Source organism: Cupriavidus sp. Met-2 (assembly GCF_049843575.1).
In the GTDB taxonomy this organism is placed as follows: domain Bacteria; phylum Pseudomonadota; class Gammaproteobacteria; order Burkholderiales; family Burkholderiaceae; genus Cupriavidus; species Cupriavidus metallidurans.
This window is the reverse complement of sequence record NZ_JBBHZL010000001.1, coordinates 681,361-737,352: the sequence shown is the minus strand read 5'-3', so window position 1 is coordinate 737,352 and position 55,992 is coordinate 681,361. Positions and strand designations below refer to the sequence as shown.

The 55,992-nt window shown below is 62.1% G+C and carries 58 protein-coding genes and 1 other RNA gene (2 of these 59 cut by a window edge); 17 read left to right on the top strand and 42 right to left on the bottom strand.

The features are described from left to right. Positions 1–1,977, bottom strand: partial view of a DNA polymerase III subunit alpha gene (gene dnaE / locus WD006_RS03460; RefSeq protein WP_425647943.1) — the 5' portion only. It extends 1,527 nt beyond the left edge of the window; only the first 1,977 of its 3,504 coding nucleotides appear in the window; the start codon lies at positions 1,975–1,977; its stop codon lies off the left edge, out of view. A gap of 177 nt (positions 1,978–2,154) precedes the next feature. Here dnaE and WD006_RS03455 point away from each other — a divergent pair, with 177 nt between their 5' ends. Next, entirely contained in the window at positions 2,155–3,003 is an 849-nt protein-coding gene (locus WD006_RS03455; protein WP_029308320.1) for a sulfurtransferase, read from the top strand. A 31-nt stretch (positions 3,004–3,034) separates the two neighbouring features. Here WD006_RS03455 and WD006_RS03450 read toward each other — a convergent pair whose 3' ends face one another. The 5 genes from WD006_RS03450 to rpsP form a co-directional block, all read right to left on the bottom strand. Continuing rightward, positions 3,035–3,715, bottom strand: coding sequence for a CoA pyrophosphatase (locus WD006_RS03450; RefSeq protein ID WP_029308321.1), 681 nt, complete (start codon positions 3,713–3,715; stop codon positions 3,035–3,037). Between the two features lie 146 nt (positions 3,716–3,861). Then, the gene (gene rplS, locus WD006_RS03445) at positions 3,862–4,254 is read right to left on the bottom strand and encodes a 50S ribosomal protein L19 (RefSeq protein WP_008643705.1); all 393 of its coding nucleotides are present in this window, start codon (positions 4,252–4,254) and stop codon (positions 3,862–3,864) included. Positions 4,255–4,328: 74 nt separating this feature from the next. Further along, a complete protein-coding gene (gene trmD, locus WD006_RS03440; RefSeq protein ID WP_008643703.1) occupies positions 4,329–5,111 on the bottom strand; it encodes a tRNA (guanosine(37)-N1)-methyltransferase TrmD in 783 nt (260 codons plus the stop codon). 19 nt (positions 5,112–5,130) lie between these two features. Next, the gene (gene rimM / locus WD006_RS03435; RefSeq protein ID WP_029308322.1) at positions 5,131–5,793 is read right to left on the bottom strand and encodes a ribosome maturation factor RimM; all 663 of its coding nucleotides are present in this window, start codon (positions 5,791–5,793) and stop codon (positions 5,131–5,133) included. 58 nt (positions 5,794–5,851) lie between these two features. Then, positions 5,852–6,103: a 30S ribosomal protein S16 gene (rpsP, locus tag WD006_RS03430; protein WP_029308323.1), complete on the bottom strand. Its 252-nt coding sequence runs from the start codon at positions 6,101–6,103 to the stop codon at positions 5,852–5,854. Positions 6,104–6,278: 175 nt separating this feature from the next. On the opposite strand from rpsP, the gene WD006_RS03425 reads away from it, so the two are divergent. From WD006_RS03425 to WD006_RS03400, 6 genes are all read left to right on the top strand, one after another. Then, positions 6,279–7,412, top strand: coding sequence for a PQQ-dependent sugar dehydrogenase (locus tag WD006_RS03425; protein WP_029308324.1), 1,134 nt, complete (start codon positions 6,279–6,281; stop codon positions 7,410–7,412). Between the two features lie 184 nt (positions 7,413–7,596). Continuing rightward, entirely contained in the window at positions 7,597–8,010 is a 414-nt protein-coding gene (locus WD006_RS03420; RefSeq protein ID WP_011515588.1) for a hypothetical protein, read from the top strand. 230 nt (positions 8,011–8,240) lie between these two features. Then, positions 8,241–8,390: a hypothetical protein gene (locus WD006_RS03415; RefSeq protein WP_200876175.1), complete on the top strand. Its 150-nt coding sequence runs from the start codon at positions 8,241–8,243 to the stop codon at positions 8,388–8,390. Positions 8,391–8,474: 84 nt separating this feature from the next. Then, complete coding sequence (locus tag WD006_RS03410; RefSeq protein WP_011515585.1) at positions 8,475–8,966, top strand: NINE protein; 492 nt, start codon at positions 8,475–8,477, stop codon at positions 8,964–8,966. Positions 8,967–8,998: 32 nt separating this feature from the next. Then, positions 8,999–9,931, top strand: a complete 933-nt coding sequence (locus WD006_RS03405) for a LysR family transcriptional regulator (protein ID WP_011515584.1) — start codon at positions 8,999–9,001, stop codon at positions 9,929–9,931. Positions 9,932–10,065: 134 nt separating this feature from the next. Then, on the top strand, positions 10,066–11,151 hold the full coding sequence (locus WD006_RS03400; RefSeq protein WP_375198995.1) for a PA0069 family radical SAM protein: 1,086 nt from the start codon (positions 10,066–10,068) through the stop codon (positions 11,149–11,151). Positions 11,152–11,170: 19 nt separating this feature from the next. Here the strand turns inward: WD006_RS03400 and WD006_RS03395 are convergent, their stop codons facing one another. Then, positions 11,171–11,680, bottom strand: coding sequence for a winged helix-turn-helix transcriptional regulator (locus WD006_RS03395; RefSeq protein ID WP_008643687.1), 510 nt, complete (start codon positions 11,678–11,680; stop codon positions 11,171–11,173). Positions 11,681–11,788: 108 nt separating this feature from the next. Here WD006_RS03395 and WD006_RS03390 point away from each other — a divergent pair, with 108 nt between their 5' ends. Continuing rightward, entirely contained in the window at positions 11,789–13,093 is a 1,305-nt protein-coding gene (locus WD006_RS03390) for a D-amino acid dehydrogenase (protein WP_008643686.1), read from the top strand. Between the two features lie 78 nt (positions 13,094–13,171). On the opposite strand, the gene WD006_RS03385 is transcribed toward WD006_RS03390, so the two are convergent. From WD006_RS03385 to WD006_RS03355, 7 genes are all read right to left on the bottom strand, one after another. Next, entirely contained in the window at positions 13,172–14,956 is a 1,785-nt protein-coding gene (locus WD006_RS03385; RefSeq protein ID WP_011515582.1) for an acyl-CoA dehydrogenase, read from the bottom strand. A 120-nt stretch (positions 14,957–15,076) separates the two neighbouring features. Further along, the gene (locus tag WD006_RS03380; protein ID WP_008643684.1) at positions 15,077–16,012 is read right to left on the bottom strand and encodes an electron transfer flavoprotein subunit alpha/FixB family protein; all 936 of its coding nucleotides are present in this window, start codon (positions 16,010–16,012) and stop codon (positions 15,077–15,079) included. A gap of 18 nt (positions 16,013–16,030) precedes the next feature. Continuing rightward, entirely contained in the window at positions 16,031–16,780 is a 750-nt protein-coding gene (locus tag WD006_RS03375) for an electron transfer flavoprotein subunit beta/FixA family protein (RefSeq protein ID WP_008643682.1), read from the bottom strand. A 212-nt stretch (positions 16,781–16,992) separates the two neighbouring features. Continuing rightward, positions 16,993–17,787, bottom strand: a complete 795-nt coding sequence (locus WD006_RS03370) for a MetQ/NlpA family ABC transporter substrate-binding protein (protein ID WP_008643677.1) — start codon at positions 17,785–17,787, stop codon at positions 16,993–16,995. A 66-nt stretch (positions 17,788–17,853) separates the two neighbouring features. Then, positions 17,854–18,507 (bottom strand): methionine ABC transporter permease, encoded by a 654-nt coding sequence (locus tag WD006_RS03365; protein ID WP_011515580.1) that lies wholly within the window; start codon positions 18,505–18,507, stop codon positions 17,854–17,856. Then, the gene (locus WD006_RS03360; RefSeq protein WP_029308326.1) at positions 18,497–19,531 is read right to left on the bottom strand and encodes a methionine ABC transporter ATP-binding protein; all 1,035 of its coding nucleotides are present in this window, start codon (positions 19,529–19,531) and stop codon (positions 18,497–18,499) included. The genes WD006_RS03365 and WD006_RS03360 overlap by 11 nt, the downstream gene beginning before the upstream one ends. 173 nt (positions 19,532–19,704) lie before the next feature. Then, a complete protein-coding gene (locus WD006_RS03355) occupies positions 19,705–20,628 on the bottom strand; it encodes a histone deacetylase family protein (RefSeq protein ID WP_029308327.1) in 924 nt (307 codons plus the stop codon). A 164-nt stretch (positions 20,629–20,792) separates the two neighbouring features. Here WD006_RS03355 and mltB point away from each other — a divergent pair, with 164 nt between their 5' ends. Next, complete coding sequence (mltB, locus tag WD006_RS03350; protein ID WP_029308328.1) at positions 20,793–21,899, top strand: lytic murein transglycosylase B; 1,107 nt, start codon at positions 20,793–20,795, stop codon at positions 21,897–21,899. Positions 21,900–21,978: 79 nt separating this feature from the next. Here the strand turns inward: mltB and cysM are convergent, their stop codons facing one another. The 11 genes from cysM to cmk form a co-directional block, all read right to left on the bottom strand. Beyond that, positions 21,979–22,881, bottom strand: coding sequence for a cysteine synthase CysM (gene cysM / locus WD006_RS03345; RefSeq protein ID WP_029308329.1), 903 nt, complete (start codon positions 22,879–22,881; stop codon positions 21,979–21,981). A gap of 110 nt (positions 22,882–22,991) precedes the next feature. Next, positions 22,992–24,317 carry a solute carrier family 23 protein gene (locus tag WD006_RS03340; RefSeq protein ID WP_029308330.1) on the bottom strand — a complete coding sequence of 442 codons (1,326 nt, stop codon included), beginning with the start codon at positions 24,315–24,317 and terminating at the stop codon, positions 22,992–22,994. A gap of 220 nt (positions 24,318–24,537) precedes the next feature. Next, on the bottom strand, positions 24,538–24,918 hold the full coding sequence (locus tag WD006_RS03335; RefSeq protein ID WP_011515576.1) for a ComEA family DNA-binding protein: 381 nt from the start codon (positions 24,916–24,918) through the stop codon (positions 24,538–24,540). A gap of 209 nt (positions 24,919–25,127) precedes the next feature. Continuing rightward, the gene (gene rfaD / locus WD006_RS03330; RefSeq protein WP_011515575.1) at positions 25,128–26,123 is read right to left on the bottom strand and encodes an ADP-glyceromanno-heptose 6-epimerase; all 996 of its coding nucleotides are present in this window, start codon (positions 26,121–26,123) and stop codon (positions 25,128–25,130) included. A gap of 26 nt (positions 26,124–26,149) precedes the next feature. Further along, on the bottom strand, positions 26,150–27,094 hold the full coding sequence (rfaE1, locus tag WD006_RS03325) for a D-glycero-beta-D-manno-heptose-7-phosphate kinase (protein WP_011515574.1): 945 nt from the start codon (positions 27,092–27,094) through the stop codon (positions 26,150–26,152). A 79-nt stretch (positions 27,095–27,173) separates the two neighbouring features. After that, positions 27,174–28,547 (bottom strand): UDP-glucose dehydrogenase family protein, encoded by a 1,374-nt coding sequence (locus WD006_RS03320; protein WP_029308333.1) that lies wholly within the window; start codon positions 28,545–28,547, stop codon positions 27,174–27,176. Between the two features lie 57 nt (positions 28,548–28,604). Next, a complete protein-coding gene (gene lapB / locus WD006_RS03315) occupies positions 28,605–29,834 on the bottom strand; it encodes a lipopolysaccharide assembly protein LapB (RefSeq protein WP_011515572.1) in 1,230 nt (409 codons plus the stop codon). A 3-nt stretch (positions 29,835–29,837) separates the two neighbouring features. Continuing rightward, positions 29,838–30,161 (bottom strand): LapA family protein, encoded by a 324-nt coding sequence (locus tag WD006_RS03310; RefSeq protein ID WP_008643660.1) that lies wholly within the window; start codon positions 30,159–30,161, stop codon positions 29,838–29,840. 228 nt (positions 30,162–30,389) lie between these two features. Continuing rightward, on the bottom strand, positions 30,390–30,797 hold the full coding sequence (locus WD006_RS03305; RefSeq protein WP_011515571.1) for an integration host factor subunit beta: 408 nt from the start codon (positions 30,795–30,797) through the stop codon (positions 30,390–30,392). Between the two features lie 33 nt (positions 30,798–30,830). Further along, positions 30,831–32,525 carry a 30S ribosomal protein S1 gene (gene rpsA, locus WD006_RS03300; protein ID WP_008643658.1) on the bottom strand — a complete coding sequence of 565 codons (1,695 nt, stop codon included), beginning with the start codon at positions 32,523–32,525 and terminating at the stop codon, positions 30,831–30,833. Positions 32,526–32,668: 143 nt separating this feature from the next. After that, complete coding sequence (gene cmk / locus WD006_RS03295; RefSeq protein ID WP_011515570.1) at positions 32,669–33,328, bottom strand: (d)CMP kinase; 660 nt, start codon at positions 33,326–33,328, stop codon at positions 32,669–32,671. Positions 33,329–33,487: 159 nt separating this feature from the next. On the opposite strand from cmk, the gene WD006_RS03290 reads away from it, so the two are divergent. Continuing rightward, positions 33,488–33,718, top strand: coding sequence for a DUF2061 domain-containing protein (locus tag WD006_RS03290; RefSeq protein ID WP_029308334.1), 231 nt, complete (start codon positions 33,488–33,490; stop codon positions 33,716–33,718). 27 nt (positions 33,719–33,745) lie between these two features. On the opposite strand, the gene aroA is transcribed toward WD006_RS03290, so the two are convergent. From aroA to gyrA, 7 genes are all read right to left on the bottom strand, one after another. Further along, a complete protein-coding gene (aroA, locus tag WD006_RS03285; RefSeq protein WP_029308335.1) occupies positions 33,746–35,059 on the bottom strand; it encodes a 3-phosphoshikimate 1-carboxyvinyltransferase in 1,314 nt (437 codons plus the stop codon). Positions 35,060–35,103: 44 nt separating this feature from the next. Beyond that, positions 35,104–36,012 carry a prephenate dehydrogenase gene (locus WD006_RS03280; RefSeq protein ID WP_029308336.1) on the bottom strand — a complete coding sequence of 303 codons (909 nt, stop codon included), beginning with the start codon at positions 36,010–36,012 and terminating at the stop codon, positions 35,104–35,106. A gap of 9 nt (positions 36,013–36,021) precedes the next feature. Then, complete coding sequence (hisC, locus tag WD006_RS03275; RefSeq protein ID WP_011515566.1) at positions 36,022–37,146, bottom strand: histidinol-phosphate transaminase; 1,125 nt, start codon at positions 37,144–37,146, stop codon at positions 36,022–36,024. A gap of 19 nt (positions 37,147–37,165) precedes the next feature. Continuing rightward, complete coding sequence (pheA, locus tag WD006_RS03270; RefSeq protein WP_011515565.1) at positions 37,166–38,329, bottom strand: prephenate dehydratase; 1,164 nt, start codon at positions 38,327–38,329, stop codon at positions 37,166–37,168. A gap of 100 nt (positions 38,330–38,429) precedes the next feature. Beyond that, the gene (gene serC / locus WD006_RS03265; RefSeq protein WP_008643651.1) at positions 38,430–39,593 is read right to left on the bottom strand and encodes a 3-phosphoserine/phosphohydroxythreonine transaminase; all 1,164 of its coding nucleotides are present in this window, start codon (positions 39,591–39,593) and stop codon (positions 38,430–38,432) included. Between the two features lie 168 nt (positions 39,594–39,761). Beyond that, a complete protein-coding gene (locus WD006_RS03260) occupies positions 39,762–40,331 on the bottom strand; it encodes a DUF2059 domain-containing protein (protein ID WP_011515564.1) in 570 nt (189 codons plus the stop codon). A gap of 82 nt (positions 40,332–40,413) precedes the next feature. Beyond that, positions 40,414–43,107 (bottom strand): DNA gyrase subunit A, encoded by a 2,694-nt coding sequence (gene gyrA, locus WD006_RS03255; RefSeq protein WP_008643649.1) that lies wholly within the window; start codon positions 43,105–43,107, stop codon positions 40,414–40,416. A gap of 446 nt (positions 43,108–43,553) precedes the next feature. On the opposite strand from gyrA, the gene ompA reads away from it, so the two are divergent. The 4 genes from ompA (at position 43,554) to ssrA (ending at position 46,144) form a co-directional block, all read left to right on the top strand. Next, positions 43,554–44,207 (top strand): outer membrane protein OmpA, encoded by a 654-nt coding sequence (gene ompA / locus WD006_RS03250; protein ID WP_008643648.1) that lies wholly within the window; start codon positions 43,554–43,556, stop codon positions 44,205–44,207. A gap of 100 nt (positions 44,208–44,307) precedes the next feature. Continuing rightward, on the top strand, positions 44,308–45,051 hold the full coding sequence (gene ubiG, locus WD006_RS03245) for a bifunctional 2-polyprenyl-6-hydroxyphenol methylase/3-demethylubiquinol 3-O-methyltransferase UbiG (RefSeq protein ID WP_017515205.1): 744 nt from the start codon (positions 44,308–44,310) through the stop codon (positions 45,049–45,051). Positions 45,052–45,054: 3 nt separating this feature from the next. Beyond that, positions 45,055–45,711, top strand: a complete 657-nt coding sequence (gene gph, locus WD006_RS03240; protein WP_024570694.1) for a phosphoglycolate phosphatase — start codon at positions 45,055–45,057, stop codon at positions 45,709–45,711. A 73-nt stretch (positions 45,712–45,784) separates the two neighbouring features. Beyond that, positions 45,785–46,144, top strand: a transfer-messenger RNA (tmRNA) gene (ssrA, locus tag WD006_RS03235). A gap of 309 nt (positions 46,145–46,453) precedes the next feature. Here ssrA and WD006_RS03230 read toward each other — a convergent pair. Genes WD006_RS03230 through phnC form a run of 5 tightly spaced genes read right to left on the bottom strand, consistent with a single transcriptional unit; the run spans position 46,454 to position 50,861 of the window. Next, positions 46,454–47,320, bottom strand: coding sequence for a LysR family transcriptional regulator (locus WD006_RS03230; RefSeq protein ID WP_231108837.1), 867 nt, complete (start codon positions 47,318–47,320; stop codon positions 46,454–46,456). Between the two features lie 14 nt (positions 47,321–47,334). Further along, positions 47,335–48,345, bottom strand: a complete 1,011-nt coding sequence (locus WD006_RS03225) for a phosphonate dehydrogenase (protein WP_009238667.1) — start codon at positions 48,343–48,345, stop codon at positions 47,335–47,337. Positions 48,346–48,369: 24 nt separating this feature from the next. Continuing rightward, positions 48,370–49,167 carry a phosphonate ABC transporter, permease protein PhnE gene (gene phnE / locus WD006_RS03220; protein WP_009238668.1) on the bottom strand — a complete coding sequence of 266 codons (798 nt, stop codon included), beginning with the start codon at positions 49,165–49,167 and terminating at the stop codon, positions 48,370–48,372. A 12-nt stretch (positions 49,168–49,179) separates the two neighbouring features. Continuing rightward, complete coding sequence (gene phnD, locus WD006_RS03215; protein WP_024973167.1) at positions 49,180–50,040, bottom strand: phosphate/phosphite/phosphonate ABC transporter substrate-binding protein; 861 nt, start codon at positions 50,038–50,040, stop codon at positions 49,180–49,182. A gap of 2 nt (positions 50,041–50,042) precedes the next feature. Next, positions 50,043–50,861, bottom strand: a complete 819-nt coding sequence (gene phnC / locus WD006_RS03210; protein ID WP_020200553.1) for a phosphonate ABC transporter ATP-binding protein — start codon at positions 50,859–50,861, stop codon at positions 50,043–50,045. A gap of 252 nt (positions 50,862–51,113) precedes the next feature. Here phnC and WD006_RS03205 point away from each other — a divergent pair, with 252 nt between their 5' ends. Further along, complete coding sequence (locus WD006_RS03205) at positions 51,114–51,833, top strand: NYN domain-containing protein (protein ID WP_009238671.1); 720 nt, start codon at positions 51,114–51,116, stop codon at positions 51,831–51,833. A gap of 97 nt (positions 51,834–51,930) precedes the next feature. Here WD006_RS03205 and WD006_RS03200 read toward each other — a convergent pair whose 3' ends face one another. Genes WD006_RS03200 through WD006_RS03180 form a run of 5 tightly spaced genes read right to left on the bottom strand, consistent with a single transcriptional unit; the run spans position 51,931 to position 54,806 of the window. Continuing rightward, positions 51,931–52,410, bottom strand: a complete 480-nt coding sequence (locus WD006_RS03200) for a hypothetical protein (protein WP_004629233.1) — start codon at positions 52,408–52,410, stop codon at positions 51,931–51,933. Then, positions 52,407–52,778 (bottom strand): hypothetical protein, encoded by a 372-nt coding sequence (locus WD006_RS03195; RefSeq protein WP_004629235.1) that lies wholly within the window; start codon positions 52,776–52,778, stop codon positions 52,407–52,409. Before WD006_RS03195 ends, WD006_RS03200 begins: the two co-directional genes overlap by 4 nt. Continuing rightward, entirely contained in the window at positions 52,778–54,169 is a 1,392-nt protein-coding gene (locus tag WD006_RS03190; protein ID WP_024973169.1) for a recombinase family protein, read from the bottom strand. The genes WD006_RS03195 and WD006_RS03190 overlap by 1 nt, the downstream gene beginning before the upstream one ends. Further along, positions 54,166–54,615, bottom strand: a complete 450-nt coding sequence (locus WD006_RS03185; protein WP_024973170.1) for a DUF2924 domain-containing protein — start codon at positions 54,613–54,615, stop codon at positions 54,166–54,168. Before WD006_RS03185 ends, WD006_RS03190 begins: the two co-directional genes overlap by 4 nt. Beyond that, positions 54,615–54,806, bottom strand: a complete 192-nt coding sequence (locus tag WD006_RS03180; protein WP_024973171.1) for a hypothetical protein — start codon at positions 54,804–54,806, stop codon at positions 54,615–54,617. The genes WD006_RS03185 and WD006_RS03180 overlap by 1 nt, the downstream gene beginning before the upstream one ends. 227 nt (positions 54,807–55,033) lie before the next feature. Between WD006_RS03180 and WD006_RS03175 the strand changes: the two genes are divergently transcribed. Together WD006_RS03175 and WD006_RS03170 are read left to right on the top strand one after the other, a co-directional pair. Then, positions 55,034–55,312, top strand: coding sequence for a helix-turn-helix domain-containing protein (locus WD006_RS03175; protein WP_024973172.1), 279 nt, complete (start codon positions 55,034–55,036; stop codon positions 55,310–55,312). Next, on the top strand, positions 55,313–55,992 hold the 5' portion of the coding sequence (locus WD006_RS03170) for a hypothetical protein (RefSeq protein WP_024973173.1). Its footprint extends 157 nt past the window's final position; the window shows 680 of its 837 coding nt (coding positions 1–680); the start codon lies at positions 55,313–55,315; its stop codon lies off the right edge, out of view. It abuts the gene before it with no gap.

The following is a 55,992-nucleotide window of genomic DNA, read 5'->3' as shown; positions in this document are numbered from 1 at the left end:
GAAGCTCGGTATCAGGTCCATCGGGCCGGGACGATACAGCGCCACGAGCGCGATGATGTCCTCGAAGCGGTCAGGCTTCGCGTCCTTGAGCATCCCCTGCATGCCGCGGCTTTCCAGCTGGAACACCGCCACCGTGTTGGCGCTCTTGAGGATGTCGAATGCGGGACTGTCGTCGAGCGGAATCTGGCGGCAGTTCCAGTCGGCCTTGCTCGGGTCGAGCCGGCGGATGTACCGCTCGGCCCAGTCGAGGATCGTCAGCGTGGTCAGGCCCAAGAAGTCGAACTTGACCAGTCCGGCCGCTTCCACGTCGTCCTTGTCGTACTGGCTGACCACGCCGCTCATGCCGTCCGTGCCCTGCGTGTAGAGCGGGCAGAAATCGGTCAGGCGGCCGGGGGCGATCAGCACGCCACCAGCGTGCATGCCGACGTTACGCGTCATGCCTTCCACGCGCTGCGCCAGTTCCAGCAACTGGCGCACTTCCTCTTCCGTGCGCTCGCGTTCGGCCAGCGCCGGTTCTTCCTTCTTCGCTTCCTCCAGCGTGACCAGCTTGCCGGGCTTGAACGGAATCAGCTTGGCCACGCCATCGACAAAGCCGTAACCGAGATCCAGCACCCGGCCCACATCGCGCACGGCCGCCTTGGCGGCCATAGTGCCGAACGTGGCGATCTGCGACACGGCGTCCTTGCCGTATTTCTCCTTCACGTACGTGATCACACGATCGCGGCCGTGCTGGCAGAAGTCGATGTCGAAGTCGGGCATCGAGACCCGCTCCGGATTCAGGAATCGCTCGAACAGCAACGCGTACTTGAGCGGATCGAGATCGGTAATGCCAAGTGCGTAGGCCACCAGCGAACCCGCGCCGGAACCCCGGCCCGGCCCCACCGGCACGCCATTGTTCTTGGCCCAGTTGATAAAGTCCGCCACGATCAGGAAGTAGCCCGGGAACCCCATCTTGATGATGGTGCCGGTTTCAAACTCCAGACGCGCGTAGTACTCGGCACGCTTGCTCTCGCGCTCGGCTTCGTCCGGGAACAGCACCAGCATCCGCTTCTCGAGACCTTCCTTGGCCATGAACACAAGGTAGTCGTCGAGCGACATGCCATCAGGCGTCGGGAACAGCGGCAGGCGTGGCTTGCCCAGCTCCAGCGTCAGGTTGCAGCGCTTGGCGATCTCGACGGAGTTCTGCAGCGCCGACGGGATATCCGCGAACAGCGCGGTCATCTCGTCCTGGGTCTTGAAGTACTGGTCGGTGGTGAACTTGCGCGTGCGGCGCGGATTGGCGAGCAGTTCGCCCTCCGCGATACAGACGCGCGCCTCGTGCGCCGTGAAATCGTCCGGCGTCATGAATTGCACCGGATGCGTGGCGACCACCGGAAGCTGCATCGACGCGGCCAGTTGCACAGCCTGCGGCACGTAGGCGTCGGTGCCAGGCTGACCGGCACGTTGCAGTTCGATGTAATAGCGTTGCGGGAACACCCGGGCCCAATGCTCGGCAGCACGGCGTGCCGCCTCGACATTCCCATTGGCCAACGCCTGGCCGACATCACCACCCATCGCGCCTGACAGCGCGATCAAGCCGGTGGCCAGCGGCAAGCCCTCCTCACCCGGCTCCTCGAGCCAGCCGGGCTCGAACTCGGCACGGCCACGATGCTGGTTGCCAAGCCATGCACGCGACAGCAGCGTGCACAGGTTCAGATAGCCGATGCGGTCCTGCACGAGCAGCAACATGCGCGCGGGCTTGTCGCGATCTTCGGCATTAGTCAGCCAGACGTCAGCGCCCACTACCGGCTTGACGCCCCCACCACGGGCCTCCTTGTAGAAGCGGATCAGGCCGAAGGCGTTGGCGAGGTCGGTCAGTGCAAGCGCGCCCATCCCATCGCGGGCGGCGGCCTTGACGGCGTCGTCGAGGCGGACGATGCCGTCCACGATCGAATACTCGGAGTGCAGGCGGAGGTGTACGAAGCGGGGTGCGGACATAGGGCGCCATTGTACCGGCTCCCCCATCGCCGCACTTGGGGGTTTTTGCGCAGGCGCAATGCGAGGCGCCCCCGAAGAGGTGTCGGGATGCGGCCTGAGGGGCTATAATTTCGCCTTTCCAATCAGGCAGTTATCGAGCACCCTCGTTTCGGGTGCCCGGCCCTGGCAGCGTCACCCATGCAGATCGTCAATATTTCCGCTTACAAGTTCGTCACGCTCGAAGACATCGAGACCCTGCGCCCCGTCATGCGCGATCGCTGTGACAAGGCTGGCCTGAAGGGCACGATCCTGCTCGCGCCAGAAGGCATCAACATGTTCCTGGCCGGCACGCGTGAGCAAATCGACGAGTTCATGGCATGGCTCCACGCCGATGCCCGGTTCGCGGACATCGCGCCGAAGGAAAGCCTGTCAGAAAATCAGCCCTTCAAGCGCATGCTGGTGCGCGCCAAGAAGGAAATCATCACGATGAAGATGCCGCTGATCCGCCCCGAGGCCGGACGCGCGCCTTCGGTGCGCCCCGTGGATCTGAAGCGCTGGCTCGACCAGGGCCATGACGACGACGGACGCCCGGTAGTGATGCTCGATACGCGTAACGCGTTCGAGGTGGCGGTTGGCACCTTCGACAAGGCGGTGGAGTACGGTATCGACAAGTTCAGCGAATTCCCGCCGGCCGTGGCGGAGAACAAGGCCGAGTTCGAAGGCAAGACCATCGTGTCGTTCTGCACCGGCGGCATCCGCTGCGAGAAGGCCGCCATCCACATGCAGGAAGTGGGGATCGACCACGTCTACCAGCTCGAGGGCGGCATTCTGAAGTACTTCGAGGAAGTCGGTGGGAGCCACTACAACGGCGACTGCTTCGTGTTCGACTACCGGACCGCGCTGAATCCGAACCTGGAACCCGCAGGCCCGGTTCAGTGCTTCGCGTGCCGCGCAGTGGTGACGCCCGAGGAGCAGCAGCACCCGAGGTACGTGGTGGGCAAGAGCTGCCCCCACTGCGTCGACACCGCTACTCAGGCCGCAGCCTGACGAAGACCGGCGTCGCGGGCGGCGGCGCGGCTCAGGCCGCGAGCAGGTGGTAGAGATTGCGCAGCATGCCCGCCGTCGCGCCCCAGATAAAGCGCTGACCGCCGCCTTCGCGCGGATAAGGCATGGCGTAGAACATGCGCTCGCCGCCTTCCCAGCGGAATAACCGGCGCTCATGCCGCGCGGGGTCCATCAGGAATGCCAGCGGCACCTCAAAGATATCGGCCACTTCGCGTTCATCGGCACGGAGCGTGAACCCTGAATGCACCAGTCCGACAACGGGGCTGACGTGATAGCCGGTACCGGTGATGTAGTCCGGTAGCGATCCCAGCACTTCGACGTAATTACGGGTCAGCCCGATCTCTTCCTCGGTTTCGCGCAACGCCGTGGCGATGCGATTGGCATCGTCGGTTTCCTGCCCGCCTCCCGGAAAACTGATCTGCCCGGCATGGGCATTCAGATTCGCATTGCGCTGAGTAAGCAGCACCGTCAGACCATCCGAACGCTCAACCAGGGGCACCAGTACCGCCGCCTCACGCAAGCCGCGGGTCCGGTCGTACACACGGGATTCATCGGTCAGTTCGGGTTCCCACGCCGGTGGCGCAAGCAGACGATGCCGGATGAAATCCGGTCTCATGCGCGGCGTGGAGAGGGGGGCGTGGCGGCTATCGGTCTCGATGATCGGTAGCGTTTCAGGATCGAATGTTGGACGCATAGCGCTTTCAAGTATGACAGAAGCGCGTAATGTTGCATGGCAGCAAGAACGCATTGCGTTGCGCCGCCGCCAAACAAAAAGGACACCCGAGGGTGTCCTTCGCAATCCGGCACAGCGCCAGTTACCCGGCGCCTGACAGGGAAAGCTTATTCCGCGGCAACGGCGGCCGGCTTGGCCTTCATCACCAGCTTTTCCTTGATACGTGCCGACTTGCCCGAGCGCTCGCGCAGGTAGTACAGCTTCGCGCGACGTACGTCACCGCGACGCTTCACTTCGATGCCGGCGATCAGCGGCGAGTACAGCTGGAACGTACGTTCCACGCCTTCACCCGACGAGATCTTGCGCACGATGAAGGACGAGTTCAGACCACGGTTACGCTTGGCGATCACCACGCCTTCGTAAGCCTGCACGCGCTTGCGATTACCTTCAACCACGTTCACGTTGACGATAACGGTATCGCCAGGCGCGAATGCGGGGATGGTCTTATTCGCGGTCAGACGCGCGATCTCTTCCTTCTCGATTTGCTCGATGATGTTCATCGTTTTCTCCATAACCATCGTGCCAGCGTTGGATGCCCCAGACACTTGCTGGGCCCCGGCAGAGGATGGGGTTTTCACTTGGCGGGAGCGAACTCCTGCCCTGCTTTCGCCGCCAGTTCCGACAAGAACTTCTCGTCGGCCTTGGACAACAATCCTTGCTCGCGCGCGGCCACGATCAGGTCGGGACGCTTGCGTGCGGTATTGGCCAGCGCCTGCCGGCGCCGCCACTTCTCGATCTCGGCATGATGACCCCCGAGCAATACATCGGGCACCCGCACACCTTCATATTCTTCCGGCCGCGTGTAATGCGGACAATCAAGCAGGCCATTGACGAAACTGTCCTGGACCGCCGACTGCGCATCGCCCAGCACGCCGGGCAGATGCCGCACCACCGCGTCGATCAGCGCCATCGCCGGCAGTTCGCCGCCCGACAGTACAAAATCGCCGAGGCTGATTTCCTCGTCCACGCGACGATCGATCAGACGCTGGTCGATCGCTTCATACCGGCCGCACAACAGCACCAGGCCGGGCCGTTGCGACAACGCCATGACCTTCTCGTGCGTCAGCGTCGCGCCTTGCGGCGACATCAGCACCACGTGCGGCCTGCCAACACCTGCATCCGACTGCGCCGCTGTGGCGGCGTCGATCGCATCCTCGAGCGGCTTGGCCAGCATCACCATGCCGGGGCCGCCACCATAGGGCCGATCGTCAATCGTCCGGTAGTTGTCCACGGTGAAATCCCGCGGATTCCAAGTACGCAACGCGTAGCGCTGCTGCTTGGCTGCCCGGCTGGTGATACCCCAATCGGTCAGCGCGCGAAACATCTCGGGAAACAGCGTGATTACATCGAACTGCATCCGCGCCTCCCCTGACACTTCAGTAGTCGAGCCCCCAGTCCACCACGATCCGCCTGGCCGGTGTATCCACCGTCCGCAGGAACGCGTCGACAAACGGGATCAGCCGCTCAGCGGCCTTACCGTCCGGCAGCTCGTAGGCCACCTGAAGGATCTGATGGGCGCCATTGTCGATCAGGCCGGTCACCTCGCCGAGCGCTTCGCCCTGCTCGTTGACCACGGCACAACCGATCAGGTCGACCCAGTAAAACTCACCCTCTTCCGCCGCGGGAAAATCCGCGCGCCGGACCCAGACACGACGCCCCTTGAGCATTTCGGCCACACTGCGGTCCGAAACGCCGGCCGGCTGCGCAACCACGGTACCGCTGTGTTCACGCGACTGGGAGATCTTGATGCTGACAGCCTCGGCCGACTGCGCCGGCGCCGACACCACGCCGGCCGGCGGCGCGCGAAGCAGCCACCAACGGCGGGCGTGGAGCAATGCGGAGGCGTCGTCCGCATGTGGCTGGACTTTGATCCAGCCCCGGATACCATATGCCGCGCCCACGTAGCCAACCTCGACCAGATCGTCGGGCAGGGTGTCCGTGAACAACAGCGCGGCGGGCAGTTTTTCCTGCCGGCCGGAGGCACCGCCTTGCGTAGCGGCCAGATTCAACGGCTTGCGGCCGGAGGCATTGCCAGTCACTTCAGCGGTGCGTCAGTTCTGCATCGGCGCGCCATACAGGCACGCCGCGCAAGACCTATCAGGCTGCAGCCTTGCCGGCTTGCTTGACCAGGCGGGCAACGGTCGGCGACAGTTGAGCGCCAACGCCTTGCCAGTAGGCCAGACGGTCCTGCACAACGCGCAGGCCCTCTTCCTTTTCGGAAGCCAGCGGGTTGTAGAAGCCAATACGTTCGATGAAACGGCCATCGCGACGGTTGCGCGAATCGGTAGCAACGATATTGAAGAACGGGCGCTTCTTGCTGCCGCCGCGAGCCAGACGGATTACGACCATGTTAATTCCTCGAAAAAACGGGAGCGTGCGAACACGAAACGCAAGAGTATAGCCCACTTCCCGAGCCCAAACAAACACTTAGGACTTTCCCGCGCTGTTCGGCCCCATCGGTGCGCTTCTGACGCAACACGCGGCCAGCCGAACCGTGGCGAAAACCGCGAACTGGAGGCATGACATGCGGCCAAATCGGCACACTGCGCAATACCTCGCGAAATCCCTCTGCAGGCTGGCACTGCTGGGTGCCGCCTGGTCTGCAGCGACGGCGCAGGCCGCCCTGCCGATCGACCAGATCCGGCTGCCGCCAGGCTTCAAGATCGAAGTGCTCAGCGACGACGTGCCCGGCGCGCGGGCCATGACGCTGTCGCCGAAGGGCACGCTGTTCGTGGGCAGCCGCGCGGAGGGCAAGGTATATGCGCTGGAGTCGCCGCTCGGCCCGCATCCGAAGATGCGCGTTATCGCATCCGGACTCACGATGCCCGTGGGCGTCGCCTTTCGCGATGGCGCATTGTATGCGTCATCGACGTCGCGCATCGTGCGGCTCGACAACATCGAGGGCCGCCTCGACGATCCGCCGCGCCCGGTCACTATCAGCGACAGATTTCCGACCGAAACCCATCACGGCTGGAAATTCATTGCGTTTGGACCTGACGGCTATCTCTACGTGCCTGTCGGCGCGCCATGCAATATCTGCGCGCCGGACGAGAACCGTTACGCGAACATCATGAAAATGAAGCCTGACGGTTCCGACCTGCGCGTAGTGGCCCGGGGCGTGCGCAACACGGTTGGCTTCGACTGGCACCCCGCCACGCACGAACTGTGGTTCACGGACAATGGGCGCGACTGGCTAGGCGACGACCAGCCCGACGATGAACTGAACCGATTGACGCGTGAAGGCGAGCACTTCGGCTTTCCGTATTGCCACGCCGGCACGATTGCCGACCCGGAGTTCGGGAAACAGCGCCCGTGTTCAGCGTTCACGCCGCCTGTCGCCAAGCTGGGGCCACATGTGGCCGCGCTCGGGATGCGCTTCTACACTGGCACGCAGTTTCCACCGGAATATCGCAAGAACAACATCTTCATCGCCGAGCACGGTAGCTGGAACCGCTCCACTGCCATCGGCTACCGGATTGCACGGATCGTGCTCGATGACGATGGGCGCGTGATTCGTCAGGAGATCTTTGCCGAAGGATGGCTGTGCGACGGCAAGGCGTGGGGTCGCCCGGTCGACGTCCAGGTGGCAAGCGACGGTTCGCTGTTGGTTAGCGACGACAAAGCCAATGCGATTTATCGCATCCGCTACGCGCCCTGAAACCGCTTCGATACCGCGCCAATGCTGGCCTGGCGCGGCATCGCAGCAGACGCTCCAAAGCTGACAAATTTGACGAAACAATCCGTTACACCGGTAACGGGATTGGCATAGGCGGTCACACGGCCCCTGCGTACCATGAACCCAACTCCTGACTTCTCTCAGCAACAGGACCTTGGGATTCCGCATGTTTACCCGCCCCCTCCTGCGCCTTATGGTGGCTGGTAGCGTGGCTGTTGCCGGCCTTGGCGGCAGCATTGCAGTCAGCCACGCGCAAGTCGCCTTCTGGCATCACAGCCGCACCGATCGCACGGTGCAGGCGGTGCATGCTGCCAACGGATGGGAAATCGCCAGCGTGCGGGCGGAAAACCGCGATCATGTGCAGGCACAGATTGATCGCATGGAAGCAAGGGCCCGTAACGACGACCGTCTGAGCGGACGCCCCGCCAGCCCTGGCGGGCGCGACGACGAACAACGCGCACGCCAGCCCGGTGGCGGCGATCGCAACAGCCCCGGCGAAGCCACGCTCCGAAATTCCGAAGCACACCCCGGCAATGTTGGCCCGGGATGGCAGGCGCGCGGGCGCGACGGCGGACGCTAGGCACGCCGACGGATTGTCACGTAGCCGGAACTTCCACGCGCCCCCCTTTGTCTCTACATTTGTGCGTGCTGATTGACGCCGCACAGGCTGCCGCCCGGCGCTGTCCGGAGTCGCACAGCGTGCCGTCGTTGCGCAGACGGCAACCGACCTGACCTGCCTCTGCCCGGTACCCACTGATCGACACCAAGGTCGGGCGCAGCCTCCACAAGACATCCTTGTCGAGGTTCATCATGTCCCCGCTTTTTTCGGGCCTGGCCCGGCACGCGGGCCATTTGTCATTGTCAGTGCTGTTCATGCTGCTGCTGACGCTCGTGTTGTACAGCGAAACACATATCTCCGTGCTGGTATCCGGCGCCCTGGCCTCCGTCTGGCCGTTCTGACCGCCAGGGTATCGGTCCGGGCCCGGCGTACAATGTGCGACCACTGCCCGCCATGGCGCCCATACCGTCTTCGTCCCCATACCGATGCCAGCAGCCAGCCAAGCCTCCGCCATTGCCACTGAAGCCCGCAACACACGCGGCAAATCGAAACTGGCCACCGTTGCGCTGGCCTTCCTGCTCGGCAGCCTTGGGGCGCATCGTTTCTATCTGAAAGGACTGGGCGACAAGTTCGGCTGGGTCCACCTGCTTTGCACCGTAGCCGGCGTGCTCGGCATCGCCTCGCTGACCCTCGGCACCGGCAATACCGCACTGAACTGGGTCTTCGCGGTGGCCGGCGGCGCGTCCCTTATCAGCGCCTTCCTGACGGCCATCGTGTTCGGGCTGCGCCCCGACGACAAGTGGGATGCGCAATACAACCCTCATGGCCAGCCCACGCGCTCGGGCTGGCCCGTGGTCATCCTGATTATCTTTTCGCTGATGATCGGCACCGGCCTGCTGATGGCAGGACTTGCCATCAGCTTCCAGACGTTCTTCGAATCGCAAGTCGAGGCAGCCAAGGCACTCTCGCAGGAATAGCCGAAGGCCTGGCCCCACTTCACGCGCCGACGATGCCTTTCGACCTGACCGATATCGCGGTCTTCGTGCGCGCGGCGGCGCTCGGCAATCTGTCGGCGGCCGCACGCGATCTGGGACTGTCGACATCGACCGCCAGCGCCCGGCTCCAGCGACTGGAGGATCGGCTAGGCACCCGCCTGCTACATCGCACAACGCGCCGCCTTTCGCTCACCGGCGATGGCGAGCGCTTCCTGACCCACGCCGAGCCATTGCTGGCCGCATCGGAGGTGGCCGCGCAATCCGTGGGCCGAGGCGCGGAGGTTCCGCACGGTCCGTTGCGTGTCACGGCGCCGGCCTCGTTCGGACGCCAGCATGTCTCACCGGCAATCCCCGCCTTCCTCGCCACCTACCCCGGCATCACACTGGATCTGCGCCTGAGCGACCAGATCGTCGGCCTCGTCGATAGTGGCATTGATGTCGCGCTCCGCATGGGCGCGCTCCCCGATTCCTCGCTGGTCGCCAGGCCACTCGCGCCCAGTCATCGTGTGATCTGCGCATCGCCGGAATACCTCGCGCGGCACGGCTCCCCACGGCACCCGGAAGACCTGCGCAATCACAACTGCCTGGTCCTTGGCGATCAATCGACCTGGCGTTTTGATACCCCGGTCGGCGAAAGCGCGGTGAGCGTGCGGGGCACGCTACGCGCCGATAACGGCGAGGTGATTCGCGACGCGATCGTCGCGGGCGTGGGCATCGCGCTGAAGTCGACCTGGGATGTGGCGCCATACCTGCGCCGCGGCGAGTTGGTCACCGTGCTCGATGAATACCCGGTATTGCCGGTCGTCTCGATCTGGGCGGTCTATCCGAGCCGGCATCTGGTTCCCGCCAAGACACACGCCTTTGTCGACTTCTTTGCCAACTGGTTCGGCTCCCCGCCCTACTGGGATCGCGACGACGCGCCTCCCTTGGCCACACGTACCGTCTGACCAGATCTGAAGCCCACCGGAGGTTCAATCCCCAGGGCGCGCATTCCATCAGGGCGCTGATCAGGGCACTGGTATCTCGCCAGCAATACTGTATATTTATACAGTATTGGAGATTGTACGAGTCAAGAGCCCCCATGACGTCACTACCCGATGGCTTCCGCAAGGGAAGAGGCGCGCTGTCGAACACGGAATCGCGTTTCGACAGCCTGTCCCGAGAGGCGGATGCGGCCATGCTTGCCGATCTGGAGGCCTTGCACGGCGAGTCTCCCGCGCCACGGACGACGACCGCGATCGAGCCGGCAAGGACGATCATCTCGCGCAACCAGTCGCCCGATGTTCCGTTCGACCAGTCGATCAACATGTACCGGGGTTGCGAGCACGGGTGCTCGTACTGTTTTGCGCGACCGAATCATGCCTACCTGGGCCTGTCGCCCGGTCTCGACTTCGAGACAAAGCTGTTCGCCAAGCCAAATGCCGCTACGCTGCTCGAGCAGGAACTCCGCAAGAAACACTACAAGCCGAGCGTCATCGCGCTCGGCACCAACACCGATCCGTACCAGCCGATCGAGCGGAAATTCCAGCTCACTCGCGGCATTCTGGAGGTGCTGGAACGCTTCCAGCACCCGGTGGCCATCACGACCAAATCGTTTCTGGTGACGCGAGATATCGACATCCTTGCCCGTATGGCCCGGAATGGGCTGGCGCGCGTATTCATGTCCGTCACGACGCTCGATGCCGATATCGCCAGAAAGATGGAGCCGCGCGCCAGCACACCATCAAAACGGATCGAAGGCATTCGGTTGCTGGCCGAGGCGGGCGTGCCGGCCGGGGTGCTCTTTGCCCCGGTGATACCGGCGCTGACCGACTACGACCTGGAAAACGTGCTGAAGGCCTGCAGCGAAGTTGGGGCAACGTCGGCCGGCTTCGTCATGCTGCGCCTGCCGCTAGAGGTTCACGGCATCTTCATCGAATGGCTGGAGGAGCATTTCCCCGGCCGCAAGCAGCATGTGCTGAGCATCATCGAGAACATGCGCAACGGGAAGCACAACGACGCGACATTCACGAGCCGGATGCGCGGGACGGGCATTTTTGCCGAGCTGGTCCGCAAGCGTTTCGAGATCGCATGCCGGAGGCTTGGGCTCAATCAAGAGCGCCACCCGCTGCGCACCGATCTGTTCCGCGTGCCGCCCGAGGATTCGCCGCAGGGCAGCCTTTTCTGAGCCAGCAGGCCAGGAGCCGTCAGCCTGGTTGGCTGCGCTCCTTCTCGTCCACCGCGATCGCCAGCGTCTCCTTGATCTCTTCCATTACCACGTAGCTTTTCGACTGCGCCGCGCCCGGCAGTTGCAGCAGGATGTCGCCGAGCAGCCGGCGATACTCGCCGATCTCGCGGATGCGCGCCTTGATCAGGTAATCGAAATCGCCCGATACCAGGTGGCACTCGAGCACCTCGGGGATCCGCAGCACCTCGCGCCGGAACTGCTCGAACATGTTGCCCGACTTATTCCCAAGAGAGATCTCGACGAAGACCAGCAGCGCGCTGCCAAGCAGCGTCGGGTTCAGCCGCGCGTAGTACCCCATGATGACCCCGTCGCGTTCGAGCCGCTTCACGCGCTCGATGCACGGCGTGATGGTCAGCCCGACGGCCTCCGCCAGCTCCTTCATCGAAATCCGGCCATCGGCCTGCAGGACCCCCAGAATCTTCCGGTCCAGCCGATCCAGCGCACGTACCGGCTGACGACTCGTTCTCATGATTTTTTCCTGTTTTGCAGAGAAATTCGGTAACTATGACTGCCTTGAAGTCAATAGTATAGAAGCGAATTCTCCCACACACCCATTCCGCAGTAGAGAGCCCCCAACATGCGCGTTCTAATTCTTGGCAGTGGCGTTATTGGCGTCACCAGTGCGTGGTATCTGGCCCGCGCCGGTCACGAAGTGATCGTGGTAGACCGCGAAGGCGGCCCCGCTCTTGGCACCAGCTTTGCCAACGCCGGCCAGATCTCTCCGGGCTATGCGTCGCCGTGGGCAGCACCCGGCGTTCCGCTCAAGGCGATCAAGTGGATGTTCCAGGAGCACGCGCCGCTCACGATCAAACCCGACGGCACGCTGTTCCAGCTTCAGTGGATGTGGCAGATGCTGCAGAACTGCACAGCCGACCGCTACGCGGTGAACAAGGAGCGCATGGTGCGTCTGGCCGAGTACAGCCGGGACTGCATCCGCGCGCTGCGCGCGGATACCGGCATCAGCTATGAAGGCCGCCAGCAAGGCACGCTCCAGGTATTCCGCACCGACGCGCAATTGGAAGCCGCGTCGCGCGACATCGCCGTGCTCGAGGAAGCCGGCGTGCCATACGAATTGCTTTCGCGCGAAGAACTCGCCGCGAGCGAACCGGCGCTCGCCGCCGTCGGCCACAAGCTGGCCGGTGGCCTGCGCCTGCCGAACGATGAAACCGGGGACTGCCAGCTGTTTACGGAACGGCTGGCAGCCATGGCTGAATCGATCGGCGTGCAGTTCATCTACAACCGCTCGATCGACGGCCTGCTGACGCAGGGCGACGCTGTGACCGGCGCAATCGTCGAAGGGCAACCGATGATGGCCGATGCCGTCGTAGTGGCGCTGGGCAGCTGGTCCACGCCGTTCGTGAAGCACGTGCTGCCGGGCCTGTCGAACCTGCCCGTCTATCCGCTCAAGGGCTTCTCGATCACGGTGCCGCTCACCGATGCATCGAAGAGCCCGGTGTCGACGGTGCTCGACGAGACATACAAGGTGGCGATCACGCGCTTCGACGACCGCATCCGCGTGGGCGGCATGGCGCAGATCGTCGGCTATGACCGCTCGCTCGATCCGAATAAGCGCCGCACGCTGGAACACGTGGTGAACGATCTGTTCCCGGGCGCGGGCGATGTGAGCCGCGCCACGTTCTGGACCGGCCTGCGCCCGATGACACCCGATAGCACTCCGGTGGTCGGCCCCGCTGGCATCCGCGGCCTCTGGCTCAACACGGGTCACGGCACGCTTGGGTGGACGATGGCCTGCGGCTCGGGCCAGTTGCTGTCCGACCTGGTCTCGGGCACGCGCCCGGCAATCCGTGCCGACGACCTCTCGGTGGATCGCTACCGCAAGCAGCCGCGCACGCACCACTTGCCACGGCCGCTACCGGCCTGATCCTTCGGCACCGTGACGAAAAAAAGGGCGACCCCGAGGGGTCGCCCTTTTCATTGCCTTGATGCCCGGTACGCCGGATCAGAACTGATCCGCCGTCAGCGCGTTGGCCGGAGCGCCACCACCCACAATCGCGGCACGGAATGCGGATGCCTGGGACAGGATGTGCTGGCCGAAGAAATGCGCCGTCGCGATCTTTGCGTCGTAGAAGGCTGGATCTTCCGCGCGCTTCGCATCGGCAACCAGCATGGCACGGCCGAACTGCCAGCCCGAGAACACGATGCCGCACAGCTTCAGGTACGGCACGCTACCGGCGAACACGGCATTCGGGTCCGCCTTCGCGCTGCCGATGACGAACTCCACCACGGCCTCCAGCGCTTCACGGCCCTGCTTCAGTTGCGCCTGCACCGCCGTGAACGCGTCACCGCCGTGTTTGCCCAGCGCCGCTTCGGTCTCGGCGATCTGTGCACAGATCGCGCGTGCCATGGCACCGCCATCGCGCACGGTCTTGCGGCCAATCAGATCGTTCGCCTGGATCGCGGTCGTGCCTTCATAGATCGGCAGGATGCGCGCGTCGCGATAATGTTGTGCCGCGCCGGTTTCCTCGATGAATCCCATGCCACCGTGAACTTGCACGCCCAGGCTGGTCACGTCGATCGACAGCTCGGTGCTCCACCCCTTCACCACCGGCACCAGGAACTCGTACAGCGCCATGTTCTGACGACGCACGCCCTCATCCGGATGCTGGTGCGCGATGTCGCTCGCGGCGGCGGCCACATAGGCCACCGAGCGTGCGCCTTCGATCAGCGCGCGCATCGTCATCAGCATCCGCTTGACGTCCGGATGATGGATGATCGTCACGGCCTCGCGGGCCGAGCCATCGACCGGACGGCTTTGCACGCGCTCCTTCGCGAACGCCACGGCCTGCTGGTAAGCACGCTCGGACACGGCGATGCCTTGCATGCCCACCGAGAAGCGTGCCGAGTTCATCATGATGAACATGTACTCAAGCCCGCGGTTCTCCTCGCCAACCAGCGTGCCAATGGCGCCACCGTGATCGCCGAACTGCAGCACGGCGGTGGGGCTGGCCTTGATACCGAGCTTGTGTTCGATCGACACGCAATGCACATCGTTGCGCTCGCCCAGCGAACCGTCCGCATTGAGCAGGAACTTCGGCACGATGAACAGCGAAATGCCCTTGACGCCTTCGGGCGCGTTCGGGGTGCGTGCCAGCACGAGATGGACGATGTTCTCCGCCATGTCGTGCTCGCCATACGTGATGAAGATCTTGGTGCCGAAGACCTTGAACGTGCCATCGCCCTGCGGCTCCGCGCGGGTCCGCACGGCGGCCAGATCCGAACCGGCCTGCGGCTCAGTCAGGTTCATCGTGCCGGTCCACTCTCCCGAGATCAGCTTCGGCAGGAAGGTTTCCTTCTGGGCATCCGATCCGGCGGTCAGCAGCGCCTCGATCGCGCCGTCGGTCAGCAACGGGCAGAGCGCGAACGACAGGTTCGCCGCATTCAGCATCTCGTTGCACGGCGTGGCCACCAGCTTCGGCAGACCCTGGCCGCCGAAATCGGACGGATGCAGCACGCCCTGCCAGCCGCCTTCACCAAACTGGCGAAATGCGTCGCTGAAACCCGGCGTCGTGGTCACCACGCCGTCCTTCCAGCTGCTCGGGTTCAGATCGCCCGCGCGGTTCAGCGGTGCCACGACCTGTTCGTTGAACTTCGCGGCCTCTTCCAGCACGGCCTGTGCCGTATCGGGCGTGGCGTCTTCGTAGCCAGGCAACTGGCTGATGCTTTCCAGGCCCGCCAGCTCGTTCATGACGAACTGCATGTCCTTGAGCGGTGCACGATAGGTCATTAATGTCTCCAGCGTTTGCAAAAAAGCCGCTCGCGGGCGATACCCGGAACGGCTTCATTCTTCTTGTTCGATCGACCGGCTTTCCGCCGGCCGATCAGGCCATAAGCCCAGTGTTACCTATCAGCCCAGTGCGGCCACCAGCTCCGGCACCACGGTGTTCAGGTCGCCCACCAGACCATAGTCGGCCACCGAGAAGATCGGGGCTTCGGCATCCTTGTTGATCGCGACGATCACCTTGGAGTCCTTCATGCCGGCCAGATGCTGGATCGCGCCGGAGATACCGACGGCGATGTACAGCTGCGGGGCAACGATCTTGCCGGTCTGACCAACCTGGTAGTCGTTCGGCACGAAGCCGGCATCGACTGCCGCGCGCGATGCGCCCAGCGCGGCGCCCAGCTTGTCGGCCAGCGGCGTCAGCACCTTGGTGTAGTTCTCGCCCGAACCCACGCCACGGCCACCCGAGACGATGATCTTGGCGGCGGTCAGTTCCGGACGATCGCTCTTGGTCACTTCACGCGACACGAATTGCGAGATGCCAGCGTCGGCTACGACCGGGATCGTGTCCACGGAAGCCGAGCCACCTTCGGCTGCGGCGGCGTCGAAGCCGGTACCGCGCACGGTGATGACCTTGATCTTGTCCGACGACTTCACGATGGCGATGGCGTTGCCAGCGTAGATCGGGCGCTCGAACGTGTCGGGCGAGTCGACCTTGGTGATGTCCGACAGTTGTGCCACATCCAGCTTGGCGGCAACGCGCGGCAGGACGTTCTTGCCCGAGGCGGTAGCCGGAGCCAGGATGTGCGAGTAGTCGCTGGCCACGGCCAGAATCTGCTCGGCGAGGTTCTCGGCCAGGCCGTCACCAAAGTACGGTGCGTCGGCCAGCAGGACCTTCGACACGCCGGCGATCTTCGCGGCGGCATCGGCGGCAGCCTTGGCGTTCGAGCCAGCCACCAGCACGTGGACATCGCCGCCGCATTGGGCAGCTGCCGTCACGGTGTTCAGCGTGGCGGCCTTGATCGATTGATTGTCGTGTTCAGCAATGACGAGTGCAGTCATGTTCTATCTCCCCCGCGCTCAGATAACCTTGGCTTCCGTCTTCAGCTTCTGCACCAGCGTGGCCACATCCGGGACCATCACGCCAGCACTGCGCTTCGCGGGCTCGACGACCTTCACGGTCGACAGACGCGGCTTCACGTCGACGCCGAGATCTTCCGGCTTGACGGTTTCCAGCGGCTTCTTCTTGGCCTTCATGATGTTCGGCAGCGTGACGTAGCGCGGCTCGTTCAGGCGCAGGTCGGTGGTCACCACGGCCGGCAGCTTGATCGACACGGTCTCCAGACCGCCATCCACTTCACGGGTCACCGATGCCTTGCCGTCAGCCAGCACGACCTTCGAGGCGAAGGTAGCTTGCGGCATGCCGGCCAGCGCGGCCACCATCTGGCCGGTCTGGTTCGAGTCATCGTCGATGGCCTGCTTGCCCAGGATCACCAGTTGCGGCTGCTCCTTGTCGATCAGGGCCTTGAGCAGCTTGGCCACGGCCAGCGGCTGCAGGTCTTCGTTCGACTCGACCAGGATGCCACGATCGGCGCCGATGGCCATCGCGGTACGCAGGGTCTCCTGGCATTGCGCCACGCCGCACGACACGGCAATCACCTCGGTGACGACGCCGGCTTCCTTCAGGCGCACGGCCTCTTCCACGGCGATTTCGTCGAACGGGTTCATGCTCATCTTCACGTTGGCCAGGTCGACGCCCGTGCCATCCGACTTCACGCGGACCTTGACGTTGTAGTCCACCACCCGCTTGACTGCGACGAGTACTTTCATGCGCTCACTCCACTGATAGCTGATAGTCCAAAATTTTTTTGAATCGCTCGCCATTATAACCACCGGGGTGGCGGCGCTTTTGATTTTCGAACGATCGTACTATTTTATAGGCAAAGAATTGCCGGGCATAGCCGGCAACTCAGAAAATTTTCACGCCATTGTGCCGCAGGATGCCCTGCGCGCACAGAGTTTGGATGAAAACCTCGAAAAGATCACCAAGCAGTGATCACAGAATCCTTGAACGTGGCCTGGATGTACTGCTTGATTTCCGGCGAGTGGTACGCCTTCACGAGCTTGGCCACCCACGGCTTGTTCTTGTCCGCCTCGCGGATCGCGATCAGGTTGGCGTACGGGCCCTTCGGACCTTCCATCGCAATCGCGTCGCGGGTGGGCGACAGGCCAGCCGATTCCGCGTAGTTGCCATTGATCGCGGCAGCGTCGAGGTCGTCGAGCGAGCGCGGCAACTGGGCGGCGTCGAGCTCCACGAGCTTGATCTTCTTCGGATTCTCGACCACGTCGAGCGGCGTCGCCTTCAGGCCGGCGTCGGGACGCAGCTTGATCAGGCCCTTGCTTTGCAGCAGCAGCAAGCCACGGCCACCATTCGTCGGATCGTTCGGCACGCCGACGCGGGCACCCTGCTTGAGCTGGTCAAGCGACTTGATCTTCTTCGAGTAGACCCCCATCGGGAACGTCACCGTGAAGGCCACGTTCGTGAACTTGTAGCCACGGTCCTTGATCTGTGCCTCGAGGTACGGCAGGTGCTGGTAGCTGTTGGCATCCAGATCGCCGGCAGCCAGCGCGGCATTCGGCTGGATGTAGTCACTGAACTCCACCACCTGGATGGTCAGGCCATCCTTGGCTGCCACCTTCTTCACCTGCTCCATGATCTGGGCGTGCGGGCCACCCGTCACGCCGACCTTGATCGGCTTTTCCTGCGCGAATGCGCCAGCCGACACCACCACACCCAGCGCGACGATGGCGCCCTTCAGCACGTTACGACGTTGCATGTTTTACCCCAAGGTTTCCCTGTGAATTGCTTTGCGTTGCTTTGATTGATTTGAGCGGCCGTTGTATCAGCGATGGCTGATGCGGCGGACCAGCCAGTCGCCGAAACTCTGCACGGCTTGCACGAACACGATCAGGATCACCACCACGGCAACCATGACTTCCGTGATGTAGCGCTGGTAGCCGTAGCGGATGCCGAGGTCACCCAGACCACCACCGCCGATCGCGCCGGCCATGGCGGAATAGCCAACCAGGCTGACAAACGTGATGGTCAGACCGGCCACGATACCGGGCATGGCTTCTGGCAGCAGCACCTTCCAGACGATCTGGCCCGTGGTGGCACCCATCGACTGCGCGGCCTCCACCAGCCCCTTGTCGACCTCGCGCAGCGAGGCTTCCACCAGACGGGCGATAAACGGGATGGCCGCGATCGTCAGCGGCACGACCGCAGCCGTGGTGCCGATCGAGGAACCGACGATGAAACGCGTGAACGGGATCACCACCACGAGCAGGATGATGAACGGGATCGAACGCACGGCGTTGACGACCACGCCGATCGTGCGGTTGAACAGCGGGTGCGACAGCACACCACCACGATTCGTCAGATGCAGCAGCACGCCCAGCGGCACGCCCAGCAGCGCGCCAACCACGCCGGAAATCGCCACCATCAGCAGGGTCTCGCCGAACGACGACAGGAACAGGTCAAACATCTCAGACCACATGTTCGATCTCCTCCACCACTACGCCTTGCGACTGCAGATAGTCCATGGCCGCGCGCACGTCGGCCAGTTCGCCCGTGGCCATGATTGCCAGCGAGCCAAATGCCTGGCCCTGGATCTCATCGATATGGCCATGCAGGATGTTGAAATCGAGCCCGTGCTGGCGGATTGCCTGGGCCAGCACCGGCTGATCGACGTTCTCGCCCGTGAAAGCAAGGCGATAGACGTGATCGCGCCCATTGCCAAGACGGCTTTCCACGCGCTTGAGCACGCTCACCGGCAGTTCCTGGGCAATGACGTCGCCGATCATGGCGCGCGTGACTTCGTGCTGCGGACGCAGGAACACGTCGATCACGCGGCCCGATTCCACCACCTGACCGGCCTCGAGCACGGCCACGCGGTCGCAAACCTGTTTGATCACTTCCATCTGGTGCGTGATCATCACGATGGTCAGGCCGAGCTCGCGATTGATCTGCTTGAGCAGGTCGAGAATCGCGCGCGTCGTTTCAGGATCCAGCGCCGAGGTTGCCTCGTCCGACAGCAGCACCTTCGGCTTGCTGGCCAGGGCCCGCGCAATGCCGACGCGCTGCTTCTGCCCGCCACTGATCTGGGCGGGATAGCGGTCACGCAGCTTCGACAGTCCGACCAGTTCGAGCAGCGGTTCCACGGTCGATGCGATCTCCTGCTTCGACTTGCCGGCCAGCTCGAGCGGCAGCGCCACGTTGTCATAGACCGTGCGCGACGACAGCAGGTTGAAGTGCTGGAAGATCATGCCGATCTCGCGGCGGGCCTCGCGCAGCGCGCCCTTGTCGAGCGCGGTCAGATCCTGGCCGGCGACGATCACGCGGCCGCTGGTGGGCCGGTTCAGCAGGTTGATGGCGCGCACCAGCGTGCTCTTGCCGGCACCGCTTCGGCCGATGATGCCGAAGATCTCACCGGAGGCGATGGAGAGGCTGACGTCTCGCAGCGCATGGACTTCCCCCGACCCGCCGGGGAACCGCTGCGAGAGTCCTTGCAGTTTAATCATGGAAAGTAAAAAGAAAACGGCAACATCGCGGGGTCTCCTGCGTTGTTGCCGCACTTTATTTTTGTGAAGCGAGCATTTTATGCGATCCGCTTCATACCTCAAACGAGATTTTTTCGATGGCTTTATGCACTGGCGTCATATAGACGCCCTTATAAGCGGCGTTTTTGCCACTTTTAGGTCTCGACCAGCACCTTCAGGTGGGCAAATACGCTTCGCGCCAGGGCACTAAGGTTGTACCCCCCCTCCAGACAACTCACGATGCGGCCCTTCGCATGAGCCCGCGCCACATCGACGAGCTGCTGCGTGATCCACGCATAGTCCTGCTCGACCAGTCCCATCTGTCCGAGGTCATCCTCGCGATGCGCATCGAAGCCGGCGGAGATAAACAGCATCTCGGGCTTGAATTCGTTGAGCCGCGGCAGCCAGATCGTTTCCACGACCTCGCGCACAGCCAGGCCGTTGGAGTACGCGGGCAGCGGGATGTTCGACATGTTCGGCGCAAAGTGCTCCGTGCCGCTGTACGGGTAGAACGGGTGCTGGAAAAAGCTGCACATCAGCACCTGCGGGTCGTCGCGGAAGGCCGCCTCGGTGCCGTTGCCGTGGTGCACATCGAAATCGACGATCGCCACGCGCGACAGGCCGTGCGCCGTGAGCGCATGTCGTGCCGCAATCGCCACGTTATCGAAGAAACAGAATCCCATCGCGCGATCGGGCTCGGCATGATGGCCCGGCGGACGCACGCAGCAGAACGCGTTCTCCAGTTCGCCGGAAATGACGGCGTCCGTGGCAGCCACCGCCGCACCAGCCGCATGCCTGGCAGCGGTGAGCGTGTGCGGGTTCATCAGGGTATCGGGATCGATCGGGTGGTAGCCGGTGGCGGGACTCATCGCGACAAGGCTGGCCACATATTCGGGCCGATGCACGCGCTCGATCTGCGCGTCGGTGGCAGCCGGCGCCTCCCGCCGGTCCAGCAGGCCATCCATCCCGTGCGAAATCAGATGGTCCTCGATAGCCTGCAGGCGTTCCGGGCATTCAGGATGGAAATGCCCCATCTCATGCATCAGGAACGACGGATGCGTGTAGTAGCCCGTTGACATTATTCGTTATGGGTCAAGTTCGTCTCCAGACGCTACGTTAGCACATGACGTGCCCCGCGCTTCTACGCCTGTTGGCTGTCGTGTACGGCGCACCGAAGTACGCCCTCGACGAGGCGTCGCGTACATCGCATCCGCTATACTCGGTGCGACTTGCAAAGGACAACATGACCGACCACCAGCGCACCCTGCGCCGCCCGCTGCTGGGCGCCGCACTCACCGCTGCCGCATTGGGCCTGTGCGGCATTTCTCCTCGGCTTCTCGCCGCCGGCAAGCGCCGCGTGAGCGTCCGGGAAGAAGAGATCGAACCGGGCCGCTATCAGAATCATCCGCAAACCCGCGCATTCATTGACGAGATGGTGGCCAACAACGGCTTCCAGCGGGCCGAACTCGAGGGATGGTTCAGCCAGGCGGTCTATTCCACGACGGTCGCACGACTGATCATGCCGCCGACCACCCCGGGCAAGAAAAGCTGGCGGGCGTATCGGTCACGCTTCATCGAACCGATCCGCATCAACGCCGGCGTGCGCTTCTGGCAGCAGAACCGCGAGACGCTGCGTCGCGCCGAGGCCGAGTTCGGCGTGCCGGCATCGGTCATCGTCGGCATCATCGGGGTGGAGACGATCTACGGGCGCGACATGGGCAACTTCCGCGTCCTGGACTCGCTCTCGACGCTGGCGTTCGACTACCCCGACACCCCGAACCGTGAGGCGCGCACCAAGCTCTTCCGGAATCAGCTCGCCGACTACCTGCTCTGGTGCCGCGACACCAAGACCGACGTATTTTCGGTGCTGGGCTCCTATGCCGGCGCAATCGGCATTCCGCAGTTCATGCCCACGAGCCTGCGCGAGTACGCGGTCGACTACGACGGCGACGGGCATATCGACCTGCGCAACAGCCCGACCGATGCCATTGGCAGCGTCGGCCGATTCCTGCAACTGCATGGCTGGGAACAGGGACGTCCGGTGGTCTGGCAGATCGCCAACGACGATGGCAGCCGAGGCGTTGCCGCGGCTGCGGCCGACGGCGAACCGTGGCCGACACGCACACTCAACCAGCTCACGCGCGCCGGACTTCGCGTAGACGAACCGATCGACGTCACCCGCGAAGGCGAAACAGGCGTGTTGATTGCCGATCTCCCGACGCCCGACCAGCCGACCGAGTACGTGATCGGCCTGCGCAATTTCTACGTGCTGACGCGGTACAACCGAAGCTTCTTCTATGCGCTGACGGTGTATCAGCTTGGGGAAGCCGTGAAGGCCGCCATGGCCTGAACGCCAAGCGGCAAGAGCAAAGAAAAAGGCCCCGCGGCGCAAGCCTGCGGGGCCTTTCTTTCAGGGCAAGTCCGGGCGATCAGGCCGGGAACACGCCCGTCGACAGATAGCGGTCGCCGCGATCGCACACGACGAACACGATCGTCGCATTCTCGACTTCTTCGGCAATCCTCAGCGCCACGCACAGGGCGCCTGCGGCAGAGATACCTGCAAAGATGCCTTCCTCACGCGCCATGCGGCGAGCCATATGCTCCGCATCGGCCTGCGTTACGGGCTCCTGGCGATCAATGAACTTCGGATCGTAGATCTTCGGCAGATACGCTTCCGGCCATTTGCGGATACCCGGGATACGCGAACCTTCCGCCGGCTGCGCGCCAATGATCTGGATCAGCGGATTCTTTTCCTTCAGATAGCGTGACACGCCGGTGATCGTGCCCGTGGTGCCCATCGCCGAAACGAAGTGGGTCACGCGACCGTCGGTGTCCTTCCAGATCTCCGGGCCAGTCGTCTCGTAGTGCGCCAGCGGATTGTCCGGATTGGCGAACTGGTCGAGGATCACGCCCTTGCCGTCACGCTCCATGGCATCGGCCAGATCGCGGGCGTATTCCATGCCACCCTTGACCGGCGTCAGGATGATCTCGGCGCCATACGCCGCCATGCTCTGGCGACGCTCGAGACTCAGATCCTCGGGCATGATCAGGACCATGCGATAGCCGCGGATAGCCGCGGCCATGGCCAGCGCGATGCCGGTATTGCCAGAAGTTGCTTCGATCAGCGTATCGCCGGGCTTGATGCGGCCACGGGCCTCGGCATGGCGGATCATCGACACCGCCGGACGGTCCTTGACCGAACCTGCCGGGTTATTGCCTTCGAGCTTGCCGAGAATCACATTGCCGCGTGCCTCGATCGCGGCGCCGGGAATGCGTTGGAGTCGGACCAACGGCGTGTTGCCAATGGTGTCTTCAATCGTTTTATAAGCCATGGGTGCGGAGTCGGTCGGTTTTTCGCAGGCCATTGTAATGCACCCAACTTATCCGCACCGGCGGCCGGGCCATTTCCAGGCGGCCAGCCGGCGGGATTCCCTTTGGTGGATCAATGCGTCAGGCCCTGCTCCTGCGTCCGGCCCTTGCCGAGCAGGTGGTACAGCAGGATGGCGCCAAACGTGGCGGTACCGATGCCGCCAAGCGTCAGGCCGCCCAGCTTCAGGGTCAAATCGCCGGCAGCTACCGTCAGAGTGGCGCCCACGGTAATCAGATTGCGCGAGCTGGAGAAATCGACGTGGTTCTGCACCCAGATACGGCCGGCCGTCGCCGAAATCAGGCCGAACACGACGATGGTCAGACCCCCGATCACCGGCCCCGGGATCGTCAGGATCAGTGCACCGAATTTCGGTGAGAAGCCGAGCAGGATAGCCACGGCGGCCGCCACCACAAAGATCAGCGTCGAATAGATCTTGGTCACCGCCATCACGCCCATGTTCTCGGCGTAGGTGGTCACGCCGGTGCCACCACCCGCCGCCGACAACATCGTTGCCACGCCGTCACCGATGAAGGCGCGGCCGATGTACGGATCGAGGTTGCGGCCGGTCATAACGCCGATCGCCTTGATATGCCCGAGATTCTCCGCCACGAGCACGATGGCCACAGGCGCGATCAGCAGCATGGCATTGGCCTGGAATACCGGCGCCGTGAACTCCGGCATGCCGAACCAGTTCGCCGCCGCCACTCCCGAAAAGTCGATGGCCTTGCCCAGCCCCATCAGGTTGGTGGCAATGTAGTAGGCGAGATAGCCGGCCAGTCCGCCCAGCAGCACCGGCAAGCGGCCAAGCATACCTGGCGCGCGCACGGCGATCAGGCCAACAGCCAGCACCGTCAGCAAACCCACCCAGGTATCGAGCGGCGCGGCGCTGACCGCCTTGACCGCCACCGGCGCCAGGTTCAGGCCGATTGCCGCGACGATCGCGCCAGTCACGACCGGCGGCATCAGCTTTTCCACCCAACCGTAGCCAACTGCCTGCACGATGAGGCCGATGACCGTATATAACGCGCCCGCCGCGATGATGCCGCCCAGCGCCAGGGGAATATTGGGATTGGGACCACTGCCCGCATAGCCAGTGGCCGCGATGACAACGGCGATGAACGCAAAGCTCGAGCCGAGATAGCTCGGCACGCGACCGCGAACGAAAAGGAAGAACAGCAGGGTGCCGATGCCCGAGAACAGGATGGCGATATTAGGATGGAAACCCATCAGGATCGGCGCGATTGCGGTCGACCCGAACATCGCCACCACGTGCTGGATACCCGCCAGCAGCGTCTGTCCAGCGGGCAGGCGCTCGTCGGGGCCGATCACGCCCTCGGTCTTGAGCCGCCACTTCGGAAAAAAACCTTCCCCCCCCGCATTGCCCTGGCCATTCGCCATGTTGTTCTCTCCCTTTTCAGCGGCGGCCCGGTTCACACCAGGCACGCCAGTTGGTTGGTCTTGTTCGATGGTTTTGTCGGATTGCACGGCCCGGCGACCGCTGTCGGCAGTGGCGTTGCGCATGATACTCCGCACCCCGGGCCGTGCAAACGGCACCTCGTGCCGCAAGCACAACGCGTACCAGCCTGCGATTGTTGACCCGGGTGCGGATCCGCTGGCGTCAGCGGGTGGCGGCCTTGGGCGCTGGCCGGGCATCCTTGCGCGCGACGTCCGGCGTCTTGCCGAAGCTCAGCCCCGCTGCCTGCAAGTTGGCCACCGATTTCGGCCCGATGCCGGGGACCCGATCCACCAGGTCGTTGGCATCCTTGAATGCACCGTTCTTGCCGCGCTCATCGGCAATACGCTTGGCGGTGGCCGGCCCGATGCCCTTGACCGTGGCAAGCGCCACTTCGTCGGCACTGTTGACATCGACATCAGCATAAGCCGGGCTCATGGCCAGGATCGACATCGAAAGCCCGATTGCGGCACCCACGCGGCGCGCGGCGCGCATGCAGCGATGCAGCGAGATTTCAGGGAGGGAAAGATCGAACGTCCTGCGCATCAGAAAGACTCCTGTTCATTGGTCTGGTTGATGCCCGGCCGCCGGGTGGCGACGGGCAAACGCAGGATAGGAGTCCGAGCAGGCGTCGGAAGCGTCTGGACACGAAGGTTCACAACCTTCGCGCCATTGTGTGTCGAATCGAAATAACCGCGTTGCAGACCGCGGCTTTCACGCAACAGGGGACGATGAACGCACCCTGCAAACGAACCTTAGGCGCTTCGCTCCAGCAGCCACTTGCAGTACCGGCTGACGCCTTCCTGCACGGTCAGGAACTGGTCGCTGTAGCCAGCCCCACGCAGGCGCGATACATCCGACTGCGTGAAGCATTGATACTTGCCACGCAGGGCATCAGGGAACTTGACGTACTCGACCAGCCCTTCCTGCACCATTTCATCGAGCGAGAGCGCCGGCTTGCCTTCCGACTCGCGCAGCGCATTGACCACCGAGACGGCGATGTCGTTGAACGGCTGCGACCGCCCAGTACCGAGGTTGAAGATGCCGGACTTCTCGGGATGGTCCAGGAAGTACAGATTAACCTTGACCACGTCCTCCACGGACACGAAGTCCCGGCTCTGCGTGCCCGGCGCATAGCCGTTGTACTCGCCAAACAGCTTGACCGTACCTTCGGCGCGGAACTGGTTGAAGTGATGGAACGCCACCGACGCCATGCGGCCCTTGTGGAATTCGCGCGGCCCGTAGACGTTGAAGTAGCGGAAGCCCACGATCTGCGAATGGGCGGAAGGCAGGCGACGGCGCACCACCTGGTCAAACAGGAACTTGGAGTAGCCGTAGACGTTCAGCGGCTTTTCGTAGTCACGGTCCTCGCGAAACATCGTCGAAGCGCCATAAGTGGCCGCCGACGACGCGTACAGGAACTGGGCACCCTGCTCCAGGCACGCCTCCAGCAAGGCAAGCGTGTAGCGGTAGTTGTTCTCCATCATGTAGCGACCGTCGGTCTCCATCGTGTCGGAGCAGGCGCCCTCATGGAATACCGCGCGGACATTGCCGAAATCGCCGCGCGCGAAGCGGGCGACGAAGTCGGTCTTGTCCAGGTAGTCGGCAATCTCGCAGTCGACGAGATTGTTGAACTTCTCGGCGCGGGTCAGGTTGTCCACGGCGATGATGTTCGTCTCGCCGCGCTCGTTCAGGCCCTTGACGATGTTGCTGCCGATAAAGCCGGCAGCGCCGGTCACGATGATGGTCATGGCGGATTCAGGCTCGGTGGCGCCGCTCAGGCAGCGCCGAACAATTCGGAATAAGTAACAACGGCGGTACCCAGCTTGCCAACAACAATGGCGCCGGCCCGATTGGCGTGCTGAACCGCTTCCTTGAGCGGCACGCCCGCGCCGAGCATGGTGGCCAGCGTGGCGATGACCGTGTCGCCGGCCCCCGATACATCATAGACCTCGCGCGCCTGCGCCGAGACATGCAGGACTTCGGCCTCGGTATAGAGCGTCATGCCCTCTTCCGAGCGTGTCAGCAGCAGCGCCTCGAGTTGCAGTTCGCGCCGCAGGTTCTGGGCGCGGATCGTCAGGTCCGCCTCGGTCTTCCAGGCACCCACCACGGCCCGCATTTCCGCGCGGTTCGGCGTGATCAGCGTGGCGCCGCGATAGCGCGAGTAGTCATCACCCTTGGGATCGACCAGCACGGCCCGGCCTGCGGCGCGGCCTGCCTCGACCATGCGGCCGACATGCGTCAGGCCGCCCTTGCCGTAGTCGGACAGCACCAGCACCTTGTAGTCGCTGATCAGCGTGCCGAAGCGGTCCTGCACCGACGCCAGCACTTCGCTGGCCGGCGCATTTTCGAAATCGACACGCAGCAGTTGCTGCTGGTGGGCCACCACTCGCAGCTTGATCGTCGTGTTCAGGCTGGCATCGCGATGCAGGTACGGCTGCACGTGGCTGGCATTGAGCAGCGCCTCAAGCGTGCGGCCGGGTTCGTCGTCACCGACCACCCCCAACATGCCAACCTTCGCGCCCAGCGCGGCGGCGTTGCGCGCCACGTTGGCGGCGCCACCCAGGCGCTCGTCGCTGCGCTTGATCTGCACCACCGGCACGGGGGCTTCGGGAGAAATGCGTTCGACATCGCCGAACCAGTAGCGGTCCAACATCATGTCGCCCACTACCAGCACTTGCGCTTGTCGGATCTGATCCAGCGAAATCGGGTTCTTGCTCATGAACTTCCCTTTGCGCCCTGGCCGCGCTCAACTGGGACGCGGCTCGATCGGGCTCTCACGGATACGCGGATTGAACGGGTCAGTGCGCCGAGCTCGAGCGCCCGATCGCGTGGTACTCGATGCCGGCCTCGGCCATGGCATCGGGTTCGTAGAGATTACGACCATCAATAATGACAGGCGTTTTGAGCATGTTACGAATTTGCGAGAAATCCGGGCTGCGGAACACCTTCCATTCGGTCACGATCACGAGTGCGTCGGCATCCTTGAGCACGTCCATCTGGGCATTGCAGAACTGGATGCGCGCCATGCCATCCGGAATGTCGGCCAGATCGAGCTCGAGCACGCGACGCGCCTCTTCCATCGCCACCGGATCGTGTACGCGCAACGACGCGCCGCGCGAAATCATCTCACGCGCCAGCACACGGGACGGCGCCTCGCGCATATCGTCGGTATTCGGCTTGAATGCCAGACCCCAGACGCCAAACGTCTTGCCTGTCAGATCCTCGCCAAATCGCTTGATGATCTTGTCGCCAAGCACCTGCTTCTGGGAATCGTTGACGGCCTCCACGGCCTCCAGCACGCGCATCGGCTTGCCGTGGGCGCTAGCCGTGCGCATCAGCGCCTGCACGTCCTTCGGGAAGCACGAACCGCCATAGCCCGCGCCTGCGTACAGGAAGCTATAGCCAATACGCGGATCCGAACCGATGCCGAGGCGCACGAGTTCGATGTCCGCACCGACCTCGTCGGCCAGATTGGCCAGCTCGTTCATAAAGGAGATACGCGTGGCCAGCATCGAGTTCGCGGCGTACTTGGTGAACTCGGCCGAACGGACATCCATATAGAACGTGCGCTCGTGGTTACGATTGAACGGCGAGTAGAGCTGACGCATGATCGCCTGCGCATGGCGGCCCGCAACGTCGGGCGCGCAGCCCAGCACGATACGGTCCGGACGCATGAAGTCTTCCACGGCCGCGCCTTCCTTCAGGAACTCGGGGTTCGATACCACCGAGAACTGCAGGTCTTCCAGACCGCGTGCAGCCAGTTCCTCGCGAATCACGGCGCTGACGCGATCGCCTGTGCCAACCGGCACAGTCGACTTGTCCACCACCACCTTGAAGCCGGTCATATGCCGGCCGATATTGCGGGCCGCTGCCAGCACGTACTTCAGATCCGCCGAGCCGTCTTCGTCCGGCGGGGTGCCCACGGCGATGAACTGTACGTCGGCATGTTCGACGCTGGCGGCAACATCGGTCGAGAACGTCAGGCGGCCGGCCGCACGGTTGCGGTCAATCAGCTCTTTCAGGCCTGGTTCGTAGATCGGCACGCCGCCGGCATTCAGCAGCGCGATCTTCTTTTCGTCGACATCGAGGCAGAACACGGAGTTGCCGAGTTCGGCCAGACAGGCGCCGGTCACCAGACCGACATAGCCGCTACCGATAATCGTGACTTTCATTGCGGAAGCTCCAGAATAGTAATGATCTTGATCGCCCGGGGCGTTGCGTGTAGCGGCTTAGCCCAGCGCTTCGGAGCGGCGTGGCGCATACGTTTCCCAGCGGTTGCAGCCGGGGCATTGCCAGTAGAAAAGGCGGGCGCGGAAGCCACATTCGCGGCAGGTATAACGCGCCAGATTGCGAGTGCGCAGTTGCAGCAGATCGCGGATGGCGGCCGTTTCCTGCGCCTGCGGGTCAATCACGGCATCCCCACCGCCTTCGGCGGGTTCGGCGGATTCGGCCGACTGCTTCTGCGCCGCCTGGTTCTCGGCGGCCTGCGCCTCGAAATACTTGGTCAAGGCGAGCAGCGTCGGCTGACGACGCAGTTGCTCGCGCATCAAAGTAGCCGCGGCGACGGGGCCGTTCACTTCAAGTTCGGTGCGATACGCCGTATCGAGCAGTTCGGGGGCCAGGTTGCCCTTCAGCAGGCCGTGCAACCACTCCAGTGCCTTGCCCTGTTCACCGAGCGCCGCATACGCCTTCACGACCTTGTCGGCAACGAGCGGCACATAGGCGGCATCCTGCGCTTCGATCGCCAGCCATTGCTTGAGCGCGCCCTCAGTGTCACCGCCTGCGGCGGAGACGTCGCCAAGCAGGATCGGCGCGCGCACGTTGGCGGGATTCTCCTGCGTGGCACGGCGCAACCATTCCACCGCATCCTCGGGACGCTTCTTCAGCAGCGCGTCTTGGGCCAGTTCGCAGCAGAACTGGGCGATCTGCACACGATAGTCCTGCTGGTCGAGTGCTTGCAGTTCGCGCGCCGCTTCGATGGCTTTCTGCCACTCCTTCTCGACTTCATACAGTTCGAGCAGCACGCGCTTGGCCGAGGCCGCGTAGGGACCGGACATCAGCCGGCGCAGCGACTCTTCCGCACGGTCTAGCAGGCCGGCGCGCAGGAAGTCCTGCCCCAACTCATATAGCGCGTGCTCGCGTTCGGGCTCTGGCAAATCGGGACGCGTGGCAAGGTTCTGGTGCACGCGAATCGCGCGTTCGGTTTCGCCACGGCGGCGAAACAGCGCGCCGAGCGCGAAGTGAAGCTCGGTGGTTTCCGGATCGAGGCGCGCCACTTCAACAAAAGCGTCGATTGCCTGATCAGGTTGTTCGTTCAGCAGGAAATTGAGGCCCTTGAAGTACGAGCGAGGCAAGGCGCCCTGCTCGCTGATGAGCTGGCGCAGATCAAAGCGCGCCGCCATCCAGCCAAGGCCAAAGACAAGTGGCAACGCCAGCAGCCACCAGGTTTCAAACATCATGGGTCAGACTTTCGGACCGACTACGTTATAAGGAACGCCGGGCTTGGCCTCGGGCGGCACTGCCTCGGCGGGCGACGTGGCCCGCGCTTCGCCAAGCGCCCGTCGCAAGCGCCCTGCCTCCATGCGCTGTCGCATCAGTCCCGGCGCCACGGCAGCCAATGCCGCAACGATGCCCAGGGCGAACGCTGCCAGCAGGATCAGGATCAGCGGCGCATGCCAGACCGCACCGAAGAACAGTTGCAGGGATGCATCGCCAGTGTTTCGCAGGGCCAGCACGAACAACAGGACGAACAGGACAATGCGGAAAATCCAGGCGACGAGTTTCATGCGGTCAGAGCCATCGAAATTGGATCGGAATCGTCAGGATATGCAGGAAACGCATCCGGACATCTCCGGCGACGGATTCCCGGCATTGTAACGGAATCACTTATGACAAACGGTAACCATTGGTCGCATCGCGACTAGACGGGATCAACAGATGCGCAACAAAAAAGCGCCCCCGAGGGAGCGCTTTCCAACAGACTTCCAGTCAGGCCAGCAAGCCTTCCAGTCCGATCAGGACCGGACCAGATTGAGCTGACCATCATCGTGCAACGACGCCGGCGATTGCGAGCCAAGCTGCGATTGCCCGGTTTTGCCGTGCGGGGCATGACCGTTGCCGTTCATGCCTCCGCCCTGCGTCACCGTACGATCGACGCGTTCGCGCAACTCCTTGCCAGCCTTGAAGTGCGGCACCCGTTTCTCGGGCACCAGCACTCGTTCGCCGGACTTGGGGTTGCGGCCCACGCGGGGCGGCCGCTTGTTCAAACCAAAACTGCCGAAACCTCGGATTTCGATGCGATGGCCATCGGCCAGCGCCTCGGACATCGCGTCGAGAATCGTTTTCACCGAGATGTCCGCATCCCGCAGCAGCAACTGCGGAAAGCGGGCAGCCAGTTTTTCGACGAGCTCTGACTTGGTCATGGGCGGTCTCGCTGCGCGCGGCGCGGCTCGATATTACTGGTTGTCCTGGCCGAGCTTGGCCTTCAGCAGTGCGCCGAGGTTGGTCGTGCCAGCCGTGCCGGTGTCAGCCTGGAACTTCTGCATCGCTTCTTGCTGCTCTGCGGAATCCTTGGCCTTGATCGACAGGTTGATGTTGCGCGACTTGCGGTCGACGTTCACCACCAGGGCGGTGATCTGCTCGCCTTCCTTCAGCACGTTGCGGGCGTCTTCCACGCGATCAGCGGAGATTTCCGAAGCGCGCAGGTAGCCTTCGACGTCGTCAGCCAGCTGCACCACGGCGCCCTTCGCGTCAACGGCCTTGATCGTGCCATTCACGAGCGAGCCCTTGTCGTTGGCCGAGATGAAGTTGTTGAACGGATCGCCCGACAGTTGCTTGATGCCCAGCGAGATGCGTTCCTTGTCGACGTCGATGCCCAGAACGACAGCTTCCACTTCGTCGCCCTTCTTGTACTTGCGCACGGCTTCTTCGCCCGACTCTTGCCACGACAGGTCGGACAGGTGCACCAGGCCGTCGATACCACCAGGCAGACCGATGAACACGCCGAAGTCGGTGATCGACTTGATCTGGCCCGTCAGCTTGTCGCCCTTCTTGTGGTTGCGGCTGAAATCGTCCCACGGATTGGCCTTGCACTGCTTCATGCCCAGGCTGATACGACGCTTGTCTTCGTCGATATCCAGAACCATGACTTCCACTTCGTCGCCCAGTTGGACAACCTTCGACGGAGCCACGTTCTTGTTGGTCCAGTCCATTTCGGACACGTGCACCAGACCTTCGATACCGGCTTCGATCTCGACGAACGCGCCGTAGTCGGTCAGGTTGGTCACCTTGCCGAACAGGCGGGTACCTTGCGGGTAGCGGCGCGAGATGCCCACCCACGGATCTTCGCCCAGTTGCTTCACGCCCAGCGAGACGCGGTTCTTTTCCTGGTCGAACTTGAGGATCTTGGCGGTGATTTCCTGGCCAACCGACAGCACTTCGCTCGGGTGACGCACACGACGCCATGCCAGGTCGGTGATGTGCAGCAGGCCGTCGATACCGCCGAGGTCCACGAACGCGCCGTAGTCGGTGATGTTCTTGACGATACCGTTGACGATCGCGCCTTCCTTCAGCGTTTCCATCAGCTTCTGACGCTCTTCGCCCAGCGTGGCTTCCACCACGGCGCGGCGCGACAGCACGACGTTGTTACGCTTGCGGTCGAGCTTGATGACCTTGAATTCCAGGGTCTTGCCTTCGTACGGCGTGGTGTCCTTGATCGGACGCACGTCGACGAGCGAACCCGGCAGGAAGGCACGGATGCCATTGACCATGACGGTCAGGCCGCCCTTGACCTTGCCGGTCACGGTACCCGAGATGATCTCGCCGTCTTCCAGCGCCTTCTCGAGGTTCAGCCACGATGCCAGGCGCTTGGCCTTGTCGCGGGAAAGGATGGTGTCGCCATAGCCGTTCTCGAGCGCGTCGATGGCCACGGACACGTAGTCGCCGGCCTGCACTTCGAGTTCGCCCTGGTCGTTCAGGAACTCCTCCACCGGCACAAATGCCTCGGACTTGAGGCCGGCGTTGACGACCACGAAGTTGTGGTCGATGCGCACGACTTCAGCGGAAATCACTTCGCCAGCCTTCATATTGGAGCGGGCGATCGATTCCTCGAACAGTGCGGCAAAGGATTCGTTAGTTTGCAGGTCGGACATAAACGTAATTTAGCAATCCGCAGTACGCGGGCCGGCGCGACTATCGCGCTCAGTCTGCCTTGCGCAGCGGGGTCAAGTTGAACAACCGGTACCGGACGGGTTGGGTTCCGATACAGGTCCAGGTTGGTGCCTAGTGGTTTTAATCACCGCACTGCGGCGAACCACTCCAGCACCTGCGCCACCGCCTCTTCCACCGTCATTTCGGACGTATCGAGACGATAAGCGCCTTCCGCGGGACGCAGCGGTGCGGCGGCACGGGTGCGATCCCGCGCGTCGCGTTCCTCAAGGTCACGCAAAAGGTCTTCGATATTAGCAGAAATTCCCTTATCAATCAATTGTTTATAGCGCCTGCGAGCGCGGGCCTCCACACTCGCGGTCAGGAACACCTTGAGCGGGGCATCCGGGAAGATCACCGTGCCCATGTCGCGGCCGTCGGCTACCAGGCCCGGGAGCTTGCGGAAGCCACGCTGGAGTGCGGTCAACGCATCACGCACGGGCTGGTGCACGGCGATCGCGGACGCGCGGTTACCGATGGCTTCCAGGCGGATCGTCTGGCTGACTTCCTCGCCGGACAGCCATACCCGGTCCGGGCCGAACTTGACATCGAGACGCGCGGCCATTTTTGCAAGGGTGTCGACGTCCTGCACGCCAACGCCGGCACGGTCGCTCGCCAGCGCCACGAGACGGTAGAGCGCGCCGCTGTCGAGCAGATGAAAGCCGAGAGCATCCGCCACTTTGTGCGCTACGGTACCCTTGCCGGATGCCGTAGGGCCATCAATGGTGATGACATCAACGATAGTCATTGATTATTACCAACGTAAAAACTATTAATTTCTAGAATCAATTGATACTCATTATCATTTGATCCATGGTTGCGCGGCCACCGGCCTTCCCTCTCCCGGCCCCCCCCACAAAAGCGGTCGCGCAACCGCCCTGAATTCCCAAACGCGAGGCAATCTACCATGGCCAAGACCCTGACCTTCGGCATCATGCATCTGGGCATCGCTTTCAGCGTGACCTACGCCCTGACGGGCAGCCTGGCCATCAGCGGCGCGATCACATTCATCGAGCCCGCCGTGAACACGGTGGCTCACTACTTCTTCGACAAATTCTGGGAGCGCCGCGAACGCCAGGCCAAAACCCTTGCTGCAACCCCCGAAGCAACGACGGCGGCCCGTTACGCCGCCGCCTGATCATGGCCTCCCGGGCTGAGTGACCGTTTACCGCGCCACTCCGGCAAATACCTCGAAGTACTCGGGGAACGTCTTTGCCACGCAGCCGGGGTCGTTGATCTTCACGGGCAACGGGCCGAATGCGGCCAACGAGAAACACATGGCCATCCGATGGTCATCATAGGTGCCAATTCCAGCATCCGGGGTCTGCCACGTTGCCGGGGAGGTCGGCGGCGTCACTTTCAGGTAATCAGCCCCCTCCTCCACCTCCGCGCCGAGCTTGCGCAGCTCCGTCGCCATCGCCGAGATGCGGTCCGTTTCCTTGACCCGCCAGCTGGCGATGTTGGTCAGCGTGGTGGTGCCCTCCGCGAACAGCGCGGCCACGGCCAGCGTCATCGCCGCATCAGGAATGTGATTGCAGTCGAGCTCGATGCCGTTGAGTCGGCCGTCGTCACGCTCTGTGCCGCGCACTTCAATCCAGTTGTCACCAGCCATCACGTTGGCGCCCATCCGGTTCAGCGCATCGGCAAACCGAACATCGCCCTGGATACTCGCCATGCCCACACCCTCCACGCGTACCGGGCCACCACCGATGGCGCCCGCCGCCAGGAAGTACGATGCCGTGGACGCATCGCCTTCGACGTAGATCTCGCCCGGCGAACGGTACCGCGCGCCGGCCGGCAGGATAAAGCGCTCCCAGCCCTGTCTCTCGACGGCAATACCGAAGCGCGACAGCAAGTTCAGCGTGATCTCGATATACGGCTTCGAAATCAATTCGCCGACCACTTCGATCTCAATGCGACCCGATTGTGCCTGGGCCATTGGCAACGTCATCAACAGCGCGGTCAGGAACTGGCTCGATACATCGCCGCGCACACGGATCGGTGCATCAATGCGAATCTGCGCTGGGTTGATCTGCAAAGGCGGGTAGCCGGGCGTGCCCAGGTAATCCACCGATGCGCCGACCTGCCGCAGGCCATCGACCAGATCGCCGATCGGCCGTTCATGCATCCGCTGCACGCCGCTCAGCTTGTACGTACCGCCTTGCAGCGCCAGTGCCGCGGTCAATGGCCGGATTGCCGTGCCGGCATTACCCATGAACAGGTCTGCCGCCTTGCTCGGGAAATTTCCGCCCACGCCGGACACGATGCAGTCGTTGCCCTCGCGCCGCCATGCCACGCCGAGCACCTTGAGCGCTTCGAGCATGACACGCGTGTCGTCGGAATCGAGCAGGTCGCGGACGCGCGTTTCGCCGGTGGCGAGCGCGGACAGCAGCAGCACGCGGTTGGAGATGCTCTTGGAGCCGGGCAGGCGCACCGTGCCGGAAGCACGGGTCAGGGGGCCGAGGGTCAGTTGTTCCATGTTTTCTGCAGCATGGCCGTTGCGCGCCGCGCGCGCTGGCGGCATCAGGGTTCGACGTTGTTGGCAGCCGTCCGTGCGGCGCCCCATTTCAGGCGTGTGTCGCTGGCACGCGCGAACAGCCGTTCGAGCGCCGCGCCATCGCCTTCCTTGATCTTGGTCTTCAGATGCGCCAGCACGGACTCGTAGATACTGATCTCGCGCAGCAACGCATCCTTGTTGGCGATGCAGATATCGCGCCACATCTCTGGCGACGACGCCGCGATGCGCGTGAAATCGCGGAAACCACCGCCCGCAAAGTCCAGCTTCAGCGCCGCGTCCTCCGCGTTGGCCACCTGGGCCACGAGCGCGTACGACAGCAGATGCGGTAGATGGCTGACCGACGCGAACACGGCATCGTGCTGCACGGCCGACATCACATGGCAATCAGCGCCGGTGGCTTCCCACATGGCGCGCACGGCGGCCACGTCCGCCCGCGAGTTCTCCTGCAACGGGCAAAGCACCACCTTCTTGCCTACGTAGAGATCGTCGAGCGCAGCCTCCACGCCGTTCAACTCACGGCCCGCGATCGGATGGGCGGGAACGAACTGGGCTGCCTTGTCGCCGAGCGCGGTCTTGGCCGCCATGATGACGTCGGACTTGGTGCTGCCTGCGTCGGTCACGATCGTGCCCGGCTGCAGATGTGGTTCCAGCGCATGGAGCAGCGCGAAATTCTGCGCCACGGGCGCGCACAGCACCACCAGACTTGCGCCTTGCATCGCGACCTCGAGCGAGGCGGCCTCGTCGATGACGCCAAGCGCCTTGGCCTTGTCCAGCGACGCCGCAGAACGGCCTACGCCCACGACCGTCCCCACCACGCCCGCGCGCTTGAGCGACAGCGCCAGCGATCCGCCAATCAGGCCGACGCCGACAATCACGACTTTCGAAAAATGCAATGCGCTCACGGTTTCAGACATGCTTGAGTTTCACTTCAGGGCCTGTTCCAGCGCCGCGATGAACGCGTCGTTCTCTTCTGGCAGGCCGATCGTCACGCGCAGCCACTGCGGCAGGCCGTAGTTGGCCACGGGGCGTACGATCACACCTTGCTTCAGCAGCGCCAGATTGACCCGCGCGCCAGCGCCATCGTCGCCACCCACGCGAACCATGACAAAGTTGCCGGACGACTTCACGTATTCGAGCCCACTTCGCTCGAACGCTTCCACCAGCCGCGCCTTGCCCTGACGATTCAGTTCGGCGCTGCGTTGCAGGAATGCCGTATCGTCGAGCGCTGCCACGGCTGCAGCCTGCGCCAGGCTGTTGACGTTGAACGGCTGGCGCACGCGATTCAGCAAATCGGTAAGCTGGGGCTGTGCCACGCCATAGCCGACCCGCAGCCCCGCCAGCCCATAGGCCTTCGAGAACGTCCGCGACACCATCAGGTTCGGATACTTGCGCACCCAGGCAACCGATTCGTACTGCTGGCCCGCATCGAGATACTCGTTGTAGGCCTCGTCCAGCACAACCACCACATGCGGCGGCACCTTGGCCAAGAAAGCCTCGATCTCGGCGGCGGACACGAATGTGCCAGTCGGATTGTTCGGGTTGGCGATGAAGACGAGCTTGGTGTCGGGCGCAATCGCCGCAGCCATCGCATCGAGATCATGACCATACGCGCGCGACTTGACCTCAATGGCGCGCGCGCCAACTTCCTGCGTAGCCAGCGCGTAGACCGCAAACGAGTACTCGGCGTAGACGATCGACTCGCCATTGCGCACCAATGCATGCGCGGCCAGTTCCAGAATGTCGTTGCTACCGTTGCCAAGCGTCAGCCACTCGGCCGGCACATCGTATTTTTCCGATAGTTTCGCCTTCAGTTCGAAGCCGTTGCTGTCCGGATAGCGCCCCAGATCCTCCGTCGCGGCGGCGATAGCCGCTTTTGCCGAGGCGGGCATGCCGAGCGGGTTCTCGTTCGACGCCAGCTTGACGATTCTTGCCTCGTCGAGTCCGAACTCGCGAGCCACTTCCGAGATCGGCTTGCCCGCGATATACGGCGAGATCTTGCGCACATAGGACGGACCAAAGTAGTCAGCCGCGTTGTCCTGCCCTGCCATGTCTGTCTCCTCGCTGCCGTTATTTGCTGGATGGATACGAACCCAGGACCTTCAGGTACGCGGCATTGCGACGCAGCATCTCGATCGCGCGCGTCACGGCCGGTTCATGCTGATGGCCTTCCACATCCACGTAGAAGTAGTATTCCCACGCGCCACTGCGCGCCGGGCGCGATTCAAACCTGCACATCGATACGCCGTTCTCGGCCAGTGGTGCCAGCAGTTGATACACGGCGCCCGCCTTGTTCGGCACCGACAGGATCAACGAGGTCTGATCGCTGCCAGAAGGCTCCGTCTCATAGCGGCCAATCACCGCGAAACGGGTGCGATTGTGCGGATCGTCCTGGATGTGCGAACGGATAATGTGCAGGTGATAGCGATTGGCCGCCGTTTCACCGGCAATCGCCGCAACGGTAGGGTCCTCACTGGCCATGCGTGCGGCTTCGGCATTGCTGGACACGGCCTGGCGCTCCAGATGCGGATAGTTCGCGGACAGCCAGTTCTGGCACTGCGCCAGCGCCTGCGCATGGGCACGCACGACGGTCACACCCTTCATGTCCGGCGTGGAAGCCATGAGATTGTGGTGGACCTTCAGCGCGATCTCGCCGCTGATCTTGAGCGACGTCTGCAGGAACAGATCGAGCGTGCGCGACACCGCGCCCTCGGTCGAGTTCTCTACCGGCACCACGCCGTACTCGACGGTACCAGCCTCCACGGCACGGAACACCTCGTCAATGCTGGGGCACGGCACGCCCGTCACCTCGTGGCCGAAGTGCGCGTAGAGCGCCTGCTCGGAGAACGTTCCGGCCGGGCCCAGGAAGGCGATCTCGAGCGGCTTTTCCAGGCCGCGGCACGCGGACATCACCTCGCGCCAAATCGATGCCACGCTTTCGTCGAGCAGCGGTCCGGGATTGGCGCCCTGCACCTTGCGGATCACCTGCAACTCGCGTTCGGGACGAAATACCGGGGCGCCGTACTTCTTCTTGACCTCGCCCACGTCGAGGGCGAGCTGGGCGCGACGATTGAGCAGCGCCAGCAGTTCGCGGTCGACGGTATCGATCTGGGTGCGCAACGGCGCCAGATCGGCCGACAACGCCTGCTCCTGCGCGCTGGGTCCAGGAGCGTCCTGGCGCCCGGCTTCCTGTGCGGGGGCATCGGCGGCGGGGGACTTGTCTTGCTCTGTCATATCAAGGCCTGGCGGGCCGCGCGAAAAGGCGGCCTCGGAAAGTCTGGGGCGAAGCCACGCCGCGCGCATGGCTGTGCGCGGCGCGACGCTTTGACCGCCGTCAGGCGGCGGTACGCTCGAATTCGCGCATGAATTCGATCAGCGCGGTAACACCCTCGAGCGGCATCGCGTTGTAGATGCTTGCACGCATTCCGCCCACGGACTTGTGGCCCTTGAGCTGTACCAGGCCGTTCGCGCGCGCCTGGGTCAGGAACGCTTCGTTGCGCGATTCGTCGCGCAGGAAGAACGGTACGTTCATGCGCGAGCGGCAGCTGGGGTCGATTTCGTTACGGTAGAAGTCGCTCTGGTCCAGGAAGTCGTACAGCGCGCGCGCCTTGGCGATATTGCGCTGCTCGATCGCGGGCACACCACCCTGAGCCTTGAGCCACTTGAACACGAGCCCGGCGATGTAGATCGCATAGGTGGGCGGCGTGTTGTACATCGAATCATATTCGGCCACGAGGCGCCAGTTGAACGCCGACGGGCACAGCGGATGCGCGAAACCGATCAGGTCTTCGCGCACGATGACGATCGTCACACCGGCCGGGCCGATGTTCTTCTGGGCGCCACCATAGACCACCTGCACGCGCGACCAGTCGATCGGGCGCGAAAGGATGTGGCTCGACGCATCGGCCACGACGATGCGGCCCTTGTCGTGCGTGCCGGTCTGGCCAATGTCGGGGATTTCCTGGAACTCCGTGCCAACGATCGTCTCATTGGTGCACAGGTGCACGTACGCGGCATCGTCCGACAGCTTCCACGATGCCACATCCGGGATCTTGTGCCACTTCTGGTCCTGGCTCGAAGCCACGATGTTGACTTCGCTGTAGCGACGCGCTTCCTGCTCGGTCTTGACGGACCACGTGCCGGTGACGACGAAATCGGTCTTCGGCTTTGCTGCGTTGATGCGGCTGGCAAGATTCAGCGGTACGATGCCGTTCTCGCCGATCGCACCGCCTTGCAGGAACAGGATGCGGAAATTCTTGGGCACCTGCAGCAGTTCGCGCAGGTCAGCCAGCGCCTCGTTGTGAATTCCTTCGAACTCACGGCTGCGGTGGCTCATCTCCATCACAGATACACCCGTGCCGCGCCACGACAGCATTTCCTCGGCGGCCTGATGCAGGACTTCAGTCGGCAGTGCGGCCGGACCAGGCGAGAAATTGAACACGCGCTCGGCCAGGGAACGTTGCAGGCCGACGAGGGCGGGATTCTGGGGATCGTTCATGGAGGGAAGATGGAAAAATGGCTGCCGGTTTGAACCAAGCAGCCATTATCCCTCAAACCCACGCCCCTTGGACACCATGGGTGCCGGCCAAGGGCGGTGTGAGCGGCAGACCAGCCCGGGAGAATGCCCCACAGGCCAGCCGCCGATCACTTGCGGATCACTTGCCGATCACTTCGCAGCGGCGGCGATTTCCTTCTCGGCGGCGTCACGCATCGACTTGCCAACCTGCGGGCCGTACTTCTGCATCATCGAACCCCAGATTTCCTGAGTGGCCTTGCCCTGGTTAGCCATGAACTTCTGGCCGGTCGGCGACTTCAGGAACGTGGTCAGGTCCTTGATTTCCTGCGTGGAGTAGTACTTGCCGAAGGCGTCGTAGTGAGCCTTGAGGGCGTCCTGCTTGAACGCATCGGTCGAGAAGGCCGTGCCGGCGCCATCGACCATGCGCTGTACAGCGCCGTTCTTCTTGAGCTTCTCGACAGCAGCCTGCTTCTGCTTGTCGTTCAGCGTCTTGTTCTCAACCAGCACCTGCTCCAGCACCAGCGGCGCTTCCTGCTTCGCGCCCTGTTGCCAGTTGTCGGCCTGACCCTTCACAGCCTGGTCGGCCTGCATGACGGTCAGCAGTTCCTTGATGGCCGCGGTCTTATCCTTGTCGTCCGCCTGTGCATGCGCGGCTTGCGCCAGCATCATCATCGGAGCAACTGCAGCCAGAACAGCGATACGTCGATAGGTTTTGAGCATTATGACTCCCTGGAAAATAAGTCCGGATTAGTCCGCACGGCCGTCTGGCGAGTTCCGACCGTGGTTCCAATGTTGCAACAAATTACGAATTCGCATCCGCGTCAGTGGCTCCGGCATCGGTGGCGCCCGCGGCATCATCAGCCGCTTCGCCCTCCTCTGCCCCCGAGCCGTTGTCCGCGTCGCTTTCCACGATGCGCTGCAGACCCGACAGCTTGGTGCCCTCGTCGACGTTGATCAACGTCACACCCTGCGTAGCACGACCCATCTCGCGGATTTCGGCCACGCGGGTGCGAATCAGCACGCCGCCGGTCGTGATCAGCATGATTTCATCTTCGGGCGAAACCAGCGCCGCAGCCACCACGCGGCCATTGCGCTCGCTCGTCTGGATCGCAATCATGCCCTTGGTGCCACGTCCGTGTCGAGTGTATTCGGAGATCGGAGTGCGCTTGCCGTAACCATTCTCGGTTGCAGTCAGGACACTGCCCACCGGAGACATGTCTCCCTCTGCCACCGACGATTCCGTTTCCGCGGATTCGGCCGGCGCAACCAGCATGGCGATCACGGCCTGACCTTCATCGAGGTTCATGCCGCGGACACCACGCGCCTGCCGGCCCATCGGACGCACGTCGTTCTCATCGAATCGCACGGCCTTGCCGGCGTCGGAGAACAGCATCACGTCGTGCTGACCGTCGGTCACGGCAGCACCGATCAGGAAGTCGCCCTCGTCGAGATCGACGGCGATGATGCCCGCCTTGCGCGGATTCGAGAAATCGGTGAGCACAGTCTTCTTCACCGTGCCACGCGCCGTGGCCATGAAGATAAAGTGCTCGGCATCGAACTGGCGCACCGGCAGGATGACGTTGATCTTCTCGCCGTCGGCCAGCGGGAACATGTTCACGATCGGCCGTCCACGCGAATTGCGCGAGCCCTGCGGCACCTCATAGACCTTCAGCCAGTACAGCCGGCCCCGGTTCGAGAAGCACAGGATGTAGTCGTGCGTGTTTGCGACGAACAGCGTGTCGATCCAGTCGTCTTCCTTCGTCGCCGTCGCCAGCTTGCCGCGTCCACCACGCTTCTGCGCGCGGTACTCGGAAATCGGCTGGCTCTTCATATAGCCGGAATGCGACAGCGTCACGACCATGTCCTGCGGCGTGATCAGGTCCTCGGTATCGAGTTCGGTCGCGTTCAGCTCGATCTGCGAACGGCGCTCATCACCGAATTCCGCCCGGATCGCTCCAAGCTCGTCAGTGATGATCGTCGCGATGCGCTCCGGGCGGGCCAGGATGTCGAGCAGATCGGCGATCAGGCCCATGACCTCACGGTACTCCTGGACAATCTTGTCCTGCTCGAGCCCCGTGAGGCGTTGCAGGCGCATTTGCAGGATTTCCTGAGCCTGACCGTCGGACAGGCGATACAGGCCATCCGGCTGCATGCCGAACACCGCCGGCAGACCGTCCGGGCGGTACGACGCGCGGCCGCCCGCAGTGTCGCTTTCGGCACGTGCCAGCATTTCGCGCACCAGACCCGAATCCCAGGGCTTCGACATCAGCTCCTGCTTCGCGATCGGCGGCGTCGGCGCAGCCTTGATGATCGCGATGAACTCGTCGATGTTGGCCAGCGCCACGGCCAGGCCTTCCAGCACATGACCACGCTCGCGCGCCTTGCGCAGTTCGAACACGGTGCGGCGGGTGACCACCTCGCGCCGGTGCGACAGGAACGCATCCAGCATCTGGCGCAAGTTCAGCAGGCGCGGCTGGCCATCGACCAGGGCCACCATGTTCATGCCGAAGGTGTCCTGGAGCTGGGTGTTCTTATATAGGTTGTTCAGAACGACCTCGGGCACCTCATTGCGCTTGAGTTCGATCACCACACGCATACCTGACTTGTCAGATTCGTCGCGGATGTCCGAAATGCCTTCGACCTTCTTCTCGGTCACCAGCTCGGCAATGCGCTCGAGCAGTGTCCGCTTGTTCACCTGGTACGGCAGCTCGTCGACGATGATCGCCTGGCGCTGGCCCCGGTCGATGTCCTCGAAGTGCGTGCGGGCGCGCATGACCACACGGCCGCGGCCGGTGCGGTAGCCTTCGCGCACACCCTGGATGCCATAGATAATGCCGGCGGTCGGAAAATCGGGCGCCGGCACCAATTCGATCAGTTCATCGACGGTGGCATCGGGATTACGCAGCAGATGCAGACAGGCATCGACAACCTCATTGAGGTTATGCGGCGGAATATTGGTGGCCATGCCGACCGCAATACCCGACGAACCATTGATCAGAAGATTCGGAATACGTGCCGGCAAAATGCCAGGCTCTTTCTCCGAACCGTCATAGTTCGGTTCGAAATCGACAGTTTCCTTGTCAATATCCTGAAGCATTTCATGGGCAATCTTCGACAGGCGGATTTCGGTATAACGCATTGCCGCCGCGTTATCTCCATCCACCGAACCGAAGTTGCCCTGACCGTCGACCAGCATGTAGCGCAGGGAGAAATTCTGCGCCATACGCACGATCGTGTCGTACACCGCGGTATCGCCGTGCGGGTGATATTTACCAATCACATCGCCGACGATACGGGCCGACTTCTTGTACGGCCGGTTCCAGTCGTTGTTGAGCTCATGCATCGCAAACAGCACGCGCCGGTGTACCGGTTTCAGGCCGTCCCGAACGTCGGGAAGCGCGCGCCCCACGATTACGCTCATTGCGTAATCCAGGTATGAGCGGCGCATTTCCTCTTCCAGTGAGACCGGAAGGGTTTCTTTGGCGAATTGATCCATTGCGACGTGGTTTATGCGGCGGGTTTAGGCAAATGGGACTCCGATTCCCGCATGACGGAGACCGGCATACGGCATCGGGCGAACATGGCATTCTATCATGCACGCACCCCCCTTCCCGACCCTGCGGGAACCCCTCGCTCCCGCCCCTCGACGGCGCTTTCAGCGACCACCCCCTCACCCGGCAACCCCATATGGGACAAGGCTTTGCGGGCGCCGCAAGGCGGATGTTGCACAAACACCACAGGCCCAAAACCGCTTGGTTGAATCGAATATATTTACTTCTTAGGAAACGAGCCTTGTGGCACAATTCCCCAGCGAAGAGCCAGACGTTGTTCGAAGTGGATCATGCTCCACGTCGAGAATGTTATACTCCGAAGAATGTATGACTTGTTTTCGTCCATTTGCTCGCAGTAACCCTGCGGTGATCTCATCCTGAGAGGAGAAATATGAAAAAATTTGCCAAGCTCGCGCTCGTTGCAGCTACCGCAGTAATGGCTGCATCCGCTCAAGCCCAGTCCGTCCCCTATGAAAAGAAGGCAGTGAACGACAACTGGGGCAACGGTACGAGCGAGTACGTGTGGAAGAATGGCACGAACGAGCTCTGCTGGCGCGACAGCTCCTGGACCCCGGCAACGGCCAATGCACAGTGCGATGGCGCGCTGGCTCCGGCTGCTGCGGCTCCGGCCCCGACCCCGGTGGCACCGCCGGTTGTGTCGAGCGAGAAGGTCACTTTCGCTGCTGACACCCTGTTCGACTTCGACAAGGCTGTTCTGAAGCCCGAAGGCAAGGCCAAGCTGGACGACCTGGTTTCGAAGCTGCAAGGCATCACCCTGGAAGTGATCATCGCTGTTGGTCACACCGATTCGTTCGGTTCGGACAAGTACAACGATCGCCTGTCGATCCGTCGTGCTGAGTCGGTCAAGGCCTACCTGGTGAGCAAGGGCGTTGAAGCCAACCGCGTGTACACCGAAGGCAAGGGCAAGCGTCAGCTGAAGGTTGATCCGAAGTCGTGCAAGGGCAACCGCACTGCTCAGATCGCCTGCCAGCAGCCGAACCGTCGCGTGGAAGTCGAAGTGGTCGGCACCCGCAGCGCACGTTAATCGGATCCTCTCCGATGAAGAAAAGCCCAGCGCAAGCTGGGCTTTTTTTTTGGTAAAGTTGCCGCAGACTTCTCACCTGATTTGCCGCTCGCCGGCACCCATGATGTCGCAATCGACCACCCTGCACTCCACTCCCGATACGCCAAGCAGCCGCAACGCCGATCCGAAGGAGATCGACAAGTTCAGCGAGCTGGCCCACCGCTGGTGGGACCCCAACAGCGAGTTCAAGCCGCTGCATGACCTCAACCCGCTGCGCCTGGGCTGGATCGACGACATTGCCCACCTGTCGGGCAAGCAGGTCATCGACGTCGGCTGCGGAGGCGGCATCCTTTCCGAAAGCATGGCCCGCGCGGGCGCTACCGTGCGTGGCATCGACCTGTCTACGAAGGCGCTCAAGGTCGCCGACCTGCACAGCCTGGAATCGGGCGTGGCGGTGACCTACGAGGAGATCGCCGTCGAGGACCTGGCGGCCCGCGCGCCGGCCAGCGTCGACGTGGTGACGTGCATGGAAATGCTGGAGCATGTGCCCGACCCCCAGTCGATCGTGCGCGCGTGCATGACGCTCGCAAAGCCGGGCGGCTACGTCTTCTTCTCGACCATCAACCGCAACCTCAAGGCGTACCTGCTTGCCGTCGTCGGCGCCGAGTACGTATTGAACATGCTGCCGCGCGGCACGCACGACTACGAGAAATTCATCACGCCATCCGAACTCGCCCGCTTCGCGCGAAATGCCGGACTGGACATGATCGAGATGCGCGGCATGACCTACAACCCGTTGACGCAGATCTACTCGCTTGGCCGCGACACCGACGTCAATTACATGATGGCTTTCCGCAAGCCTTGAACCATGATGACGTTCGACGCAGTTTTCTTCGATCTTGACGGCACACTTGCCGATACCGCTCCTGACCTCGCCGCTGCCGCGAACCGGCTGGTCATCGAACATGGCATGTTGCCAGTCGCGTACGAACGGCTCCGTCCGGTAGCTTCGCACGGCGCGCGTGGCCTGCTCGGTGTGGCGTTCGGCAAGCGCCCGGAGGATCCCGAGTTCCCGGCCTTGCGCGACGCGTTCCTTGACTACTACGAGGCCGATATCGCCGTCCATACGCGCCTGTTCGAGGGGATGGACCAGGTGCTGGCGCAACTGGAGTCCACGGGCATTCGCTGGGGCATCGTGACCAACAAGATTGCCCGCTTCACCGTGCCGCTGGTCAATGCGATCGGCCTGACGCCACGCGCCTCGGCCGTGGTCAGTGGTGACACCACCCCTTACGCCAAGCCCCACCCCGCACCGCTGCTGCGAGCTGCGGAATTGAGCGGCGTGGCGCCCGGCCGGTGCATATACGTCGGCGACGATCTGCGCGACATTCAGGCTGGCCAGGCCGCCGGCATGACCACGGTCGCAGCGGCATACGGCTACTGCGGCGAAGCTGAACCTCCGGAAACCTGGGGCGCCGACTACCTGATCCGCCATCCAGCGGAACTGCTACCGCTATTCTCCTGACCAAGGAACAGAACCACGCGGAGTGCGTCGAAAGCAGGTACAATCCATGTTCTTTCGCGTTTTGACGCACATAGGGGCCGACCTGGTTTCGACGTGGGTTACAAAGCAGTGGAGGGCATACCGAGGACCCGTCACCTCGTTAATCAATGGGAATGCAATAACTGCTAACGACGAACGTTACGCACTGGCAGCCTAAGGGCCGCCGTCCTCGCACTGGCTCGCTGACGGGCTAGGGTTCGCAAGAACCAGCGAGGTCATTTACGTCAGATAAGCTTTGGGAGTGTCACGGGCCCGAGGACGAAAACCTAGTGACTCGCCGTCGTAGAGCGTGTTCGTCCGCGATGCGCCGGTTAAATCAAATGACAGAACTAAGTATGTAGAACTCTCTGTGGAGGGCTTGCGGACGCGGGTTCGATTCCCGCCGGCTCCACCACTATTTGAAAAACCAACCGTTCTCGGTTGGTTTTTTTTCGTCTGTTCCCCCCAGTGTTGGCGTGGTTTCCAGGCCTGGTCTCACGAGCGCCACCTCTGCAAAGGCGGCCTTTCCGCCCCCGCCGACGCATCTCTGTTCTCCGTTTTCTCTGGTGGCCACGCGAGCGTTCTCGAGGTCATTTCCTTTGCTGGCGCGGGTTTAGATGCGGTCGGTTGTAGTCGGCAACTCCTGTAGGGGTGGCGACTGAGGGTGACGATATGCACCGCTACGCGGTAGGCTACTCCCGGCCAGAAGCAGGCATTCGTTTTGCTATTTATATTCTATTGAGCCTAAATCCGGAGAATGGAGAATCAAATCTGCAAGGCTTGCCACCGGACCGCTTAACGAAGTTTCTGAGCGATGTACGAGATAAAGATCTTTGTAAACATCTTCTTCAATCGGAATTGCATGTAACCATCCGCTTGCCTGTTCATGCTTGACCGCGCTTTCCATCACAAGCGAGATTCCTAGCCCTGCGTGGACCGCGTGTTTGACCGCCTCGGTGCTACCTAACTGCATACCCACTGTGAACTCTGCCGAGTCGGCACCGGCATATTGTTGTAGTAGGCGCCCAGTTCCGGTAGCCGCTTCGCCTCCAAGCAAGTTCTGGGATTTTAACCACTTAAGTGGAATGGTCGACTCGGCAGCCCAAGGATGGCCGGGGCGAACAATGACAACCATCCTCTCGCGCCGCCATACTGTTGAGACGAACCCAGGACGTGAGTCCCACCACTCCATTACCGCTACATCCACTTCAAGCGTTTCCAGCAAAGCGGCAATCTCGATATTTTTGCCGATCCTCACATCGATCTTGTTTGCTAATTTATCTTGGAGCGCCTTGATATAGGGTTGTAAAAGATAAATGCCGATATTGGAGCTTGCACCAACGACCAGGCTTTTATTGTGGAGGGCTGCCGTAGCCTTATGGCTAGTACGGAGCAATTGTTCCGCATAGGGGAAAAAAATCTTTCCCTCCAATGTCAGGCTTTGCGGCATTGTTGCGCGGTCAATCAGCCGGGCCTGCAAAGACTGCTCCAGCCGCTTGATATGCTGCGTTACTGTTGGCTGGGACAATCCAGTTTGCTTCGCCGCTTCGCGAAAGCCCCCGCATTTGACGACGGCAATGAACGTCGCCACACGCTCCAGATCTATCACGCCGCCTTTACTCCCGGATACGGCTGATTAATCGCGCCCATCGGTTTTTCACCAGCGAGTGCCTGGATGATGTTCATCGCTGCCTGCCGCTCGATTTCAAGCCGAACTTCCTTGACCGCCGATCCCAAATGCGGCGTAAAAAACGTTTGTGCCGTATTGTCGAGCAGCGCCTTGGGGATAGCCTGCGGGCGATCAGCGCGTATCCATTCTTCCATCTCGAAGACATCGGCTGCATATCCAGCTAGTTTTCCAGACGCCAGTGCTGCTATCACCGCATTCTCATCCACGACCGAGCCGCGACATGCATTGATCAGGTAGCTACCGGTTTTCATCTTGGCCAACGCGGTGGCATCGATCAGATGCAGTGTCTCTGCGGCCATCGGAACCATCGGCACGACATAATCACATTTTTCGAGCAGTTCATCGAGCGTGACGCGCTGTACGTGCCAAGCCTTTTCTTGTTCGGCATTGAGCGGAATCGGATCGCAATACAAGAGATTCATTTCAAAGCCAGCCAAGCGCTGGGCGATTGCACGGCCGACCGCCCCCATACCAATGATGCCAAGCGTTTTTCCTGTCAAACCAGAGCCATATAGTGTCGGCCGCCAGCCTTGGAAGTGTCCGCTACGGATTTGCCTATCGCCTTCCAGCATATGCCTTGTCAAACCGAGAAGAAGGCCGATAGTCAGTTCAGCGGTCGGGATCGTAAGCAAATCCGGCACAATCGTAAGCCATACACCGTGGCGTGTGCAGGCGTTGACATCGAAGTTATCATAGCCTTTAAGCGCGGCGCCGATGACACGCAGCTTTGGACATTCCTCGAGAAACGCGCTGTCGATGCTGTCCGGCATGAAAGCCATGAGTGCATCCGCATCTTTGGCTCGCGCAATTACCTCAGAACGCGGCAAGGTTTCCCGTGTGGTGTTGGGGATAACATCGGCGCTAGCGGACAACAATTCGATGATTTCCGGGTGCACCCAGTGGGTGAGGACGACTTTGGGCTTCATAAAAACCTTTGTAAGCTTTGGGAGTTATTTGAACTTGCGACGCAGGAAGGAGCTGAAGGCGTCGACGAGGGTAACCATGCCTAAAATAACCAGCAAAATAGCCGAGACATCCTGGTATTGCATGATGCGCAGAGAGCCCATCAGCTCGAACCCGATTCCACCGGCGCCGACCATGCCCATCACGGTCGAAGCACGGAAGTTGTATTCCCATCGATAGATCGCGGTATCGGCCATTTGCGGAAGCACTTGGGGAAAGATCCCATGAAAAATCACCTGCAATGGCGTGCAGCCCGCTGCATGCGCGGCTTCTACCGGTGCCGGATCGGCATGTTCGATCGATTCCGAAAAAAATTTGGCGATCATGCCAACCGAATGTAAGCCTAGGGCTAAAACACCCGGCAATGCGCCGAAGCCAACGGCTGCCACGAACAGGATGCCCATGATCAGTTCGGGTATCGATCGCAAAGCGTTTAACAGGCCGCGTGTGGCTTGATACACGAGTGGATGAGGGCTAGTATTCCGCGCGGCGAGCACTCCTAAGGGAATGGATAGCAATACCGCGATTGCCGTGCCGGCGATACTCATGGCCAAGGTATCCAGTACCGGTTTGACCCAGGTGCCAGCCTGCGAGAAGTTCGGTGGGAACATCTCGCCGGCAATTTTTACCAGGCTTGGCATGCCATCCTTCAATCGCTCGGCATCAAATAGGCCGACGTAATACCAGCAACCGATCACAATCGCCAGCACAACGGCAAACTGCAGTATCGTGCGGTTCCATACGCGCTGGCGCTCGGCCAGAATCAAACCAAAATCAGCTTGCATGCTGTCGCTCACTTAGAACTTCGACAGATCGAGCTTGAGCAGTGTGCCAAGGCTGCGCACCACGTCATAGTCTTTGTCGCTGATCGGGCCGAAACCATCGGCTTTGAAAGGTTTCAGGACTTCCGGATCTTTGAGATTCAAGAAGGCTGCACGGATCTTTTCCTTCAGTTCCGGCTTCAGATTGCTGCGCATGGTCCACGGGTATTGCGGATATGGCTTCGATTCGGCAAGAACTTTTACTTTGTTGGGATCGACCAGTCCGCGCTGAACCAGGGATTCAAAAATCGGCTTACTCAAGCCGCCAGCCTGCGCGTGACCGTTTTGCACGGCCATGGCCACCGCGTCATGCGCACCGACAAAGTGTTCGCGATAGTTTTCGCCGGCTTTCAAACCGTTTTCCGCCAATATCGACTTCGGAATCAAATGGCTGGAGGTGGATGCCTTATCACCGTAAGCGACATTCTTGTTGACGATATCACTGATTTTGGCGATGCCGGCGCCAGTATTGGCGATCAATACGGACTGGTAGGTAGTGCTACCCTTTTGCTTCATCGCTGCGAATGGCTCGATGTCGCTCTTTTGCTTAGCCAGCACATACGACAAGGGGCCAAAATATGCCATGTCGATACGGCCGTGACGCATGGCTTCGATCATTGACGAGTAATCAGTGGTAACCACCAGCTCAATTTTCTTTCCCAGCTCTTTTTCCAGATAGATTTCGAGCGGCTTGTTGTTTTTAATTACGGTCGATGCGTTTTCGTCCGGCAGTAGCGCAACTTTGAGCGTTTCTGGATCGGGATTGGATGATGCATGGCCAATGCTGCAGACGGCGGCAAGCAAGACAGACATTAATGCGGATGCGAGTTTTTTCATAATCAATCCTTTACGGTAGCAAGTTGCATGGGAAATGAAGTATCGATAAGCCGTTCCTCTCGAGCGTCTTGTGGAACGCTCAAAGAAGAACGGGGTACTTGTTCATACAGCGTGTCGTAACTGGCTTGATCCAAAGTCTGCGGTGCGGCATCAAAAATGACTCGGCCATGGGACAGGCCAATAATACGGTCGGCATAACGTTGAGCGAGGTCTACCTGATGCAGGCTGACGACCGCCGAAATCCCGTCCTCTTTACAAATGCGGTGCAGCAGACTTAGCACTCGCTCTGCAGTAGCAGGATCGAGGCTGGCTACCGGTTCATCAGCCAACACCAGTTTAGGTTGCTGAGCCAGAGCCCGGGCAATACCGATGCGTTGCTGCTGGCCGCCGCTCAATGCGTCGACACGGCTTAAGGCTTTGTGCAATAAGCCGACTCGGTCCAGACTTTGCAGGCATATGGATTGATCCTTCGCCGGGAGGGGGAATAGACTGCGTAATGCCGTGTGGTAGCCCATTCGGCCCATCGAAACGTTTTGCAAAGCCGTCAGTCGGCCAATCAATTGATGCTGTTGAAACACCATGCCAGTCTGTCGGCGATGCATGCGCAATGCACGCGAGTTCGCCAAATTTCCTAAGCCGGCGACAATGGTGGTGCCGCGCTGCGACGCATGCAGCGAATTAATACAGCGAAGTAGCGTGGATTTTCCAGCGCCGGAAGATCCGAGCAATACGGTGAACTGTCCCTGATGGAGTTTGAGAGTGGTGGGATACAGTGCAATCGCATCACCATAACTGACTGAGACATTCTGTAGTTCGATCATGACACCTCCGGCAGATTTGAATTCGTAATCAAAAATGATGACCTGATTACGAATCTGAATTGCAGCGATGGTAATGTCGTGATATGACACCCTGATGACTCGTTGATGTCATTTTTGTGACATGGTCGCGGGTGCCTGTGAGGGAAATAAGTTGTGCTATCTATGCCAAATATAGACGTCTGCTATCGGCCACGACCGGTCGTTTGCTTACGACAGCTATCGGGTAGGCTGTCGGAAGGAGAAAACAAGACAATGGCACAAGACGCACTTCGGCTCGCTGTACTCATCGACGCGGACAACGCCAGCGCAGCGGTTATCAAGGAGCTGCTGGAGGAGGTCGCGAAGTACGGGGTCGCGACTGTGAAGCGCTCCTACGGTGACTGGACTACGCAAAACCTGGTGGGTTGGAAGGATCACCTCCACCGCCATGCAATCCAACCGATGCAGCAGTTCGCCTACACCAAGGGCAAGAACAGCACGGACAGCGCCTGCATCATCGACGCCATGGACTTGTTGTACGGAGGCAATGTAGATGGCTTCTGTCTCGTCAGCAGCGACAGCGATTTCACTCGACTTGCCACTCGCCTACGGGAGGCCGGCAAGGTCGTTTATGGGTTCGGGGAACGCAAGACTCCAGACGCTTTCATCGCGGCTTGCGACAAGTTCGTCTTCGTTGAGGTGTTGAAACAACCTGCCACAGGCGTAGACCCTGGGTTACCCGTACAGGTGAAAGACGTTCCGCCCCTTCACGGTCTGCTGTCGCACGCAGTGAAAGAGACACAGCGTGACACGGGCTGGTCGTCGCTCTCAGCCGTAGGCTCCTTCATCAGCAAAAACCACGCATCATTTGATCCGCGGAACTACGGCTTCAGCAAGCTCAGCGACCTGGTGCGCAAGCAACACCACTACCTGGAAGTCAAGGAGACCACAGATGCTGCAGGCTTCAATCACTTGCACATCAAGCTGAAGTAGTCCCATTTGGATGACCCAGCCTCCTCATGCGCGCGTGAGTGCTTCCGGGAGGTCAAATCACGCAACTCGCTGGCGGCATTGGGTCGAAAGTGTTAGTTCAACTTTGGACAGTATCGTGCAGTACTAGTTTCTGGGCAGCCCAGCCGTTGGGCAAGGGGCGGCGCATCACCTTCTCCAGCACGGCATCGGGCGAGCCCACCAGCCGTTCCACGACCTCCGGGGCCAGGAGCGTCAGCCGCATGACCCGGCGCACCTGCGTCACGTCCATGCCTTCGGCCTCGGCGATCTCGGCTACTGATGCCGCCCGCTGCTCATCCAGAAGGCGTTGCCAGTGGTGCGCCAGTCCGAGCGCCCGCATCAACGCGGTGTCCTGCGCGGCCGACCGGGCTTCCCGCTCCCGGGTGGCCTCGGACAGGAATTCCTGTGGAGCGTCCAGGGGCGTGATGACCTGCTTCTTCAGCCCCCGCTTCACCAGCGTCCAGGGCACGAAGGTTTCCAGTTGCACGCCGCCTGCTGGACTCGGCAGTTGATAGGTGACCGGATCACCCTTGAACCGGCCCCGGTGCTTCTTGCTCATGCGTCCTCCTCAAAGCGCTTCACGATCTGGCGTTGCGCCTCCCAATCCACCGGCAGCGGGTTGCGCTGGAACCAGATCAGGTTCATCCGGCGAGGCTGCCGCCCGGCCATCAGCAGTTCGAGGATGTCGGGCGCGAGCAGGCTCAGGCGCATCAGTTCGTTGGTGACCGATGGGTGTAAGCCTTCGGCCCGGGCGATCTCCGAGCCACTCTTCATCTCGCCGGTGTCCACGAGGTGCTGCCAGTAGAAACCGCGTGCCACCCCCTCCAGCAACGTCACATCGTGAACATGGCGGTCGTCGGCGGCCACGCGCCGCGCGCCCCGGCGGCGGAATGTCAGTGGCACGAAGGTTTCCAGTGTGTCGTTCATCAGGCCTCCACCTCCACCAGTTCCGCGCCGATGCCTCTCCGGGCGAACTCGCCGATCAGGGCGTCCCAGCCCAGTTCCCGCCACTTCACCTTGATGCCCTGCACCTCGCCGACGTGGACGAGGTCGATGCGCTCGATCATCAGGTTGGCGATGCGGTGGCGCTCCACCGGGAACAACTGATCCCACACGTCGTTGAGCCGTCCCATCGCCATCACCGTGGTGGCCTCGTCGATCTGTCCGCCCTTTGTTTTCTGGTTCTGCTGGATGTGGCGCACCACCGATGCGATGGATTCCGGGCTGGTCAGCACGGTGCGGATTTGGGCCACCACTGCCGCCTCAATCTCCGGTGCAGGCAGGCGTTCGTAGCTCTTGCCCGGTGCTCCGAACCGGCTTTCCGACTTGGACACGTAGTAGTGGTACTTGCGCCCGTTCTTGCGTGAGTAGGTCGGGTACATCCGTTCGCCCGAGGGGGCGTACAGCAGGCCGCGCAGCAAGGCGTCGGTGCGCGACCGGATCTTGGTTTCCACCGACCGGGCGTGTCCATCCCTGGCCAGCACCGTGTGGACCTTGTCCCAAAGCTCCTGGTCGATGATCGGCGGGTGAGCGCCGGGGTACCAGTTCCCCTTGTGCGACAACTCGCCCAGGTAGATGCGGTTGCGCAGCAGCTTGTGCAGGTACTTTTTGTCGATGCGCGTGCCCTTGCGGGTCTGGCCCTCCTGCGTCGTCCAGGCCTTGGTAGTGATGCCGTCGGCGGTGAGATTGACGGCGATCTGGGTTGGAGAACCAATGGTCAGCATCTCCTCGAAAATGCGACGCACCACCGCCGCCTCGGCCTCGTTGATGACCAGCAGGCGGTTGTCGACGTCGTAGCCCAGGGGCGGGACGCCACCCATCCACATCCCCTTGCGCTTGGCGGCGGCGATCTTGTCGCGGATGCGCTCGCCGGTGACCTCGCGCTCAAACTGGGCGAAGGACAGCAGGACGTTGAGCATCAGCCGACCCATCGAGGTGGTGGTGTTGAACTGCTGGGTGACCGACACAAAGGACACCCCGTGGCGTTCGAACACTTCAACCATCTTGGAGAAGTCGGCCAAGCTGCGCGTCAGGCGGTCGATCTTGTAGACCACCACGATGTCGATCTGGCCGCGCTCGATGTCCGCCATCAGGCGTTTCAGCCCCGGCCGATCCGTGTTGCCGCCAGAGAAGCCGGGGTCATCGTAGTCGTCGGCCACCGGAATCCAGCCCTCGGATCGCTGACTGGCGACGTAGGCGTGGCCCGCCTCCTTCTGCGCGTCGATGGAGTTGAACTCCTGGTCAAGTCGTTCATCCGAGGACACCCGGCAGTAGACGGCGCAGCGCTTGCGGGCCTTGGTGCTGGCAATATCGCTCATCGCGCACCTCCCTTGCTCAGGCCAAAGAACAGCGGCCCCGACCAGTGCGCGCCCGTGATGTGGCGGGCCACCGCCGTCAGGCTCCTGAAGTTGCGCCCCTGGTACTCAAACAGCCCCTCGGCGGTGACTGTCACCCGATGTTCGCGCTCGCCCCATTCGCGCAGCAGGATCGTGCCCGGCGCGAAATCGAACTCGCGCGGCTTGGCCCGCAGCTTGATCTTGGAGTGTTTTGCGCCGATGGCTTCCAGGCGCTGCTTGGTCTCGGGCGCAAGGCCACCGAAGGCTTCCTCCTGCAGCTTGTAGGCGAGACGGGACTCGACGTGCGTGCGGTTGGGGTAGTCCGGGCGACGCGGGAAATACTGATCCCACACCGTCCAGAGCTCGGACATCGGCAGGCAAGCCAGCTCCGCAATCCGCGCGGCGACGGATGCTTGTTTCTCGTTCATCACAACTTCTCCTCTTGATAGGGGGTTGTATGAACGCGCTGGTCGGGCAGGAAGCCAAGGCCAACTTCTCTCTGTTTTGGCGCTTCTGCGACGACGGTGCGGACGATGGCGGCCGCAAGGATGGCGGTGATTTCACCAGCGCGGGCGCTGGCGGACATCTCTGAGGGAGATGCGAGTTCGAGGTTCTTCATGACGGCTCCGAGGAATTGCAACCGTCTCAGATGATGTGCGCGATGTTCCGAAGCGGATGGCAATTCCGGGTAATCGGGCTCATCTGGTGGCCCGGCCTCGATGCCCCGGCAGGCCAGCGGCGCCTGTCTAGCAGGGAACCGGATTGCGCGTTAACGAAACAGTTGACAGGTGCCGATCTGCTCGATACGATGGCGTCAATTAACTAATCACGCAATTGGGTCACAAAATGGCATTTGGTGCCTACATCAGACTGAAGAGGGAGGCGAAGGGCATTCAGATGAATGACTTCGCCCGGCAGCTGGACATCTCGCCTGCCTACTGGTCGCGCATAGAGCGCGACATCGAGAAGCCGCCCAAGGACGAGCTGATCCGCAAGGCGGCAGAAATCCTTGGCGAGAATGTCGACGACGCCTTTGTTGAGGCCAGCCGCCTTCCGCCAGACATGCGCGACGACGTGGGGGGCCTGGTACGGATGTATCGCAAGCAAGCGACGGGGGACAAGTGAATGCCGGTGTTGACTCTTGGCTACCGGCATTGCGACCGAAAACGCCCCAGCTACATCAAGAATTCCGAGATTGAGGGCATCGCCGTTTTGGCCCGCCAGCAACTGGTGGAGGCGGCTGCCGATGCCATCCCGCTCGCAACCCTGAGCGCCATCTCCGGCCTGAAGATCAACGGCGTGGTCTTCGACCTGTTCGTCGGCACCGGGAATGTTGTGCATGACGAATGCGGCAACCCTGTTCTGGGCATCTGTGAGTACGACCCCGGCGTGCCGGACACGGCGATGGTGTCGGTGTCGCCGGTTGGCGTGAACGCCAGCGAGGAACTGGTACTGAGCACCCTCGGCCACGAACTCGGCCACGCCATTTTCGATGCGCCAGGATGGATCGTCGATGCCAGCAAGGGGCCGGGTCTGTTCGATGAACCCAGCGACGCGGCGCGGCGCGCCTACCGCACGACCACACGCGACGTCGAGCACTTGGCGAAAGTCACGCCCGTCGCCGAGGCGGCTGCGACGCCCTCCCTGGCGATTCCGGGCCACACCACCAAGGAAGAATACTTCGCCGAGCTGCGTGCCAACGAGTTCATGGGGTCGCTGCTGGTGCCGCGCCAGCGGTTGAATCTGGCTGTCGAAGAGATGGCTGCGCAACACGGCGTGACGATCCATCGTAGCCCGTCGCTCGA

Excerpts from the sequence above, each read along its gene's own strand:
- WD006_RS03455 (WP_029308320.1), top strand. The coding sequence starts at position 2,155 with ATGCAGATCGTCAATATTTCCGCTTACAAGTTCGTCACGCTCGAAGAC.
- WD006_RS03450 (WP_029308321.1), bottom strand. The coding sequence starts at position 3,715 with ATGCGTCCAACATTCGATCCTGAAACGCTACCGATCATCGAGACCGAT.
- rplS (WP_008643705.1), bottom strand. The coding sequence starts at position 4,254 with ATGAACATCATCGAGCAAATCGAGAAGGAAGAGATCGCGCGTCTGACC.
- trmD (WP_008643703.1), bottom strand. The coding sequence starts at position 5,111 with ATGCAGTTCGATGTAATCACGCTGTTTCCCGAGATGTTTCGCGCGCTG.
- rpsP (WP_029308323.1), bottom strand. The coding sequence starts at position 6,103 with ATGGTCGTAATCCGTCTGGCTCGCGGCGGCAGCAAGAAGCGCCCGTTC.
- WD006_RS03425 (WP_029308324.1), top strand. The coding sequence starts at position 6,279 with ATGCGGCCAAATCGGCACACTGCGCAATACCTCGCGAAATCCCTCTGC.
- WD006_RS03420 (WP_011515588.1), top strand. The coding sequence starts at position 7,597 with ATGTTTACCCGCCCCCTCCTGCGCCTTATGGTGGCTGGTAGCGTGGCT.
- WD006_RS03415 (WP_200876175.1), top strand. The coding sequence starts at position 8,241 with ATGTCCCCGCTTTTTTCGGGCCTGGCCCGGCACGCGGGCCATTTGTCA.
- WD006_RS03410 (WP_011515585.1), top strand. The coding sequence starts at position 8,475 with ATGCCAGCAGCCAGCCAAGCCTCCGCCATTGCCACTGAAGCCCGCAAC.
- WD006_RS03405 (WP_011515584.1), top strand. The coding sequence starts at position 8,999 with ATGCCTTTCGACCTGACCGATATCGCGGTCTTCGTGCGCGCGGCGGCG.
- WD006_RS03400 (WP_375198995.1), top strand. The coding sequence starts at position 10,066 with ATGACGTCACTACCCGATGGCTTCCGCAAGGGAAGAGGCGCGCTGTCG.
- WD006_RS03395 (WP_008643687.1), bottom strand. The coding sequence starts at position 11,680 with ATGAGAACGAGTCGTCAGCCGGTACGTGCGCTGGATCGGCTGGACCGG.
- WD006_RS03390 (WP_008643686.1), top strand. The coding sequence starts at position 11,789 with ATGCGCGTTCTAATTCTTGGCAGTGGCGTTATTGGCGTCACCAGTGCG.
- WD006_RS03385 (WP_011515582.1), bottom strand. The coding sequence starts at position 14,956 with ATGACCTATCGTGCACCGCTCAAGGACATGCAGTTCGTCATGAACGAG.
- WD006_RS03380 (WP_008643684.1), bottom strand. The coding sequence starts at position 16,012 with ATGACTGCACTCGTCATTGCTGAACACGACAATCAATCGATCAAGGCC.
- WD006_RS03375 (WP_008643682.1), bottom strand. The coding sequence starts at position 16,780 with ATGAAAGTACTCGTCGCAGTCAAGCGGGTGGTGGACTACAACGTCAAG.
- WD006_RS03370 (WP_008643677.1), bottom strand. The coding sequence starts at position 17,787 with ATGCAACGTCGTAACGTGCTGAAGGGCGCCATCGTCGCGCTGGGTGTG.
- WD006_RS03365 (WP_011515580.1), bottom strand. The coding sequence starts at position 18,507 with ATGTGGTCTGAGATGTTTGACCTGTTCCTGTCGTCGTTCGGCGAGACC.
- WD006_RS03360 (WP_029308326.1), bottom strand. The coding sequence starts at position 19,531 with ATGATTAAACTGCAAGGACTCTCGCAGCGGTTCCCCGGCGGGTCGGGG.
- WD006_RS03355 (WP_029308327.1), bottom strand. The coding sequence starts at position 20,628 with ATGTCAACGGGCTACTACACGCATCCGTCGTTCCTGATGCATGAGATG.
- mltB (WP_029308328.1), top strand. The coding sequence starts at position 20,793 with ATGACCGACCACCAGCGCACCCTGCGCCGCCCGCTGCTGGGCGCCGCA.
- cysM (WP_029308329.1), bottom strand. The coding sequence starts at position 22,881 with ATGGCTTATAAAACGATTGAAGACACCATTGGCAACACGCCGTTGGTC.
- WD006_RS03340 (WP_029308330.1), bottom strand. The coding sequence starts at position 24,317 with ATGGCGAATGGCCAGGGCAATGCGGGGGGGGAAGGTTTTTTTCCGAAG.
- WD006_RS03335 (WP_011515576.1), bottom strand. The coding sequence starts at position 24,918 with ATGCGCAGGACGTTCGATCTTTCCCTCCCTGAAATCTCGCTGCATCGC.
- rfaD (WP_011515575.1), bottom strand. The coding sequence starts at position 26,123 with ATGACCATCATCGTGACCGGCGCTGCCGGCTTTATCGGCAGCAACATC.
- rfaE1 (WP_011515574.1), bottom strand. The coding sequence starts at position 27,094 with ATGAGCAAGAACCCGATTTCGCTGGATCAGATCCGACAAGCGCAAGTG.
- WD006_RS03320 (WP_029308333.1), bottom strand. The coding sequence starts at position 28,547 with ATGAAAGTCACGATTATCGGTAGCGGCTATGTCGGTCTGGTGACCGGC.
- lapB (WP_011515572.1), bottom strand. The coding sequence starts at position 29,834 with ATGATGTTTGAAACCTGGTGGCTGCTGGCGTTGCCACTTGTCTTTGGC.
- WD006_RS03310 (WP_008643660.1), bottom strand. The coding sequence starts at position 30,161 with ATGAAACTCGTCGCCTGGATTTTCCGCATTGTCCTGTTCGTCCTGTTG.
- WD006_RS03305 (WP_011515571.1), bottom strand. The coding sequence starts at position 30,797 with ATGACCAAGTCAGAGCTCGTCGAAAAACTGGCTGCCCGCTTTCCGCAG.
- rpsA (WP_008643658.1), bottom strand. The coding sequence starts at position 32,525 with ATGTCCGACCTGCAAACTAACGAATCCTTTGCCGCACTGTTCGAGGAA.
- cmk (WP_011515570.1), bottom strand. The coding sequence starts at position 33,328 with ATGACTATCGTTGATGTCATCACCATTGATGGCCCTACGGCATCCGGC.
- WD006_RS03290 (WP_029308334.1), top strand. The coding sequence starts at position 33,488 with ATGGCCAAGACCCTGACCTTCGGCATCATGCATCTGGGCATCGCTTTC.
- aroA (WP_029308335.1), bottom strand. The coding sequence starts at position 35,059 with ATGGAACAACTGACCCTCGGCCCCCTGACCCGTGCTTCCGGCACGGTG.
- WD006_RS03280 (WP_029308336.1), bottom strand. The coding sequence starts at position 36,012 with ATGTCTGAAACCGTGAGCGCATTGCATTTTTCGAAAGTCGTGATTGTC.
- hisC (WP_011515566.1), bottom strand. The coding sequence starts at position 37,146 with ATGGCAGGGCAGGACAACGCGGCTGACTACTTTGGTCCGTCCTATGTG.
- pheA (WP_011515565.1), bottom strand. The coding sequence starts at position 38,329 with ATGACAGAGCAAGACAAGTCCCCCGCCGCCGATGCCCCCGCACAGGAA.
- serC (WP_008643651.1), bottom strand. The coding sequence starts at position 39,593 with ATGAACGATCCCCAGAATCCCGCCCTCGTCGGCCTGCAACGTTCCCTG.
- WD006_RS03260 (WP_011515564.1), bottom strand. The coding sequence starts at position 40,331 with ATGCTCAAAACCTATCGACGTATCGCTGTTCTGGCTGCAGTTGCTCCG.
- gyrA (WP_008643649.1), bottom strand. The coding sequence starts at position 43,107 with ATGGATCAATTCGCCAAAGAAACCCTTCCGGTCTCACTGGAAGAGGAA.
- ompA (WP_008643648.1), top strand. The coding sequence starts at position 43,554 with ATGAAAAAATTTGCCAAGCTCGCGCTCGTTGCAGCTACCGCAGTAATG.
- ubiG (WP_017515205.1), top strand. The coding sequence starts at position 44,308 with ATGATGTCGCAATCGACCACCCTGCACTCCACTCCCGATACGCCAAGC.
- gph (WP_024570694.1), top strand. The coding sequence starts at position 45,055 with ATGATGACGTTCGACGCAGTTTTCTTCGATCTTGACGGCACACTTGCC.
- WD006_RS03225 (WP_009238667.1), bottom strand. The coding sequence starts at position 48,345 with ATGAAGCCCAAAGTCGTCCTCACCCACTGGGTGCACCCGGAAATCATC.
- phnE (WP_009238668.1), bottom strand. The coding sequence starts at position 49,167 with ATGCAAGCTGATTTTGGTTTGATTCTGGCCGAGCGCCAGCGCGTATGG.
- phnD (WP_024973167.1), bottom strand. The coding sequence starts at position 50,040 with ATGAAAAAACTCGCATCCGCATTAATGTCTGTCTTGCTTGCCGCCGTC.
- phnC (WP_020200553.1), bottom strand. The coding sequence starts at position 50,861 with ATGATCGAACTACAGAATGTCTCAGTCAGTTATGGTGATGCGATTGCA.
- WD006_RS03205 (WP_009238671.1), top strand. The coding sequence starts at position 51,114 with ATGGCACAAGACGCACTTCGGCTCGCTGTACTCATCGACGCGGACAAC.
- WD006_RS03200 (WP_004629233.1), bottom strand. The coding sequence starts at position 52,410 with ATGAGCAAGAAGCACCGGGGCCGGTTCAAGGGTGATCCGGTCACCTAT.
- WD006_RS03195 (WP_004629235.1), bottom strand. The coding sequence starts at position 52,778 with ATGAACGACACACTGGAAACCTTCGTGCCACTGACATTCCGCCGCCGG.
- WD006_RS03190 (WP_024973169.1), bottom strand. The coding sequence starts at position 54,169 with ATGAGCGATATTGCCAGCACCAAGGCCCGCAAGCGCTGCGCCGTCTAC.
- WD006_RS03185 (WP_024973170.1), bottom strand. The coding sequence starts at position 54,615 with ATGAACGAGAAACAAGCATCCGTCGCCGCGCGGATTGCGGAGCTGGCT.
- WD006_RS03180 (WP_024973171.1), bottom strand. The coding sequence starts at position 54,806 with ATGAAGAACCTCGAACTCGCATCTCCCTCAGAGATGTCCGCCAGCGCC.
- WD006_RS03175 (WP_024973172.1), top strand. The coding sequence starts at position 55,034 with ATGGCATTTGGTGCCTACATCAGACTGAAGAGGGAGGCGAAGGGCATT.